A 57,671-nucleotide genomic window follows, 5' to 3' on the forward strand; every position below is an offset into this window, starting at 1 on the left:
ATTGCATGTCGAAAGCTGTCGTTACATCGGCTTTCAGAATTCCGGTTAACGGTTTGTCCAGTTTTATAGGATATGCTTTCGTAAGATTAGCCAAATTAATAGTTCCTTTCAAAGCGGCATCAACCAATGCATTTTCAGCAATATTTTTAATATTGGCTTTTGCATTAAAAACATCTTGGTCAATTTGAAACGATAATTTATCCAAGTTTATATAAGTATCATTCATCACACCAGTTTCGTTTATGATTTTGGTGTCGATGATAATGTTTTTAACGGATTTCGGCAGATTCGGATATTGAAATGAGGCATTGTTTGAAGCGATTTCGACATTGAATTTTGGCACTGAAGTATCGGAATACAAACCTTTAGCAAATCCGGCAACGGTAAAATCGCCACTGGTTTTCACGTCTTTCAAATTGCTCGAATATTGCGCCGGAAGTAATCCCAAGAAGTTTTTGAACGAAGAAGTTGGTGTTTTAAATTTCAAATCATACTGTTGTCCGGCATCGACCAATTGGATAAAACCATCAAATTCTAGAGGCAATTCGTTGATTTTTGCTTTGTTTTCTTTGAAAGTATATTTGCTTTTATCCAAATCAATTCCAAGTATGGCATCGAGTGTAATCGAAACATTTTTCATGTAGTTCACTTTGTCCATATCAAGTGAAATTTTTGCAGTTGATTTGGTTACTAAATCCAATTTTGATGAAGCAAAATCACCTGTTCCTTCATGATTTATGCTGTCTAAAACCATTTTAACTTTTGACTTTTCATCATAATATTTGAACTTGAAATTTTCGACAGCATACTCTTTTATCTTTAACGAAAGCGGTTTGTTTTTTTCATCGTCGGCTTTATTTTTATCTTTTAACGCAATGTCATAGTTGCCAATTCCATCTTTGTTAAAAATGATGTTTATCAAACCGTTTTTAGATGTAATACCATCAATATTCATAGGCTCATTATCGCCTTTGAATAATTCTCTGATAGACATTTTCAGGTTCAACTCTTCAAATGAAACTAAAGTATCGCCTTCAAATGGCGCTTTGTTGATGATGGATAATTTTTCTATTGAAACACTTGCATTAGGGAAATTTCTAAACAGACTTAAATCAGCATCGGCGAAAGCCACTTTAGCATCAACTTTTTCATTAATTGAAGTTAAAATTTTGGCTTTGATTTGATCTTTAAAGAAATACGGTATCGCGAAAGCTGAAATGATTAGGAGTAGTAAAATTATTCCAACTATTTTTAAGATTTTCTTTAACATGATGTGATAGATTAAGTTATGCTTTAACTGAACAAAAATAACCTCTTTTCTATAAAAAACGGTAACTATTTATGGAAGTTTTATGATTTTATCAAAAGGCAATTGTTGAGAAATTGTTATTAACAGTCGGGTCTTTTTTGGCGTTATTCTAAAATAGTTTTAGTTAATTTGTGCTTCCATGAAAAAGCAGCATCAACTCATTTTATCTTTAGGTAGTAATCAAGGCAATCGTCTCGAAAACATTCAGCATTGCATTGATAATTTACATAAAGAAATTGGAACAATTATTAGAGTTTCGAAGCTTTATGAAACGCCAGCTTGGGGTTTTGAAAGTGAAAAATTCTACAATTGTGCTGTGATTATGAATACGCATAAGTCGGCGCATCAAATTTTAGAAGAATGTCTTTTACTTGAAGAAGCATTAGGAAGAGTCCGCGAAGATGTTCCGGGTTATCAAGCACGAGTTATTGATATTGACGTTATTACTTTTGATGAAGAAATTATTGCTTCAGAAAAATTGCAGGTGCCTCATCCTGAAATGCAAAATCGCTTGTTTGTGTTGCTGCCGATGCAGGATTTAAATTTAGATTGGCGTCATCCTATTTTACAAAAATATTTGCATGAATTATTAGTGCTTTCGGAAGATAAAAGTAATTGTAAAGTCATTCAAAATCTGGGAATACCAATTACGAAATTAAAACTAGATCATTTTAATTACATTGCGATTGAAGGAAATATTGGTGCGGGAAAGACAACATTGACAAACAAATTAGCGGAAGATTTTAATGCGAAATCAGTTTTAGAGCGTTTTGCGGATAATCCTTTTTTGCCAAAATTTTACGAAGACCAAAACCGTTATGCTTTTCCGCTGGAAATGTCTTTTTTAGCCGATAGATATCAGCAAATTTCAGATGATTTAGCGCAGTTTGATTTGTTTAAAGATTTCATTGTTGCCGATTATCATATATTTAAATCGTTGATTTTTGCTAAAGTTACGCTTGCCGAAGACGAGTTTCGTTTGTATAAAACAATGTTTGATATTATCTACAAGGAAATGCCAAAGCCCGATTTGTATATTTATTTATATCAAAGTACGGAACGACTTTTAGAAAACATCAGAGAAAGAGGCAGAAGTTATGAGCAGGAAATTCCGGCAGAATATCTTGAAAAAATTAACAATGGTTACTTGGATTATATTAAGTCACAAAAAGATTTAAATATTTTAATAATTGATGTGACTAATAGAGATTTCCAGAACAATCAGGAAGATTATGTTTTTATCTTGAACGCGATTCAGAATAAGATTTCCAATTAAGGTTATCTCTTTAAGGAAAAATGTCCCTTCGTTTCTGGGAAGGAATTATTAATTCTTGCTACAAACCAATAATCATTAGCAGGTAATTGTTTTCCATTTAGCGTTCCATTCCAATAGGGATTGGCTTTATTCAGAACCGTTATTAGTTTGCCGAATCTATCAAAAATAGTTACTTCTGCCGTCGAAAAATTGGAGGCTCCTTTTACATACCAGTTATCATTTATTCCGTCACCATTTGGGGTAAAAAAAATCGGATAAGAGATAACAGCAAAAGGTTTTTGGTCTTTGCCACATTGATTTTTTTCCCTTACATATCCAATGTAACTTCCGCCTTCAAGTACAGTAAAAACATTTGAGTTTTGAAAATTCACCCCGTCTAATGAATATTCAAAATCTCCACTTTGAACCGTATTGATTGTGGCTGTCAAATTTTGAATATCAATAGATGAGATTATCGGCTTAGAATGATATGCGATTGTGAAATTTTTTGTTTTGGAACAGCTTTCAGGTGCAAGGGTAGTTATTACAACTGAGTAATTGGTTAATCCGTGTGTTATAATTGTTTGTGTTGTTTCACCCGTTGACCATAAGTATGTCATATTTGGATTTCCTGCATTTAAAATAGTAGTTTGACCTTCACATAACACAATAGTTTCATCATTTACATCAGGAACGCCATACACATTTACTTGAACAGGTAACCTATCGGAAAGGCAATTATTATAATTAGCTTCAGCATAAAAAACGGTATCTTCATGAATGTTTGGTACAACAAAATGAGTTCCTAAAAATATCGGATTAGGATTTGTAGGGCTATCATACCAAAACATAACGCCTAATGAGGTCTCCACATCTATTACTTTATAGCTTTCATCACACATATAATATGGAGAATTAAAACTTAGTAATGGTTTTGGTGTTACAAGTGCGTTAATCGGAATTCTCGAAATATCAAGGCAGCCACCATAATGAGCCGCTGCGTAATAAATTGTTGTGTCTGAAATAATGGGTGTAGTAAAACTATTTCCAGATCCTAAAGGCATGCCACCAGAAGGGAATTCATACCAATTGACACTTCCGCTGGTTGAAGTAGCTTGTAAATTTACTGTTCCGGGACCACATCTAGGCGCAGTTGGAATAGCACTAATGGTTGGAATAGTCATAGTAGTACTAGTTGAGATGTGCAAAATCGGATCACCAGGCATACCGCCATATTCAACTACATATCCTTTTGGTTGGTATGCACCACTTGTTCCGCCAGTGTTTGAGAGGTCATTCCAAGAACCTGCAATTCCAACTCCAGGAGCTGTAACATGAGCATAATCTTCGTCTCCAGAGTTATTTGGTTCTGCAGTATTCCAAAAGGCAAAAGTGGTAGTAAATCCAGTAAAATTACCATTCCAAAAAACAGTACCCGCTTCAGGGCCTGTCATCCATTTCCATATGCCTTCGGTTTCCTGATCGCTTCCGCCAATCCAACCAGCACCAATAGTTTGTTCGCCTGCAATTTGTGCTTCTTCTGCAGATGTAATAGTGGCTAAATAACCTTGCAAGCCATAATAAGTACTAGCTTGAGCTGCTGCTTGAGCTGCTGTCCAGGTTATTCCTATGTTGGGAACAAATAGATAATAATGACCATTTGAAGGTAAATAATTGGCTTGTCCAACAGAAATAGAAAAATTTCTAATACCAGTTGGATTTGTTGCGCTAGATGAAAATTCAATATCTTCTATTGCGGCTTTTAGTTCAAAATAAGTTGGCTGACTAGAAATACCTGTCAAAGTCAATGTTCCTGTGGTTGTATTCCAAACAGAGACTATGTTAGGATGAATTCCAGTAAGTGTTAACAAATCTTCTCCAAACGAATATCCTGAAGAAATTTGGATATAAATTGCATCAATTCCAATATCATCTGGATCGACGATTGTCATATCCGTTACAATTTTAGTTGCGCCTCCGGGGCAATATGTTAGGTTTCCGGTTGCACTTAAGTTGGGAGCAATATTGGCTAGTTGAGTGTGTGAAATTGTAGAGGCTTTAATATAATTAATAGGTAAGTTTTTTTGACCTAAAACATCAGGTGTAGTGAAGGTTAAAAGGATAAAAGCTAAAAGACTGGCAAACTTCTTTTTCATTTTATAAATTTATAGAAAATCAAAATTACTCCTCTAAAAAATATCTTAAATTAATAATTCATTTTCTGAAAGAAATCCCAAACCACAATTCCGGTACTTACAGAAATGTTTAACGAATGTTTAGTGCCTAATTGTGGAATTTCAATTGTTCCATCGCATAGTTCAATGGCTTTTTGAGCAACCCCGTAGACTTCGTTGCCAAAAACTAAAGCATATTTTTTATCATTATCAACTTTAAAATCCTGAAGAAAGATTGCATTTTCAACTTGCTCTATGGCAAAAACAGAAATATTCTCTTCTTTTAACTTTTCTATGACGGATAAAACATCCTTTTGATATTCCCAAGTTACAGTTTCGGTAGCACCAAGTGCCGTTTTATGGATTTCTTTGTTCGGAGGAATTGCAGTGATGCCACATAAATATATTTTTTCAATCAAAAAAGCATCTGCAGTTCGAAATACGGAACCAATATTATGTAGGCTTCGAATATCATCTAGTATAATTATTAATGGAGTCTTTTCGGCTTCTTTAAAATCTTTGATTGATTTTCTCTCTAATTCTTTGTTTTCAAGCTTGCGCATATTTTTTTATTTGATACAGTTTGATCTTCGGTCTTGAACGGCAAAGGTATTCAAAAAAAAAGTCCCGATAAATCGAGACTTTCGTGAATTATAATTAAGTAGAATTTAGCTTTTTGTTGGAGCAGCAGCATCAGCTGGAGCATCCGGTAAAATAGTTCCTTTGATGGTAACTACTTTAGTTTCCTGTCCTACAGCATTTGATTTGATAGTTACAGTTTTTGTAAACGGACCAACTCTGTCAGTCGCATATTTTACACCAATAACTCCTTTTGCACCCGGAGCAATTGCTCCTTCTGGTTTTGAAGGAACTGTACAACCACAAGAACCTTGTGTACTTTCAATAACTAAAGGTTTGTTTCCGTTATTAACAAAAACAAATTCTCTTTTTCCATCAGCATTGTGTGGAATTGTACCGTAATCGATAGTTTCGTTTTCGAAAACCATTCCGGCGCCATCAACTTTTGGAGTTTCAACCTTAGCTGGTGTGTCAGCTTTTTTTGCAGTTTTTTTTGCAGTTTGTGCATTGCTAGTTGCAACACCAAAAACAGTAATTGCAGCTAATAAGATAATTCTTTTCATTTTTATAGTATTTAAGTTTCTGGAACAAATCTATTTAAAAATTGAAATGCACCTCTTTTTTTTGTCTTAAGTTTAAATTAATTTTTTTTAGGAAGGTTAAATCATTCTAAAATATTTAAATTCGCTTTCACGAAAAATTAATTTAAAACCATTGGCAGCAAAAGAATCTTCGGCGAAAGAAACACCTTTAATGAAACAATACAACGAGATAAAAAGAAAATATCCCGATGCTTGTTTGTTGTTTAGAGTGGGCGATTTTTATGAAACATTTGGAGAAGATGCCATTCGAGCTTCTAAAATACTTGGAATTGTTTTAACCAAACGTGGTGCCGGAAGTGAAACCGAAACTGCGCTGGCTGGTTTTCCACATCATTCTTTAAACACCTATTTGCCAAAATTGGTAAAAGCTGGACTTCGCGTTGCAATTTGTGACCAACTTGAAGATCCAAAAATGACTAAAACGATTGTTAAACGTGGGGTAACGGAATTGATTACACCCGGAGTTTCTATGAACGATGAGGTTTTACAATCAAGGGCTAATAATTTTTTGGCTTCAGTTTATTTTGGCAAAAAACAATTAGGAGTTTCGTTTCTTGATGTTTCTACAGGTGAATTTTTAACTGCACAAGGTAATGAAGAGTATATTGATAAACTGCTTCAGAATTTTAGTCCGAGTGAAATTTTAATTCAAAAAAACAACCGAAACCAATTCAAAGAAATATTCGGTGAAAGATTCAATGTTTTTTATCTCGAAGATTGGGTTTACAAAGAAGATTATGCTTTAGAAACGTTAAATAATCATTTTCAAACCATTTCATTAAAAGGTTTTGGAATTGAGGAATTGCTTGATGGCATTATAGCTTCAGGCGCAATTTTGTTTTATTTGTCAGAGACACAGCATAATAAAGTTCAGCATATCACCAATATTCAAAGAATCGCTGAAGATGCTTATGTTTGGATGGATAGATTTACTATTCGCAATTTAGAATTATATCACAGTCATTCTCAAAATGCGGTTACCCTCTTGGATGTTATTGATAAAACGCTTTCCCCAATGGGTTCAAGATTATTGAAACGTTGGTTGGCCTTGCCTTTGAAGGATATTCACAAGATTAGAAGCCGCCATGAAGTTGTTTCTTATTTAAAAGACAATTTAGAAATTCTTCAAAAAATGCAATACCAAATCAAGCAAATTTCAGATTTAGAGCGTTTGATTTCTAAAGTGGCTACAGGAAAAATTTCTCCGCGTGAAGTCATTTATCTCAAAGAATCGTTAGATGCTATTATTCCAATAAAAGTAATTGCATTAGAAAGTAAGCAAGAAGCAGTTCGTGTTATTGGTGATAGTTTGCATTCATGTGATTTGTTACGAGAAAAAATAAAATCCACATTAAATCAAGAGGCACCAGTGGCTATAGCCAAAGGAAATGCCATTGCTAGTGGCGTTCATGCCGAATTAGACGAATTGCGAAGTATCGCTTTTTCGGGAAAAGAATATTTAGAAGGCATTGAAAAGCGAGAGTCAGAGCTAACAGGGATTTCTTCATTGAAGATTTCTTTTAATAATGTTTTTGGCTATTATATCGAAGTTCGAAATACGCATAAAGATAAAGTTCCGACGGAATGGATTAGAAAGCAGACTTTAGTAAATGCAGAACGTTATATTACGGAAGAATTAAAAGAATACGAAACTAAAATTCTTGGTGCCGAAGAAAAAATCCATCAAATAGAAAGTCAACTATTCGAACAATTAGTCAGTTGGATTGCGACTTATATTAAACAAGTTCAGTTGAATGCCAATTTAATTGGACAGTTAGATTGCTTGATTTCATTCGCGCAATTAGCTATAGAAAACGATTATGTATGCCCAATTCTTGATGAAACATTTGAGTTAGAAATAACTAATGGACGTCATCCGGTTATTGAAAAGCAATTATCTGTTGGTGTTCCATATGTTCCTAATGATGTTTTTTTGGACAGAGAATCGCAACAACTTATTATGATTACCGGACCAAATATGTCGGGTAAGTCAGCCATTTTGAGACAAACGGCATTGATTGTTTTATTAGCACAAATGGGAAGTTTTGTGCCAGCTGAAAAAGTGAGAATGGGAATAGTAGATAAAATTTTTACTCGAGTAGGCGCAAGTGATAATATTTCGATGGGAGAATCTACTTTTATGGTAGAGATGAATGAAACTGCTTCAATTTTGAATAACATCTCGGATAGAAGTCTAGTTTTATTGGATGAAATTGGTCGCGGGACAAGTACTTATGATGGAATCTCCATAGCATGGGCTATTGCTGAGTTTTTACATGAAAATCCGGCCAGGCCAAAAACATTGTTTGCAACACATTATCACGAATTGAATGAAATGAGTGAAATATTACCAAGAATTAAAAATTATAATGTTTCAGTAAAAGAGTTAAAAGATACCGTTCTTTTTATCAGAAAGTTGGTTGCCGGCGGAAGCGCTCACAGTTTTGGTATTCATGTGGCAAAAATGGCGGGAATGCCACAAACTGTAATTCAAAAAGCGCAGAAACTTTTAAAGAAATTAGAAAAAAATCACTCCAGCGAATCCCTAAGCGGAATAAAGTCGGCTAAGGACGAAATGCAGTTGAATATCTTCAACCTTGACGATCCGTTATTAGAAGAAATAAGAGAAGATATAATGAATTTAGACATCAATACTTTAACACCAATAGAAGCTTTGATGAAGTTAAATGAATTAAAACGTATGTTACAGAAAAAATAAATGCTGCTAATGAATTGTGTATATCAATTGGTTAAGGTTTAACAAAGTTTTTTTCAAAAAAAACGTTTGTAATATTCAATTTAAATATTACATTTGCATCCGCAATACGGTAGAAGTTTTGCTGTTCTAACAAATAATGTGAATGCGAAAATAGCTCAGTTGGTAGAGCGCGACCTTGCCAAGGTCGAGGTCGCGGGTTCGAGCCCCGTTTTTCGCTCAAGATATGAATGTTTTGGTTATGGTATTAATCATCATAAACTATAACGCTCAGATGGTGAGTATATTTAATTAATTTTTTCAAAAAATTAAACCATCAAGATAATCATTCTGCTCGGATGGTGAAATTGGTAGACACGCTGGACTTAAAATCCAGTGAACAGCAATGTTCGTGCGGGTTCAAGTCCCGCTCTGAGTACAAAAAAGCTTCAAACATTGTTTGAAGCTTTTTTTGTTTAGTTACTTTCCAAATAAATTTAAATAAGCATAAAATAAAAAAGCCACGTATTACGTGGCTTTAAATCTTTAAAAATAATTAGTTTCTAATTATTTTTTTTCAGCTGGAGCAGCAGCAGGTGCAGCTTCAGTAGCAGCAGCAGCAGTGTCAGTAGCAACAGCAGCAGTATCAGCAGCTGGAGCAGCAGCAGTATCAACAGCAACAGCAGTTGTGTCAGCAGCAGCAGCGTCAGTAGCCTCAGCTTGTTTACAAGATACTACAGTTAATGCAGCAATAACAGCTAAACTTAAAAATACTTTTTTCATCTTACTTAATATAAAAGGTTAATTATTAATTCGAGGCAAAGATATAAATTTTTTAATAGGTTAAAATAATTTTTTAATTTTTTTTAAAAAACCTATATTTTACTTCTCTTTTTGTTTAACAATAACCGTGCCAAAACTTAAATTAATGTTAAAATATTATTTTTTATTTTTTGAAGCAACTATTTTTAATTCTCTAATTAAATTATCAGCTTCAGCAAATTTATCTATGATGAACAAAACATAGCGAATATCAACCATGATATTTCTACATATTTCAGGAGAATAGTAGATATCGCTCATTGTTCCTTCCCAAACTCTATCAAAGTTTATTCCAATTAAATTTCCTTTGGCATCTAATGCGGGGCTTCCGGAATTTCCACCAGTGGTGTGGTTTGTAGCTATAAAATTTAATGGCATTCTTCCATTTACACCATAAATACCATAATCTTTAGCATTATATAAATCAATTAGTTTTTTTGGAGCGTCAAACTCGTAATCGCCTGGGATATATTTTTCGACAACACCATCTAAATAGGAGAAAGGCTCGTAAAAAACCGCATCATTTGGTTTGTAACCCTTGATTTTTCCATAGGTCACACGAAGTGTGCTATTTGCGTCAGGAAAATTTCTGTTTTTAGGAAATAATTCTAAGATGGCTTTCATATAGGTTCTTTGCGTAGCTGTATTTCTTAAATTTATTTCTTCATATTTTGGTAATACATTTTTTACATGTGTATCAACAATTGCTTTAGCCACTTTATATCCTTCGTCATTGTTTAATTTTTCTAAAACAGTTTTTACATCACCAGTTAATAGTTCTTTGACTTTATCATAACTTACCAATTGCGATTTAGTAAAAACTTCATTGGCTACATTTTCAGCATTGCTATTTTCTAATGAATTTGGTAAAAATTGTTTTGGATACTTTTTGCTATAAATAGTAAGTAACTGTTTGAAAACTTCCTGATTAACTTTAGGATTGAATTCATCATAAAATTCGCCCCAACCATTTATTAAGGCGCTTCTTCTATCGTTAAACTCTTGTTCGCCTTTGGTGATATAGAGTTGTTCTAATTGATATAATTTATAGCCAATATTTAATATTTCAGAATTTGTTCCTACAATTTCATTGAAATAATCTCTTGCTAGAGCGTAATCTTTAATTTCTGCATAATTTTTTTCAAATTCAGGAATCAAATTTCCATATTCCATTTGTTTTCCTTCTTGGATAACTTTCTCTTCAAATTGTTTTTCAAATTTTTGTTTTGCTCCAACAGCATTCGATCTTTTCAAACCTTTAATTTCTCCTTGCCATTTTTTCCATGCATTTGCTATAGTTTGGTTTTTAGAAGCGTATTGAATTTTAATAGCTTTATCATTACGCATAAAACCATCCTGCACTTTTAAAGTAATATCCCGAATTTCAATTTTAGCCGGATCAGAAGTATTCATGATTTGTTCAACCGCAAACGAAGGCAAGTATTCCTGAGTTGTGCCTGGATAACCTAAAATCATCGTAAAATCATTTTCTTTCAAACCTTTAATTGAAATTGGAAAATAATACTTTGGTTTATAAGGAACATTATCAGCTGAATATTCGGCCGGACGATTATTTTTATCAGCATAAATTCGGAACAATGAAAAGTCGCCTGTATGTCTTGGCCAAACCCAATTATCTGTAACATCTGCAAATTTTCCAATGGAACTTGGCGGTGCACCAACAAGTCGAATATCTTTAAATGTCTCGGTTACAAAAAGCAAATATTGGTTTCCGTTATAAAATGTTTTAATCACGTTTTCTTCCCAAGTTTCTTTTGGTAATGTTTTGGTCAGAGTAGCAATGTTTTCCTGGATTTTTTTCTGTTTATCAGCTTCTGAAATAATAGGAGCAACACTATCCAAAACTTTTGTAGTAATATCTTCAATGCGCACAACAAAGGAAACTATCATGCCTTTGTTAGGCAACTCATCTTCCATTTTGTATGCCCAAAAACCATCTGCCAAATAATCATGCTCAACTGTTGAGTGATTTTGAATAGCATCATAACCGCAATGGTGATTGGTTAAAATCAAACCTTTATCCGAGATCACTTCGGCAGTACATTTCTTGTCAAATTGAGGAACACCATCTTTAATACTCGATTTATTGATTGAATAAATCTGCTCGGCTGTGATTTTCATGCCAAGGCTTTTCATTTCATCTTCGTTCATTCCTTTTAACAAAGAAGGAATCCACATGCCGCCTTGTTGTGCGGAAACTTGTGCTAAAACAAATAAAATAAGTAGTCTTAAAAATTTCATAGTGTAAATTATTGATAGAAATAATGAGTTTGCTGTTAGTTTTATTTGTTACAAATATGTTTCAAAATAACAGCGGTTGCGCCTTTATTCATTTGAACAAAAGTGCTGCAAATATGCCCTTTTTCGTGACGAATGTCTTCGTTAGAAATCAAATTGGAAAAAGCATCGTTAAGCTCATTTTGATTCGAAATAGAAACGCAACCTTCCTGATGAACTAACGCGACAACTTCTGCAAAATGCGAAAAATTTGGACCAACAATAATTGGAATACCAAAAGTGGCCGGTTCCAATATATTATGTACGCCAGGATTTCCAAACCCGCCACCAACATAGGCGATATCAGCATAACTGTAGATTTTGGTCAGAATCCCAATGGTATCAACAATTAAAACATCGTAATCTGATAAATCGATATTCTCTTTTTCTGAAAATAAAATCACTTTTTTAGAAATCGAACTTTTCAATTCCTGAATTTGTTCTGATTTGATATTGTGTGGCGCAATTATAAATTTTACTTTTTCATTGGTTTTGTTGATGTAATTTACGAGAAGGCTTTCGTCTTTTGGCCATGAACTTCCTATGACAATTGTTGTTGTGTTGTTTTTGAATTGTTTGATAAAATCCAAAGAATTATCTCGTTCCAAAATAGAAACTACACGGTCAAAACGTGTATCGCCCGAGATTTTTACATTATTGAAACCTAGTTTCTGAAGCAACAATTTCGACTTTTCATTCTGAACGAAAAAGTAATCAAATGTTTTCAGAGCGTTTCTATAAAACCCGCCATACCATTTGAAAAAAGCCTGATTTTCTCTGAAAATTCCAGAAATTAAATAGGTTTTGATATCCAAATTTTTTAATTCATTCAAATAATTTGGCCAATATTCATATTTGATAAAGAAAACTAAATCCGGATGAACCAGTTTTAGAAATTGCTTTGCATTTGATTTAGTATCTAAAGGCAAATAAACCGTAACATTTGCAACAGTATTGTTTTTTCTTACTTCATAGCCAGAAGGCGAAAAGAAAGTCACAACAATTTTATGATTAGGGAATTGGATTTTGATTTTTTCCATTACAGGCAGACCCTGTTCGAATTCTCCTAATGAAGCTGCATGAAACCAAATTGTTTTGTCTTCGGGATTTATTTTACTAGTTAAAGTCTCAAAAACAGTCTTTCTTCCATCAACAAACAGCTTCATTTTGGGACTGAAAAGCACCAACAATTTCAGTATTTGTGAAGCAAAAAGCAGCAATAAATTGTATAGAAAAAGCATCCTAAAAAATTTGTTGCGCTAAAATACGTTTCTTTTGCCGAATAGGATATTCTACTTCAGAATTTCTTACTTTTGTGGCTCAAATTTCAATCGTATGAAAAAAATACAAATGGTTGACTTAAAAAGTCAATACGAAAAAATAAAAACTACTGTCGATGCTTCTATTCAAGAGGTTTTAGACACAACAACTTATATCAACGGACCAAAAGTTCACGAGTTTCAAAAAAATCTTGAAGAATATTTGGATGTAAAACACGTAATTCCTTGTGCCAACGGAACTGATGCTTTGCAAATTGCCATGATGGGATTGGGTTTACAACCTGGTGATGAAGTTATCACTGCCGATTTTACGTTCGCTGCAACCGTTGAAGTTATTGCTTTATTGCAATTAACTCCAGTTTTAGTTGATGTTGATGTGGTAAATATGAACATTTCTATTGATGCTATAAAGAAAGCAATCACCCCAAAAACAAAAGCAATTGTTCCTGTTCATTTGTTCGGAAGAGCAGCGAATATGGAAGCTATCATGCGAATTGCTAAAGAACACAATTTATATGTAATTGAAGATAATGCACAGGCTATTGGCGCAAACTGCAAATTCTCTGATGGAACTAAGAAGAAAGCTGGAACGATTGGTCATGTGTCTTCAACATCGTTTTTTCCCTCTAAAAACTTAGGTTGTTATGGTGATGGTGGAGCTATTTTCACCAATGACGATGCGTTAGCACACACCATTCGCGGAATTGTAAATCACGGAATGTACATACGTTATCATCATGATGTGGTTGGAGTAAATTCGCGTTTGGATAGCATTCAGGCAGCCGTTTTGAATGCAAAATTACCATTGTTGGATAGTTATAATGCAGCACGACAAAATGCAGCACGAAAATATTCAGCAACTTTTGAAGGACATAAAAATGTAATTGCACCATATATCTGTGATATTTGTGATTGTCATGTTTTTCATCAATATACTTTGAGAATAATTGATGCTGATAGAGATGCTTTGATGGAACATTTATTGGCAAAAGGGATTCCATGCGCAATTTATTATCCAATTCCGTTGCATTCACAAAAAGCATACGTAGATTCAAGGTATAAAGAGGAAGATTTTCCAGTAACTAATCAATTGGTGAAAGAAGTAATTTCGTTGCCAATGCACACCGAGCTTGATGACGAGCAAATAAAATTTATTACAGATAGCGTTTTAGAGTTTCTAAACAGATAAAAGATAATAGACTAAGAGATGAAAGACAAAATTGTAGATAAAAAACTATTATCTATTCGTCTATCATCTATCATCTAAAAACATATGAAAATACTAGTAACTGGCGGTTTAGGATTTATAGGTTCACACACAGTTGTTGAATTGCAAAATGAAGGTTTTGAAGTCATTGCGATTGACAACCTTTCCAATTCGTCTATAGATGTTCTTGACGGAATTGAGAAAATCACAGGCAAAAGACCAATTTTCGAAAACATTGATTTAAGAGAGAAATCGGCGGTTCAGAAATTTTTTAAAAAACATAACGATATTGTCGGCATAATTCATTTTGCTGCCTCAAAAGCGGTTGGAGAAAGTGTTGAAAATCCTTTACTGTATTATGAAAACAATATAAATTCGTTAGTTTACCTTTTACAGGAAATGGTAAATTTACCACAAGCTAATTTTATTTTTAGTTCTTCGTGTACAGTTTACGGTCAAGCCGAAAAGATGCCAATTACTGAGGATGCTTCTGTTCAGCCAGCAAATTCACCTTACGGGAATACAAAACAAATAGGTGAAGAAATTATAAATGATGTTGCAAAAGTCACCAATATCAATGCTGTTTTATTGCGTTATTTCAATCCAATTGGTGCGCATTCAAGTGCCGAAATAGGAGAATTACCTCTTGGAATTCCACAAAACCTAGTGCCATTCATTACCCAAACAGCTTTTGGTTTAAGAAAAGAACTTTCAGTTTATGGTAATGATTATCCTACACCAGACGGAACTTGTATCCGAGATTATATTCATGTAGTTGATTTGGCGAAAGCACATGTTATCGCGTTACAGAGATTATTGAATAAGAAAAATAGTGAGAAAGTAGAAACTTTCAATTTAGGAACAGGAACAGGAAGTTCTGTTATAGAAGTTATCAATGCTTTTGAAAAAGTGTCCGGACAAAAATTACCTTATAAAATTGTTGGCAGAAGAGAAGGCGATGTTATCTCCGCTTATGCTAATACCGATAAAGCAAATAATGTTCTGGGTTGGAATACACAACTTTCTTTAGAAGAAGCGCTATATTCAGCCTGGAAATGGGAACAAAAAATTAGAAGTTAGCCACTTTTAGTGTTAAAAAAACGCCTCAAATTTTGAGGCGTTTTTGTTATTTCTTAACCGATTCTTTTAATTTTTTTGCCGCTTTTTCCATTTCTTCAGCACTCTTTAATTTTGCACTGTCTATTTTGGCATTGGCTTTTTCTTTTAAAGTATCGAGTTTAGCTTCGGCTTTAGCTTTCGCCGAATCAACAGTTGCAGTTACTTCTTCGGTAACAGCATCTTTGGCTGCGTCTAATTTTTCTTTGGTTTTGTCTTGACAAGACACTAATACTGCTGCAAACGCTAGTGATAAAATTAGTTTTTTCATTTTTTAATTAATTATTTTTTACAATTTTTTTTACTGTTCTTGATTTAGCACCTTCAATAATCAAAAAATATAAACCTTTGGATAAACTTGTTACAGCGAATGATTTTTCAAGCTTATTATTTTCAATAGTTGCTTTTTCCTTTTTAACGATTTGTCCAATGCTATTTGTTATTGTAAAAGTATAGTTTTCATTCTCAATTCCGTTAGCAGTAACTAAAAAATCGTCATTAGTTGGATTTGGAAACACTCTGAAGTAATCAGCATCAGGAGCAGCTGAAATTCCCAAAGAATGAGTAATTGTAAACATTTTAGAACAGGTTACACCATTGTATGTTGCTTGAAATGTATAAGTGCCATCAACGGTTGGAAGTAATTTTGAAAAGCCATAATAACGCGTTTTGTTAAAAGTAGGCATAATATAAGTCCAACTGTTAAATGGTGTTCCGTTCGGATTTAATATTGCCATAGATAGTGTTGTATTGGCTGGAATTTCTCTAGTAAAAATGTAAAACTTAGCATAGCCTGGCGATAATCCTGTGCCTTGAAACGGAACTAAAAAAGTATCGCTTTCTGTCAACACATCACTATTAGGACAAGTAGCCATTGCTATATCGGTGGTGTTAACAGATACTTTCATAATAGCAGGATCAGTATGTGGTTTTTGAGAAGCCCACCAAGAGTTGGCGTTCAAAAGATTACAACTTCCAGAAAACGGGTCTTTATATGTAGCGCTGGTATTTCCTGTCCAAACTTCAAAATGCAAATGTGGTCCACTTGAACTTCCCGAACTTCCCACAACACCAAGATATTCTCCAGCCACTACTGTTTGTCCAACTGTTTTGGTAGTAACCGAATTTTTTTTCATGTGCCAATATAAAGCATAGCTTCCGTCTGCATGCTGAATAATTATTGAGTTTGCTGTTAATGTATTAGAAGAACAATTTCTATCAAAATTACCATCATTTTTTTGGATTATGGTACCAGCCGCTGCAGCAATAACTTCAATCTGACTGTCATCTATTTTATTGAAACCATAAGGCCAAATGGCAATGTCTGTTCCTTGATGTCCATCATACGTATTGGTTTCACAATTAAAATCTTGAATAGCAGTTGCTGCTGTATTTTGGTCAACATAACCACCAATAAAATAATATTGACATTGTATAAATCCTACCGCTGTTCTCAATGGCCAAATGAGTGAAGTGCTAAGAGTGTTTTTGTTAACACTATTTTCTAAATGTAATTTCTTGAGATTATCACTTACTTCTCTATCTATAAGATCATATTCTTGTGAAGAAATACAAGGATGTTGTGCGTCATTTTGGGTAAATGTAAACTCACCGCCATCAACTTTAAAATCAGTTATATTGTTTTGTGCACGAAGTAGGATTGATGCCAAAAGCAAAAAATTAAAACCTACTATTTTGAATATTTTGGAGATATTTTTCATAGTTTATGTATTTAATTATCAATCAAATGTAAATAAAAATCCCTCATAACTTTCGCTATGAGGGATTTAATTAGTTTAAAAAGGATTAAGCCGAAATCGTTTCAACGTCTTTATCAATTTTGTTGACCAATCCAACCAATACTTTTCCGGGACCAACTTCGGTGAAACTTGTCGCGCCATCTTTTATCATTTGTTGTACCGATTGTGTCCATCTTACAGGAGCAGTCAACTGTATGATTAAGTTTTTCTTGATCTCGTCTGCATCAGAAACAGCTTTCGCTGTAACATTTTGGTATACAGGACAACTTGGTGTGTTGAAAGTAGTAGCTTCTATGGCAGCTGCTAATTCTTCTCTCGCTGGTTCCATCATTGGTGAGTGAAATGCACCGCCAACAGGCAATAATAAGGCACGTTTTGCGCCCGCAGTTTTCATGGCTTCACAAGCTTTTTCAACGGCTGAAAATTCACCCGAAATTACCAATTGTCCGGGGCAGTTATAATTGGCAGCTACCACAATTCCGTCAATTGAAGCACAAACTTCTTCCACATTTTTATCATCTAAACCTAAAACGGCTGCCATAGTAGAAGGTGTGATTTCACAAGCTTTTTGCATAGCAATAGCACGTTGGAAAACCAATTTTAATCCGTCTTCAAATGACAAAGCACCATTGGCAACCAAGGCAGAAAATTCGCCAAGTGAATGTCCAGCTACCATGTCTGGAGTAAAATTCTCTAAAGTCTTAGCCAAAATAACAGAATGTAAAAAAACCGCTGGCTGTGTTACTTTGGTTTGTTTCAATTCTTCGGCTGTTCCTTCAAACATGATATCTGTAATCCGGAAACCTAATATGGTGTTGGCTTTTTCGAATAACTCTTTGGCTAAAGCCGAGTTTTCATATAACTCTTTACCCATTCCGGTAAATTGTGCTCCTTGTCCAGGAAAAACGTATGCTTTCATCTTTTGAGTTTATGGTTTATAGTTTAAAAGTTTATGGTTCTTGGTTAAACTTGAAAACAAAAGTAACAAAATTTGAAGCAAAATTTGAATCTGCGAAAATCTGTTAAATCCGTTTCATCTGTGGCTCATTTTATAATTCAATTGAATCTATAATTTTCAATAAATCCTTTTTCAATTCGGGGTTAATGATTCCGTTTACAGTATCAAAATTTTCATAGAAGGTTGGCAACGAAAAGCTACCTTTTACATCAGCTCCTTGAAATGGAAATCTTTTGGTTGCAATCTCTAAAACCGTACTTCCGCCCCTTGCTCCAGGCGAAGTTGCCAATAATAACATCGGTTTTTGCTGAAAGGTTTTGTTGTTGATTCGAGAAGCCCAATCCAACGTGTTTTTAAAAGCTGAGGAATAAGCACCATTATGTTCGGCTAAAGAAATGACCAGTAAATCTGCACTTCCTATTTTAGCATAAAAATCATGAGCTAAGGAATGAATGCCGTTTTCTTTTTCTTTGTCAACCGAAAAAACAGGCATTTCAAAATCGTTTAAATCCAATACTTCAATGATGACATTCGGAAACAAATTAGCTACATAGGAAGCAAACTGTTTGTTGATGGAATTCTTGCTGGATGAACCGCCAAAGGCTATGATTTTTTTCATTTTTCGTTATTCAAATAATAGGTTAAAGCACCAGATGGACATTTTTTTACTGTGTCAATAATTTTTTCTGTAGTCGAATTTTCAGCCACAATCCACGGTTTTTCTTTTGGTTTGAATACATCCGGATTATTTTTTACGCAATTGGCAGAATGAATGCATTTTCCCGATTGCCACACTATGGTTACTTCGCCATTAGTATATTCTTTTTTCAAATTATTTGGATCCATAAATTATGATTTTAATTATAACACATCGTTAAATTCAGGAGTTTTATCGAAAACACTTTTCGCAAACGGACAAAGAGGAATGATTTTTATATTATTTTCACGAGCCCATTCTACAGCTTTAGTAACCATTTGTTTGCCAAAACCTTTGCCTTCATTTCCAGGATTAACTTCCGTATGGTCTATTATAATTTGTTTATCACCTGCAAAAACAAAGGTCATCATGGCTTCGTGCTTTCCATCAATATCAATGTAAAAAAAGCCTTTATTGCCATCGATTTTTAATTTTACTTCGCTCATACTATTTAAGATTTTAATGCTTTGCGACTCTGTGTCTTTGCGTGAAATACATCTCGCAAAGACGCAGAGTCGCAAAGTTATTGTTATTGAATCATTGGAACTTCCATTAATAATAATTCTGCATCCGAAGTAGCTTCAAAAGAGACTTTATCGAAATCGGTGATGCCTAAACCATCTCGTTGTTCTAATTCTTGACCGTCTACTTTTACGCTTCCTTTAATCACAAAAACATACAAACCGTTGCCTTCTTTTTTGCGATTGTAATCAATAGTGACTCCTTTGTCTAAATTACCCATGTGAAACCAAGCATCTTGATGAATCCAAACTCCGGCATCATCAGCGTTTGGGGAAAGAATTTGTTCTAATTTATTATGACGGTCATTAGTGTCTAAAGATATTTGTTGGTAACGAGGTGCTACATTTCTGTGTTTTGGGAATACCCATATCTGCAACAAGTTAGTTCTTTTATCGTGATTTGGGTTAAATTCAGAATGTTGAATTCCAGTTCCTGCACTCATTACCTGAACGTCGCCAAATTTAATAACTTCAGTATTTCCCATACTGTCTTTGTGAGCCAAATCACCTTCTAATGGTATGGTAATAATTTCCATATTATCGTGAGGATGCGTTCCGAATCCCATTCCAGGTGCAACAATGTCGTCGTTTAAAACTCTCAATACACCAAACTGAACTCTGTTCGGGTCGTAGTAACTGGCAAAACTAAAAGTATGGTGTGCGTTTAACCAACCATGGTCGGCATGTCCTCGTGTGTTTGCTTTGTGTAAGATTGTATTTTTCATAATGTATAAATTTAGTATTTATTATAATACAAATTTACAACGTCATGTTTGCGAAAATACTTAATCTAAATTAAGAAATTATTTTATGAAAAATTGCCAAAATCGCCAAAGCTAGGATAAGCCAAATAGCATAATTTGAAGTATTTTGTAAATGAATTGAAATAAAATTTGATCTTTCGGTATATCTTTCTATTGCCCAAGCCACTGATGCTATGCCTGCAAATGATGCTCCAATAATTCTTATCCATTTATAAATCCTGAAAGGACTTAAATAGAGAAGCCAAGGCATTACCATGATAATAGCAAATAACTGCATTAGCTCAATTCCAACATTAAATCCTAATAAACTTAGAATTAATTTATTAGTTTCTAAATTTAAATTAGCTAGAATAGTTGCAAAAGCTAAACCGTGGATTAATCCAAAACCTGAAGCAATATATATTTCTTTATTTGGGAAAATAGGTTTTATAGCGTGTATTGCTGTAATCAAAATAGATAATGCAATGAGTATTTCAACCCATATTGTATTTGGAGTAATAAGTCCAAATGAGCCAATGAATAATGTTATAGAATGACCAATGGTAAATGCGGTTGCGATTTTTAAAATTCTAATTAAAGCGTATTTGATATTACCAGAACCAATCCACTTTTTATTTATCGAAATTAAAGGAGCTGAAAGGAGCAATACCAATAGGAAAAGCAAATGGTCGGTTCCTTCTGAAATATGTTTTATTCCTAAACTAACCATACTTTTAAAACCTTTCCAATTACTGCCTTTTTCTAATGAAATATGTAACGGATAAATAGTATTTGTGGGAACATCACGTTCAATTATTCCGATTTGTTGACAGTCATCGTGGATTCCGTTTTCCCAATCTGAATTTATATAAATTAAAGCTTGATGATTTGTTATTTCGTGCATTATAGCATCATAGTGGATAGTGAAGTCTCTGTAATTGGAATTTTTGTTTGGAATAAATTTTAATCTAAATATAATTTCGTTGTATTTTCCAACAAATGCTGCCGATGTTGATTGTATTTTATAATCAATTAATTCCATTTTCCAAAATAGATGATTTTTATCCTCTATCTGAATGTGTTTTGAAAAGTAGTTGGAATAAGGATAATTTTGATTTGTTGTGATTTTTGACTTAAAAGCAATTTCAAAATCCTGAAGTGGAATTTGAATTTTCATAGTAATGCTTTTAGATTGAACATTTAAAAATACAGATGTATTGGGTAAAGGATGCGACAAGACAACGTTTACCAATAGCAAACTAATCAAACAAATTATTTTTCGGAATTGTTTTTTCATAAATAAAAAAACCTTGCCATCTTTAATAGCAAGGTTTTAACCGTTATAAAGAGTTGTTATTTTTTAATTAGTTTACTTGAATTACTTCTTACGCCATTGGTTTCTATAAAGTAAATATATGTTCCCGAACTCAAATCGCTTAAATCAACAGTTAAAGAATTATTTCCTGCATTAAGGGAATTTTTATAAGGAGTTACAACTAATTTTCCATGCAAATCGTATAAGTTTATTTTGACAATTGCACTTTCTTTTAAGTTAAAATTGAAAGTTGTATTTTCAGTAACCGGATTTGGGAAGTTTGCAATTCTTGAAGCCAAACTAAAGTTAGTAGTACTTAACGGAGCTCCAGTGCCACCATAATCTTTAGCATGGTCACGCCATATAGAATGCGGATGTTTTGGCGATAATATAATCCCGTTTTGTGTAGAATATTCAATCCATACACTTGGACCGTCAATTCGGATATAATCATTTTGATTATTTAAAGTTGCAGTACCAGAGTAGACGATATATGTATTATCTATTTCGGCGGTATATTGTGTCATAAATGTAGCTGCACTCGTGTCGTCAACATCGTTTACATAGGTTGCAATTGCGTTTAAAATCAATTGTTTTTGAGAAGCAGTTAAAGTATTTGCTTGTAACCCTACTTTAGTAGTAGGAAACATCCAATCTTTTTGAGGGCCACATACTATATCCGTAAAAGTTGTTGTTAAATGTGCAGTTGTTAATTGTGTAGCGGTAAGTCCAGAAAGCATATTTACTAATGCTGTTTTCTCTTCTAACATAGGTTGATAAGTATTTCCGCCACTTGTGAATGAAGCATAAGGTTCGGTAGCAACAAACGATGGAGTCGCGCCAACTAAATTACCGTTGATATATGTATTGGAAACAGTTCTATGGTGTCCAGTCATTTGAATTTCAAATGTTCCAGTCATAGCAGGTGTTCCAAAAAATGAAATATAAAAATTACCTGCGCCATAATTTGTTCCGCCTCCATTTACTGACAAATAATCATCAGCTGCCCACAATCCTTGCACTTCATTATAGCCTTCTCCAATTGGAGTTCCTGTCATGGCTTGAACCAAAGCCTTGGCTGCAGCTAGTTGTGGCGCAGTTAAAGTTCCCATTTTTAAACCTAATCTTGCCGACATTGACGCAGGTAAATTAGACCAAGTTCTTGCATTAGTCAAGCTGTAGCTTAATTGTAAAGTTGTAATTTGACTTGCAGTTAAAGTTGCTTTAAAAGCATTTGCTAAATCAATAATTTCTTGAGTAGTAACTGTGGTTGTCGTATTTAAAGAAGATGTATTTACATTAAATTCAGTTGTTTTTAATTTGTTTGATGAACTGCTTTTAAGTCCAAAAAAAATTAAAATCCCCAAACTTAAAGTCAAAATGGAGTTGAATACTAATTTCATCGATAATTTATTTAAAATTTTCAGTTTACGAAAATCATAATAAAAAATAAGTCACTCAAATTTTAGCGACATATTAAAGAATTTCGGCGATGAATAGTAGTAACTACTTTAAAAAAATAGTATTAACCTCTTTTTCATAGCTTATTCCAATTGGAATTTCAATTGATTTTAATATAATTTTCTTATCTCTAATGATTTTTATTTCTGAAATAGGAAGTATGAAGGAACGATGTACTCTTATAAAATGGTTAGTTGGTAAAAGAGTGAGCATTTCTATCATCGTCATTCGCGTTACGATTTGATTTTCATTTTTACAAATGATAGTTAAATAGTCAGCTTGACTTTCTATATGCTGAATTTCGGACAAGTAAATTTTAATTAAGCGATAATCAGACCGAACAAAAATTGCTTTTTCTTCTTGATTTTCAAGAGAAATTTTAGACTTTACTTTTTTTATAGCTAAAAGAAAACGATCCAATTCAAATGGTTTCAATAAATAGTCAATGGCATTGAGATTATAGCTTTCTACAGCATATTCGCTATGGGCTGTAATAAAAATGGCTTCGGTATTTTGATTAATTTCTTTTAAAACTTCAATTCCGGATATGTTTGGCATATTAATATCCAAAAAAATTAAATCAACAGGGAATTTACGAAGGTATTTTAAAGCTTCTTTTGGATTAGTGAATTTTTTAACTAAATCTACTTCATTAGTTTGAAGACAAAAAGCATCAATCAATTCTAATGAGAGTGGTTCATCATCCAATGCAATAGCTTTTATCATCTTAAATTTATTTTTAGAATAACAGTAAAATTATGCTCTGTTTCGATAATATCTAATTGATGTTTGTTTGCATATAATAAATCAAGTCTTTTTTTGGTGTTTGTAATCCCTATTTCTGTAGAAGTTTCTTGTGGGCTTCTGTTTAATTTTTTGTTGTTACTTTCAAAATATAAATTACCATTTGTGTTTTTAATTTCTATTCTAATTTCAGCATTTTCATCAGATGACATACCAAATTTAAAAGCATTTTCTACAAATGGGATAAAAATCAAAGGAATAATTATATCGTTTGGATACTTATTTTCAGACTCGAAAAGTATTGAACAGGTGTTGCCCAAGCGGATTTTTTGTAAAGCAATATAATTAGTTACGAACAGAATTTCTTTATCTAATAAAACAAATTCCCTTTCTATTTCGGTTATACTATAGCGCATCATACCTGATAATTTTACAATTGCACTTGGCGTTTCTTCCGATTTTTTTACTGATAAGGCATAAATACTATTCAGCGTATTAAACAAAAAATGGGGATTAATTTGTCCTTTCAAAAAAGAAAGTTGTGAATTTTTTATTTCAATTTGAGCTTCTTTTAATCGATGATTTATTCGCATGGAATAAGTAATAAAATATATAGCAACAAATAAAAATAAGGTTATTTGAGAGTTAATTAAAAAGGTGAAATTATGTTTAGAAGTTGTGAAATTATTTAAGATGATATCGGGTAATAAACTTAAAAATAAAAAAAACAGTAAGCTTATTATGACTACAAGGTATCTTTTTTTAAAATAAAATTTCGGAATGATATAATAATAATTAATATAGAAAAAGGCCAATAAAACAAGGTTAGTAGCTTCTTTTCTAACTATTAAATAATCTCCAATTTTTGACCCAAATTCTGCTCTGTGTGGAGGGGTTAGTAAAAAAGGTATAACTAAAAATGTTACGCAAATTATTAAATGAAAGACAATTTTGTTTTTAGTATACATAGTATTACTTTATCTCAAAAATAAAATAAATTACTTTATAACACTTTATTTAGCGAAGTATATGCCAAAAGTATCGATATGTTGTTTTAAACCCAACACAGTTTATGTTTGGATTGATAAGTTAAAAACAACACTAGCTATTTCCTTAACAACCTGCTTTTCATTTTACTAAAAAATTCCGGTGTGACACCAATATAAGAAGCAATTTGTTTTTGAGGCACTTTTTGAATTAAAGTTGGATACTTTTTACAGAATTTTTCAAAGCGCTCTTCGGCTGATAAGCTAAGGTTATCCATCAGACGTTCTTGGTGAGCTACCAGAGAATTTTCGGTTAGTATTCTGAAAAAGCGTTCGAGTTTTGGAATTTCAAGATAGAGTTGCTCTTGATTTTCTTTGGATAATAAAACCACTTCAGCATCTTCTAAAACTTCTATAAAGAGATTACCGGGTTTCTGAGAAAGCAAACTATACATATCGCCAATCCACCAACCTTCGCAAGCAAAACTCAACACATGCTCAACAATATTATCATTGATGTTGAAACTTCGTAGCAAACCTGAATTAACAAAATAGGAATATTTACAAACTTCACCGGCATTGAGAATTATGGTTTTAGATTTGTAAAGTTTGGTCTCTGTCTTAGATAAAAAAAGCAACGCTTCTTCGGGAGTTAAAGAAATGTGTTTCGAAATGTTTTGTATTATCAAACTCATACTCCCAAAAGTACAATAAAACTAAAAGATAAAAAAAGCGGTCCCTTTTTATGATGAGACCGCTTGTGCTTTTTAGTGTTTATGTCCTTCGTGTTCGTCGTGAACTTCTGTAGGGAGTAATTTAAATTCACTCGCTACAAACCGGTCATTTTTTATTTCACCCACAACTTCTGCTTTTCTAATAGCGGAACAAAAACCATCAGCGGCGTGAGCATCTCCATGTTTGTTGATATCGGTTCCGTCAACAAAATAGGATTTTCCGTCGATACGAACCGCTAAATCGCAACCGCCTTTGCCTTTCATTCCAAATTGGCATTGACCGCAAGCAGCTTCTACGATTTGTGTTTTTGGTTTTTCTTGTGCATTTACAGCAATGCAAACAAAAAGTACAAGAATTGAAATTACTTTCTTCATAATAGTATAGTTTAAGATAAAGATTCCTTGATTCTATTGAAAGCTTCAGTTAATAATTCTTCACTGGTTGCATAAGAAATTCGGATGCAATTCGGATTACCGAAAGCGTCACCAGTCACAGTGGCAACATTGGCTTCAGATAATAAATACATAGAAAAATCGTCTGCATTGTTAATCACTTTTCCGCGTAATGTTTTTCCAAAAAATGAAGAAACATCAGGGAAAACATAAAATGCACCTTCAGGAACATTTAATTTTAATCCGGGAATTTTTTTGGTTAAACCAACCACTAAATCCCTACGGTTTTTAAATGCTGAAACCATTTCGTTTAATACTTTTGGATCGGCATCAACAGCAGTAATTGTGGCTCTTTGCGCAATTGAATTGGCTCCGGAAGTAACTTGTCCTTGCATTTTGGTACAGGCTTTTGCAATAAATTCAGGTGCTCCAATGTAACCAATTCTCCAGCCAGTCATAGCAAAAGCTTTGGCAACACCATTCACAGTAATTGTTCTTTCAAACAATCCCGGAATAGAACCAATACTACAAAACGTTCCAGAGAAATTGATGTGTTCGTAGATTTCGTCAGAAACGATATAAATGTTTGGATACTTTTCTAAAACTTTACCAATAGCAGTCAACTCTTCGCGATTGTATACTGAGCCACTAGGATTGCATGGCGAACTAAACCACATCATTTTGGTTTTTGGTGTAATGGCTTTTTCCAATTGTTCTGCTGTTATTTTAAAATCAGTTTCTACAGAAGTTGGCACTTCAACAGGTACACCACCGGATAATTTGATAATTTCAAAATAGGAAACCCAGTATGGCGCAGGTAGAATCACTTCATCACCATCATTCAGCATTACTTGAGCTATATTGTACAACGATTGTTTGGCACCAGTTGAAACCACTATGTTTGCTGGTTTATAATCTAAATTATTATCGCGTTTGAATTTTCTACAAATGGCTTCTTTTAGCTCAGCGTATCCATCAACAGGTGAGTAAGTACTGTAGTTTTCGTCAATCGCTTTTTTAGCTGCTTCTTTGATAAAATCGGGTGTGTTGAAATCAGGTTCCCCCAAACTTAAACTGATGATGTCTTTTCCTTGGGATTTTAATTCTCTTGCCAATGCTGCCATTGCAAGTGTTTGTGATGTAGATAAATTATTAATTCTGTCCGATAAAATACTCATTGTGTCGTTAATTATGTTAAATAAAGAAACGCCAGTTAAGGCGTCTTTTGTTAGGTATTAGGCTAATTGTGGTTGTCTTCCGAGTTCCCTTAGATGTTTAAAATGTGAGGCAATTGCTGCTCTTGTTGTCTTGAATTCGTAGTATGGAAGTTCACATTCTTTGGCAGTTTGTTTTACGATTTCGGCAATTTTACCATAATGAACGTGGCTAATATTTGGAAATAAGTGATGCTCTACTTGATGATTTAATCCGCCAGTGTAATAATTTACTAACCAATTTTTAGGAGCAAAATTAGCGGTTGTAAACAACTGATGAATTGCCCAAGTATTTTCAATTTCTCCATTTTCGTCCGGAATTGGATTTTCAGTCTCTTCAACTACGTGAGCCAATTGGAAAACCACACTCAAGATAACGCCTGCAGTGTAATGCATTACCAAAAAGCCTAAAACTACTTTCCACCATGTAATTCCCATAACCATTGGAGCCACTATCCAAATCGAGAAATAGATTACTTTAGTGATAATTAAAGTTGTCCAACGAATAGCAGGTTTTTTGAATTCGCCATAAGATAGATTTCTTTTCAAATAACGTTTCATTTGAAGGAAATCCGTAGTAATTGCCCAGTTAAAAGTTAGTAATCCGTATAAGAAAACAGAATATAAATGCTGAAATTTATGCAATTTATACCATTTAGCTTCTTTGGTAAAACGCATAATTCTTCCTGCTTCTAAATCTTCATCATGCCCTAGAATATTAGTATAAGTATGATGCAAAACATTGTGTTGTACTTGCCAGTTGTAGACATTTCCGGCCAAAATATAAATGCTTCCGCCCATAAATTTATTAACCCAAGATTTTGAAGAGTAAGCTCCGTGATTTCCATCGTGCATTACATTCATTCCGACTCCGGCCATTCCAACACCAATAACAACATTAAGTAGAAGATACACCCAAAAAGGCATGTCCATTGCTAATAAAAAGAAATAAGGGGTTAAGAAAATTGAGAACATGACGATTGTTTTCAAATGCAATTTCCAGTTTCCGGTTCTGTCAAGATTGTTTTCCTTGAAATAATTATTAACTCTCGAATTTAAGGTACGGAAAAATTTTAAATTATCGTTTTTAGAAAATATTGGGGTTGTAGTATCCATTTAGTGTATTTCAAATTTATGACAAAGATAATTATTATAATTTTTTAAAGATTATAAACAAATCATAATTATCAACCAAAAGCATTATTTTTGTTGAAAATTCACTTTATGGAAGAAATCATCAAACAATTTCCTAATCTTACTGAAAATCAAATATTACAGTTTCAGAAATTGGGTGCCTTATACCATGATTGGAATGCCAAAATTAATGTGATTTCGCGAAAAGATATTGATGAATTATATACCAAACACGTTTTACATTCTTTGGCTATTGCCAAAATTCAACCATTTGAACCTGGAACCTATATTTTAGATGTTGGTACTGGTGGCGGTTTTCCTGGAATTCCATTGGCGATTTTATTTCCTGAAACCCGTTTTTATTTAATTGATGTAATTCTGAAAAAAATCAACGTAGTGAATGCTGTTGCCGTAGCGTTGGAATTAAAAAATGTAAAAGCGGAACAAATAAGAGCTTCCGAAGTTAAAGGCGATTATGACTTTATAGTGAGTAGGGCTGTAACCAATATGCCCGATTTTGTCTCTTGGATAAAAGACAAAATCAAAAAGCAAAATAAACACGCTTTAAAAAACGGAATCCTTTATTTAAAAGGAGGAGATTTAACAGAGGAATTAAAAGATTTTCCTATGGCAACCGAATATAATATTGCTGATTTTTTAAAAGATGAATTCTTTGAGACCAAAAAAGTGGTACATGTGCCATTGAAATTTAAAGCATAAAAAAGCCCTGAATTACAGGGCTTTTTAGTATTAACTTTTTACAATTTTCTTCTTTATGCTTCTGCTTTCACTTTCGATAGTGATAAGATAAATTCCTTTGGTTAAAGATACTGGAATTTCAAATGTTCCGTTTATCGTTTCATTTTTTGCTTGATAAATAGTTTTCCCGAGCATATCGGTAACACTAATTGTAGCATTGTCAATAGTGCTTGATGTATTTATTTCAATAGTGGTTTCAACAGGGTTTTTTACCCAAACCGACTCAAGTGTATTGTGAGCATTTCCCAAAACGGGCATTGTACCTATTTCAATTGTCGTATCGTTTTGGTTGATTCCAGCCGCCGAAGCAACAACAACAGTGTTAAGGCTTCTTAACTTAAAATTGTTCGTAGGATCGGTTGGTTCATAATAGGCGTAGGTAGTCTGAGAAGCTGTTCCTACCGGGAAGATACTTAGATATAAAGTAACCGAAAGCACTGTTTTTAATCGGGTTACATTTCCTGAATAACTGTAATCAGGTAAATTTAAAACACCATAACCATCTACTGTCGTTGTCAATGTACCTGAAAACGTTCCCGAATTAGTTCCGTAGACATAGTTTCCACTAACATTATTATCAGTATTAGTAAACGGATAAACCATTGGAAAAGCTCCTAAAGTTGCATTACCTGCGCCATTACTGCCACCATTGAAATTAATAGTTAAGCCTGTTGAATTTAATCCTGTAATTGAAACAGTCGCTGCAGTGTTTTTGGTAAACATCCTGCCTTCTGTTGTTGTAGCACCTTGAGTTGAAGAGGTTACTATAACATTATTAGTTCCCGGATAAGTTGAAGATTCTGTACTTGTTGGCGCAACATTAGTATAGGTTGAAGTACCGAGACTAAGGAAACCGGCAAATGTCCATGTTTGATCAATGCCACCAGAACCGTGGCTTAGTGCATTTGGATTAGTAACCGCTGTGCTTACAAAGCCATTACTGTTATAAAAAGAATTTATCTGATGTTGAGCAAATCCAATATTAGCTGTTACCAGTAAGGATAAAAGTAATTTTATTTTCATAATCGTTTTTTAAGAAATTGACATTAAGTTATTTGTATTCAAATGTATAAAAAAAGTCCAAGTTTTTACTTGGACTTTAAATTTTTCCTTTTCAAAAGGATAAGTTGGTTTTATTCTCCTAAAAACGGATAACGATAATCCTCTGGAGTAACCATTGTTTCTTTGATAGTTCTTGGGGAAACCCAACGTAATAGGTTTTGCATTGAACCTGCTTTGTCATTTGTTCCTGATGCTCTTGCGCCACCAAAGGGTTGCATTCCAACAACGGCTCCAGTTGGTTTGTCATTAATGTAAAAGTTTCCAGCACTATTTTGTAAAGCCAAAGTAGCTTCTTCAATGGCATATCGATCTTGACTAAAAATGGCTCCGGTCAAAGCATATTCTGATGTTCCGTCAACTAACGTTAATGTTTCCTTCCAATTAGCATCTTCATACACATAAATTGTCATTACGGGTCCAAAAAGCTCCGTTTCCATAGTAGCATACTTTGGATTCGATGTAACAATTATTGTTGGTTCAATGAAATATCCTTTTGATTTATCGTAATTACCACCAACGATAATTTCGGCATCAGTATCAGTTTTTGCTTGATCAATTGCATTAGCCAATTTGTCAAATGAACCTTCATGAATTACCGCTGTAATAAAGTTTCCAAAATCTTCAGGTGAACCCATTTTCATCGACTTCACATCACTAATTAATTGCTCTTTAACGGCAGGCCAAATACTTAGTGGAATATAAGCTCTTGAAGCAGCCGAACATTTTTGTCCTTGAAATTCAAAAGCACCACGCGTAATACCGGTAACGACTTGTTTTACATTCGCGCTTGGATGCGCTAAAACGAAATCTTTTCCGCCTGTTTCTCCAACAATTCTTGGATATGTTTTATAACTGTGAATGTTAGTTCCGATTTTTTTCCAGATTTCCTTGAATACAAATGTAGAACCTGTATAATGAACACCAGCAAAATCTGGATGAGCCAAAATGGTATCCGTAATCATAACAGGATCACCAAACACAACATTGATAACGCCATCAGGAACACCTGCTTCTTTAAAAACATCAATAATAATCTTTGCTGAAAAAACCTGGCTGTCACTTGGTTTCCAAACTACAGTATTACCCATTAAAGCGGCACTTGCCGGTAAGTTTGCAGCAATAGCTGTGAAATTAAATGGCGTAATGGCATAAATAAATCCTTCTAACGGACGATATTCCACTCGGTTCCAAACGTCAGAAATTGATTTTGGTTGGTCGTTATAAATTTGTGTCATGAATTCTACATTGTAACGTAGGAAGTCAATCAATTCACAAGATGCATCAATTTCAGCCTGATAAATAGTTTTTGATTGTGCAATCATTGTTGCTGCATTAATCCTTGCGCGATAAGGACCAGCAATTAATTCAGCAGCCTTCAAAAAGATGGCAGCACGTTGTTCCCATGCCATGTTTGCCCATTTTTTTCTCGCTTCAAGAGCAGAGGCAATCGCTTTTTCAATATGTTTTTTTTCTGCCAAATGATAAGTTCCAACCACATGTTGATGATCATGTGGAGCAGACATGTTTCGTGTATTTCCGGTGCGAATTTCTTCTTTACCAATATAGTTTGGAACATCAATAGTTTCGTTCCACATTTTTTTGTAAGCAGCTAAAACGGCTGCTTTTTCAGGAGAATTTGGAGCGTATGATTTTACGGGTTCATTAACCGCTTTTGGTACATGAAAAAAACCTTTTGGCATATTTAGATTATTAGATTGTTAGACATCTTAGATTATTAGATAACAGGCATCAAAATGACGACACAAAAGTACAAAGGAAATTTTGAATTTTTAATAAGAGGCATTGACATTAATTCAAAGCAAATGGAGCACTTAATTTAAATGTTGGCACAATAACTTTGAAAGTTTTGGTAGTGGTGAAGTTAATCATATCAAAATAACCACTCATCGCTCCAAAAGGCGAGGCCAGCAGACAGCCTGAATTGTAGGTGTGTTTTTCGCCTGGTTTTAACACAGGTTTTTTACCAATTACACCTTCGCCGTCAACAATTTCAATAGTGTTGAGAGAATCTAAAATTTCCCAATGACGAGTATTTAATTGAACAGAATCTTTACTGTGATTTTCGATAGTAATTTCATAACTAAAAGCAAAATGAAGTTTGTAGTTCTTGAAGTAAGTGCCTTCAAAACTAGTCAAAACCGAAATCTTTATGCCTCTTGTTATTTGGGTAACCATAATTAAGATTATAAAACGAACTCAAAATTACAAAAAATAATGGTCTGTAGAATAAATGAGTGTTAATTTTTAGTTAGTTATATCTACTGAACTTGCAATTCCTTTTCCAATAATTCTGTCATAACGTTGATTATTTTCTTTATAATATACTAACACGAAATAATTATTCTCTGTTTGAAAAAAATTGCCGTCAACAGCATTTTCCTCATCAATTTTACCATTGGCATCAGCAATTACATATTGATAATTGGTGAAACCTTGTTTTATCATGAGCGCTTTTTCGTAGATTCCTTTTTCAGCATTGTACTCCATCTTGTTTTCATCGTTCAATGCAAAATTGTTAAACATGCCATTAATGTAAATTGATTTTTTCCCGAAGTCTGGAGCTGAAAGAGAGAAGAAAACCCAAGCATAATCTGCTTCAATTTCATTATTTTGAACTCCAATATTTTTCACTATAAAGTTGCCGTTAATATCTGGGAAATAGGTGTAAGGAAAATTTGCTCTAGATTGCTCTAAATATAGATGAGCATTATAAATACCACCTTTTGAATCTATAGTCGCAATACTATTATTGGCTGCTCGAATATCTTTGTTTTCAAAAAAATGAAATTCATTTCCAGCCCAAAACTGGGTTTCTGTATCATATTTATAAATCAAATCATTGCCAATAGTGTATTGAGGTTTGATATTAGTTATTGCATTATCAAATTTTCCGTTTTGCATTAGCATTACTTTTACATTATTCAACGGACTTTGAAAATTAATAGTTGTCGATTTAATTGCAAAATCCAAATTGTGTTTTTGTTCAACAACATCCAATTTGCGGGCTCTTTTTATTTGTATTGGCACTGAAACTAACTCTTCATAAAGAATAAATTTTCTTGAAAACACCACTTCTTTATCTTCATTTAAAATCTTTATAACATAATTTCCACTCACTCTTAATTGGGTAAGTCTATTTGGAAATGAAATACGGTAATGTGAATAAATTTGAAGAGAATTAAACGAATTGGTATAGTCTTGAATTCGTTGGTCGTCAAAACCGTTTAGGTATTCAGCTTTAGCCAGTTGAGAAGGTTTCCAGTCATAATCGCAATGTGTTATGGTGTAATAATAATTGGCTTCATTGCCATACAAATCATCAAATTGTATTTGAAATCCATCACCTAGTCGAAATATAGGTAAAGCATTTTGATTGTTTTGAACAAAACTAATTGTTTTAATATTATATGGTGGAGAGATTTCTTTTTCAGCTTGTGAAAACACAACTAATGAAATTAGAGAAAAACTAAAAGCAAACAATATATTTTTAAACATAAATTATAATTTAAGAAAGTAAAGGTAGCAAAATTTACTAACCACAATTATACCAATTATAATAATAAGTTAAAAAATTGTAAGTTTTTACATTGAAACACAATATTTATATAAATTTGACGTTATCCATTTACAAATAATTAAACAGTAAACAAATGAAACAAACCAACAAGATTTTATTGCTTTTATTCTTTTTGCCTTTTTATTTATTGGCTCAAAACATCCAAAATGATTCGAAAATTCCATTTGACCCTAATGTTAAAAAAGGAGTACTTAAAAATGGTTTAACTTACTACATCAGAAAAAACGCCAAACCTGAAAACAAAGTTGATTTACGATTAATTGTCAATGCGGGTTCAATTCTCGAAAATGATGACCAACAAGGATTAGCGCATTTTATGGAACACATGAATTTTAATGGAACTAAGCGATTCCCAAAGAATCAGTTGGTGGATTACCTTCAAAGTATTGGAGTGAAATTTGGACAACACTTGAATGCTTATACCAGTTTTGATGAAACAGTTTATTTCTTGCCAATTCCATCTGATAATCCAGAGAAACTTGAAAAAGGATTTCAAATCATTGAAGATTGGGCGTTTAATGCGAACTTAACACCAGAAGAAATAGATAAAGAAAGAGGTGTTGTTTTGGAAGAATATAGATTAGGATTAGGTGCTGATAAAAGAATGGAAGATAAATATATTCCGAAAATGATGTACAATTCACAGTATGCTAATCGTCTACCAATCGGAAAAAAAGACATATTGGAAAATTTCAAATACGATAGAATTATCAGTTTTTACAAAGATTGGTATCGTCCTGATTTGATGGCTGTTATTATTGTTGGAGATATTGATGTGGCCGAAATGGAAAAGAAAGTTTTAGCACATTTTGATGGTTATAAAAATCCTGAAAATGAAAAACCAAGAAAGACCTTTGAAGTGCCTAATCACAAAGAAACCTTTGTTTGTATTGAAAGTGATAAAGAAGCATCGCAAACGCAAATACAATTGTTGTATAAAGATTACGCATTGCCAAAAAGACCAATTAAAATCAGTGATTGCAAAGACGAATTAGTTGAAGGGCTTTTTACAACCATGTTAAATAATAGATTGAATGAGCTAACGAATTCACCAAATCCACCTTTTACCTATGGGTTTTCATACCATGGAGGTACGTTTGCCAGATTAAAAGAAGGATACCAATCTTTTGCAATGGTTGATGAGAACAAACAAATTTCTGCTTTAAAAGTTTTGGTTACCGAGAACGAAAGAGTTAAAAAATTTGGCTTTACTGAAGGAGAATTAAAAAGAGCAAAAACAGATATACTTGCCCAATTGGAAAGCTCATTTAAGGATAAAGAAAAGAAAGAGTCAGAAAATTATGTTTGGGCTTGTCAGTCAAATTTTCTTGATAATGAACCAATGGCCGGAATTGAATGGGATTTCGAAACAACAAAAACACTTATGCCTTCTGTTGATTTAAATGCAGTTAATGCTTTAATTAAAGATTATATAAAAGAAGACAATAGGGTTGTTGTAATTACGGCACCAGAAAAAGAAGGGCTTAAAAAAGTTACAGAAAAAGAAGTTTTGGAAACTTTAAAGGTAAATATTGCCGATTTAAAACCATACGAAGATAAAGCTGTTGCAGAGAAGTTACTTAAAATTGTTCCAACTCCGGGCACAATTGTAAGTAAAGTTAAAAATGACAAAATTGGCTCTACAACGTTGACTTTATCAAACGGAGCTAAAGTAACTTATAAAAAGACCGATTTCAAGAATGAAGAAATTTTAATTGAGGCTATAAGCTATGGAGGTTCAAATCTTTACAGTAATGAAGAAATCAAAAAAACACAATTTGCCAACAATGGCTTGACCGATGCAGGTTTTTCGGGATTAAAACAAAACGATATTGATAAATTCATGTCTGGTAAAATAGCTAGGATTTCGCCTTACATTAGTAATACTACTGAAGGAATTAGAGGCGAATCTACACCAAAAGATTTAGAATATGCGATGCAAATGATCTATGGTTACTTTACAGATTTGAATTTTGACCCAGAAGCATTTGATGGTTATAAACAAAAACAAAGTGCCTTTTATGATAATTTAATTGCCCAGCCAAACTTTTATTTTCAACAAGAGTTTTACACTTATTTGAATAAAGAAAATCCAAGATGGAACGGAATAGTTCCAACAGCAGAAAAATGGGCAGCTACAGATTATAAATTAGCGTACTACAAATTTAAAGAACGTTTTGCCAATGCCAGTGATTTTGAATTTTTCTTCATAGGAAATGTGGATGAATCAAAAATAGAAGAATATGCCAAAATATATATTGCTTCTTTACCGTCAAACAATACTAAAGAAGATGCCAAGGATTTAGGGTATAGAATGCTAAAAGGCGATCTAAAAAAAGTTGTAAATAAAGGAACTGATCCAAAAAGTAATGTTACTATTATGTATTATGGCGAAGCACCTTATTCCACAAAAGAAGCTACTGCATTAACTGCATTGGGAGAAGTGTTAACTATTAAATTATTAGAAGAATTAAGAGAGAATGAAAGCGGTGTTTATGGAATTTCAGCCCGAGGAAGCATGAATAAAGTTCCTTATGGTTCTTATAATTTTAATATTGGTTTCCCATGCGGTCCTGAAAATGCAGAAAAATTAACTGCTTCAGCGTTAAATGAATTGCAAAAAATCATAGATAATGGTCCGGAAGAAAAAGACATCAATAAATACAAAGAAGCAGAAGCTTTAGAGTATAAAAAGAAAATGAAAGAAAACCGTTATTGGATGACCAATTTCACTAAATCGTATGTTAATGGTTCAAATCCTGAAGATATCTTAATCGCTTCTGAAAATGTAAAAGCAGTTACTGCAAAAGAAATACAAGACGTGGCAAAAAAATACCTGACAAAGGATAAAACTATAGGAATATTAATGCCTGAAGTAAAATAATAATAGGTTGCATAAAAAAACCTGCTAAGAAATTAGCAGGTTTTTTTATTTACAACAAACCGGAATAATCTCTCCTTTTGCTAAGCAATACTTCTCAACTAATTCGGGTGCAATTTTATTGGTATAATCTTCTTCAACTACTTTGAAACCAATGCTTCTTAACTTATCAAAATAATCTCTTCCATACACTCTAACATGGTCGTATTGTCCAAAGATTTTAGCGCGTTCTTTTTGATCGACAATGCTATCATCTGAAAATGTTGTTGCTCTTGATAAATCTTGAGGTATTTGAAAAATCCCCATACCTCCTGATTTTAGTACACGATACAATTCGTGCATCGCTTTGGTATCATCAGGAATATGTTCCAAAACGTGATTGCAAAAAATGATGTCATAAGTGTTATCTTCAAAAGGCAAATTACAAATGTCTGCTTTCACATCTGCTAAAGGCGAAAGCAAATCGGTTGTTGTGTAATCGATATTGGTTTGCTTTTTGAAACGTTTATAAAACTCTTGTTCTGGTGCAAAGTGTAGCACTTTTTTCTTTTCTTTTGAAGTGAAAAAATCAGTTTCATTCTGAAGATATAACCATAATAATCGGTGTCTTTCCAACGAAAGCGTACTAGGTGAAAGTACATTATTTCTTTGATTTCCGTAGCCGTATGGCAAAAACATACGAAAACTTTTTCCATCAATTGGGTCTGTAAATCGGCTTCCTTTTAATAAAAAAGCTAGTATTGGACGAACAACAATGCTTAAGCGAATAAGTATTGGTCTCGGGATAGTGTTAAGTATAAACTTGAAAATCTTTTTCATTAGAGCACTAATGTATTTTTTCTAAACTCATCTTCTTCATTACTCACAATTCCCAGTGCTTTGTAGATATAACCAAACGTTGAAAGTAATTCGGGCTTACCGTTAACTAATGCTACATTATGTTCAAAATGGGCACTAGGTTTTCCGTCAGCGGTTAATATTGTCCAGCCGTCTTTGAGTTGTTTGATATTTTTTGTCCCCATGTTAATCATCGGTTCGATGGCAACTACCATTCCTTCAACGAATAACTTTCCGCGACCTCGTTTACCGTAATTTGGCATTTCCGGATCTTCGTGCATTTTGGTACCTAATCCGTGTCCAACCAATTCACGAACTACACCATATCCATTAGATTCACAATATTTCTGAATAGCATTTCCAACATCTTCAACACGATTACCGGCTCTGAATTCTCTTATTCCAACGTATAAAGATTCTTTGGTAACTTTTAAAAGTTTTTTGGCATCAGGAGCGACTTCGCCGATTTCAAAAGAGTAGGCGTGATCACCATAAAAACCATTTTTCAATACACCACAATCTACAGAAATCACATCGCCTTCTTTTAGCGGAATGTTATTTGGAATGCCGTGCACAACCTGCGCATTCGGGCTCATACAAAGAGAATTTGGGAAACCATACAAACCTAGAAAACCTGGAATTCCCCCGTTATCTCTAATGAATTCTTCGGCAATTTTGTCTAATTGTAAAGTCGTTACACCAGGTTTAATTACTTTGGCAACTTCTCCTAATGTTTTAGAAACCAATAAAGCACTTTCGCGCATTAATTCAATTTCTTCGGCTGTTTTTGGAATAATCATTTTTTCAATTTAACTTGGATACGTCGGCATTTGGCCTCAGTACAGTTTGCAAAAGTAACTATTTTAACAATACTTATTCAGTGTTTGCCATGATTTTAAATAGTTCTGCATTTGAATTGAAGTATCGGTTTTCAATATTTATTTCAGCTAATTGACCACTAACCAAAGTATTTTCTCTTGAGTTTATTAAGAAAATAGAGCTTTCGCCAAATGAAAACAAACGTTCTTCAGAGGAAAGCATGGTATTGTAATCTTTTACTAAATCGGTAATAATTTTATTTTGTTTTAGCAAAGATTGAATTTCAATTTGTTGTGCATTTATTTTGTTTTTCAACTGAATTTTTTCCAAATCTAATTCTAATTGGGCATCTTGAATTTTAAATTTCGCTATTTTCAAATTGCCTCTTTCTTTTCTTAAAAATAACGGGAAGTAAAAATTTAAACCCACTTTATAATCTTCAAATTTATAATTATCGAAATAGCTAGGTTGCGATAAATAGGAATAACCAACATCAACTTTTGGTAAGAGTAAATTGGCTTTAAGTTTTTTGTCTACTTTTAAAATTTCAAGTTTGTTTTGTAAAGCATTTATTTTTGGATTCGTTTCCAAGTTGCTATCAATAATTAATAAATCGTTTATTTTTAATGTTTCTTGAATGGTTTTAGACAAATTTTCTTCAGGAAACAAGTCGTCAGCAAGTTCTAAAGGAATATTGTTTTCTAACCAAAGAAAGTTAGACAATTCTAATTTTGATTTATTCAATTTTAACTGAGAATCTTCTAAACTCAACAATCTGTTCTTGACAATTATTCCGGCTTCAACACTATCAATTGCGGGTTTATCACCTTCGCGAATTAACGCTTTTACGCCATTAAAACGAACTTGTGCATTTTTAGCATACGTTTCATATAGTTTGACTTCATTGTAATTTTTCTTCCAATTAAAGTAGGCAACCGATGCATTATAAAGTACCGCTATAGCTTGAAGTTTTTGTTCCGATTTACTCAAGTTGATTTGTAGTTTTGCTTTTCTTATATCAGCCATCCTTTGATTGATAAACAAACCTTGACCTAGTGGAATTGAGATTCCCAAAGAAGTTAATCCTTGATTTGGAACTGTGTTTTCAGGATTAAGATATATTCCGTCGTTGTTATCAAAGCCGGCTTTTAATTCAATTCCGTACCAAGTAGGAATTTTAAAACTACTGTTCAAAATAGAATAATAATTATTGTCCTTGAATTTTTTTTGTTCAAAATCTACTTCAATCTTTGGGTCAAAACCGCCACGAGCTGTCATTAAATTGGCTTGAGCTGTACTTATTTCCAGTAATGAGCTTTTAACCATTGGATGGTATTTTTTTACATAACCCAAAAACTCATTGTATGTAAGTTCTTTGTTAGGAGGATTTTGTCCATAGCACAAAAATGAGAATAGAAAAAAGAGTATAAGTAACTGTTTCATTATTTTGATTCTTTTTGATTAACTTTAGGTTGATAATAATTTGGTGGAAAACCATTAAGTTTTCTCCATAATTCAAACCAAACTGGTACATTATCTAACAGTGCCAAAGTTTGTGCTCCAGAACCCACACTGATTTGCTTCGGCCAAGGATCTTCCTCTTTATCTGGCGCAATTAAAACTCTGAATTTTCCGTTATCACTTATAAAAGTTTCTACAGCTACAATTTTTCCGCCAAAAGTACCGTAACTCATATTCGGCCAGCCTGAAAAAACAATTGTTGGCCAACCATCAAACCAAACGCGTACTTTTTCACCTTTGTGAACCAATGGTAAATCAGTTGGAGAAACATAAGTTTCAACAGCAATATCATATTTTGAAGGCATAATACTTACGATTTGTGTACCTTCTTTAATAGTTTCGCCAATTCCCGATTGTAAAGCACGATTAATATAGCCGCTTTGGGGAGCTTTGATATAATACATGCCATTTCTAATTTTGTAATTGGCATATTGGTTTTCTAATTTATTTACCTCAGCTTTAGTGTCATATTGATTGCTCAATGCTGTGAACTGATCGCTTCTTGCTTTAGAGTCTTTTTCTGAATATTCAGCCGAAATTCTATTTACTTCAACTTTAGCATTAATTAATTCGTTTTCACTGGCTAATAATTTATTCTCTTGAGTAATAATTTTAGCATCAACCTCTTGCAGTTTTAGTCGTTTTTCTTCTACATCAGTTAATGGCTTTAAACCTTCTTTATTCAATGCCAGCGAACGATTGAATTGAGTTGTTGCAATTTTCACTTGTGTTCTGACAGCAACTAAATCCATGCTGTCACTTTTTACTTTTAAAATTGATTGTTTGATTTTGTTTTTAGCTTGTTGTAGCTTCAGTTTTTTTTCGTTTTCTATAGCCTGAATTTGTGCTGAAAGCGAATTCACTTTTCCGCCATACGATTGTTGGGATAGTTTTTTTGCTTCTACTTGGTTTTTAGTAGTTTCAACCAAGTTTGGATCGAGATATTCTTCTTTGGTTTCAGAGATGAAAAGGATTGTATCGCCTTTATTTACAAAATCACCTTCTTTTACAAACCATTTCTCTATTCTACCGGCTATTGCAGTGTGAATGGTTTGCGGTCTTTGATCCGGTTTTAATGTAGTAACTGCACCTGAACCCGAAATGTTTTGTGTCCACGGTAAAAATAAAATGACAACACCAAGTATTGAAATCCCTAAAATAATTTTATTTAAAACCTTATAATGTGGTCTTTTGCTCAGGTCATTTATCGTGCTATATTTTTCAATATTTTCAGTAATTTTATTTTTTTCAGAAATATTTAGCATTGTTATATTTTTTTAGTATCGTCAATAATTTTTCCTTCACTCATTGTAATTTTTCTTGTGCATTTTTGTTTCCAATAAGGATTTTTTGAGGAAACAATTAGTGTCCATTTGTTTTCATTTGAAGTGATAAAATCAATAATTTCCTCTGCAGCTTTTGAATCCATTTTGTCGGTAGCATCTTCAAAAAACAATACTTTTGGGCGATTGATTATACTTCTTGCCAGTAGTATTTTTTGTGCATTTGATGATGAAAGTTGACGGCCATCAGGAAATATTTTCGTGTCTAATCCTTTAGGTAATGATTTAATAAATGAACCTAGTTTTACACTTTCAATAGCCCATTTTAAATCTTCCTGACTAACAGACGGATTGTTGAAGGTTATATTTTCATGAATTGTTCCTTCAAAAGGAGTTTCGCCACTAATTATAGTTCCAATTTGTGAACGATATTGATTCAAATCTATTTTCCTATAGGTATCATCATTTATAAATAGAGAACCTATATTTGGTTTTAATAAGCCTGACAATATTCGAAGAAGCGTTGTTTTTCCTGAACCGTTATTGCCTTCTAGATACACTTTTTCAGATTGCTCAATTTTCAAATTGATAGCATTTAAAACATAATCATTGCTGTCTGGAAATTTGAATTTGATATTATCTATTTCTAATGTGATGTTATTATAACAAATATTACTCTCTTCCGATACTGTTTCTTCCATTTCCAAATCGGTTATTTGTCCAATTTTTTCAACAGCTGTTAAGACATCATATAAAGTTTCTAAACCAACTATAATCTTTTCGACTGAATTAATTACTAATAAAATCACAATCTCAGCAGCTACAAATTGTCCAATATTCATTTTCTGATTTAAAACTAAATAGCCGCCAATAAATAATAGTCCGGCTGTTATTATAATTTTAAAAATTATGAGTTGTATGTATTGTCTTTTTATAATTCCAAAATGACTTTCTCTATAGTTTAAATATTGACCAACAAGTTTGTCATTTTTTGAAAGAGCAAATTCGAAATTGTTTTTTTTACGAAAACTAAAATTATTTTTTCCTATTTCCTGTAGCCAACTCACCACTCTGTACTTGTATTTTGATTCTTTTAAGCTTGTAGAAAGTCCAGCATTATAGGAAAATTTGAATATTCCATAAAGTAATAACAGTAATAAGATTCCGAAGAATATAAAGAATGGATGATAAAGGGACAGCAATATTATACCAAAAGTGATTTGCAGCAAGGCAGTTGAAAAATCAATTAATAATTTTGAAGCTCCTTTTTGAATAGTTATAGTGTCAAAAAAACGATTGGCTAACTCTGGTAAATGCTGATTATAGAGTGCTTCATGTTTTATTTTTGGCAATCGATAACCAAACTCAAAGGAAGAACGGACAAATATTTTTTGTTGCAAATTTTCCATAATTCTGAGTTGCATCAATGATAGTAATCCAACTAAAGCAACCCCAACTATGACAATCATTACTAATACAATCCATGAAACACTAACTCTTCCGGATTGGATTAAATTAATAATGGCTTGAATTCCTAATGGCAATGACAAACTAATCAGTCCCGAAAAAATGGCATAAAAAAATACTTGAGAAATATCTTTTCTGTCAAGTTTAAGTAAATTAATCAAACGTTGTAAAGGTGAATGTATCATGCTCTATTTTAATGTGTTTTCAATTAAATGTAAATAAAAATTTGTGGGTGAATTATCTTCATCACTGTTGGTAATGGTTTTCAAATGAATTTTTAAAAAATGCTGATGTAGAGAACCTTCTACAATTGAGGAAGCTAAACTTTTTGAAAATGCATAATTTGGATTATAGGCTTCAATCATTTCAACTAAACGGTTAATTACTCTTTTATATATCAAGAAGAAGCCTTGTTTGTTTTCTTCATCAACTTCTTTATTATGAAGTGTTTTGCTAAATTCTGCTATAATAATCTTATTTAGAATCGCTTCATTAATATGCTCTGTTTTGCTGTCGTCCTCAACTTTTTCAGTGACTATAGAAATTGCTTTTTTTAGTTTTTCTAAAGGATTTTCAATGTTATTAGTTTCAAAAACTAACCGATATTCCATCCAACCCCAATACCAAGAGGAAAGATAAACGAGCAACTTGTGCTTGCTTTCAAAGTAACGATAAATAGAACTTTCATTAGAGCCAATTCGTTCTCCAAGTTTTTTGAAAGTAAAATTTTCAAAACCAATTTCATCCATTAAAAGAATACTTTCCTTAATGATTTTTTTACCAAGCGTTGATGTCTCAGGGTCTTTGACGTATGTTTTGTTATTGATTTTTATCTTTAATGATAAAAGTAAATTATCCATAGCTTTTCTTAATCATTTGTTGAAGGATGAAAATCATGTTTCCCTCTTTGTTTTAAATCAAAATTGTAAAGTAATGCGATATTAAAAAAATCGCGACCTGTTTCATCATTAATCTTATAATCATATTGATAAATATAACCCGTTTGAAGTGCTAAATTTTCTGAGAACTCATATCCGCCACCCATGAAAACTCTGTTTCTCTCAAAAAAAGGTTCTTTGTCAGTAAAGAAAATTTCATTCCACGCTGTTAGATAAAATGTTTTTGATTCGATTTTTTTTCCTTGTAACGGAATCACTGCTGATAATCTATATCTAAATCTATTTCTGTAATCATTTGAAGTAAATCTTTGTTCTGCTCGGTATCGATGTTCAAAAACAATATAATCAAAAGGGTTTTTTAAATTCACTTGAAACCAAGTTCGAATTTCATTATTTTGTATTGGTGATTCAAAATTCCCTCCTTCGCTGTAGGTGTTATAATCTCCAATGCCTGTTGTAACGGAAAAATTTGGCTTTATTTTATAGGTCAATCCAAATTTTAATTCATAATAATGAAACTCATCATAAAATGATAAACTTCTAATTTGACCTTCTGTAAATAAACTCCATTTTGGACTTGCTTTCATTGTTATATTAAGAATATTCCAAGAGCCTAAACCATTTTTGTTTTGAGAAAAAACCAAAGTGTTAGTACAAATAATGACTAGTAGAATAAGTAATTGTTTTAACCTCATATTTCATTAAAATAGTAAATTTATTTGCAAATATAATAGTAATACTATTATTAATGAAATTTTAACTTTTATTTACAACTTTTTATTTTATCCAAAATGAGTTTTATCATGTTTTTCCTTAAATTAGAGTCTTATTTTTGGATAAATATTTTAGTTATGAGCAAATATGTTACAGCATCCGAAGCGGTCAAAGTCGTAAAATCTAATGATAGAGTTTACGTTCAGGCAGCCGCGGCAACCCCAACCATTTTAACCAAAGCCTTAGCCGAACGAGCATCAGAACTTCGCAATGTTGAGGTTTGTCATTTGCATACCGAAGGCGAAGCTGCCTATGCCAATCCTGATTTATCAGAAAGTTTTCATGTAAATTCTTTTTTTATTGGTGGTAATGTTCGCCATACTTTAGCTGCAGGAAATGGTTCTTATACGCCAGTTTTTCTTAGCGAGTTGCCTTACTTATTTCGTAAAAATGTGTTGCCCATTGATGTGGTTTTTATTCATGTATCTCCTCCTGATAAACATGGTTATTGTTCACTGGGAGTTTCTATAGAAGCTACTGTTGCCGCTATTGAAAATGCCAAAATTGTGATTGCACAAGTCAATCTACAAATGCCAAGAACTTTTGGAGACGGAATTATTCATGTGTCCGAAATTGATTATTTGGTTGAGGTTGATGTGCCAATTTTTGCTCATGATGTAATCCCTTTCACTAAAGAGGAAGAAAAAATAGGAGGATTTATCGCCTCTTTGATAGAAGACAGAAGTACACTGCAAATGGGAATTGGTTCTATTCCTGATGCAGCATTAAGCAAATTAAAAAACCATAAAGACTTAGGAATACATTCTGAAATGTTTTCTGACGGTGTGATCGATTTGATTGAAAGCGATGTTATCAATTGCAATTATAAAGGCACATTACGCGGAAGAGTTTTGGCTACTTTTTTAATGGGTTCAAAACGTCTTTATGATTATGTAAATGACAATCCATTTATTGAAATGAAAGAATCTTCAATGGTTAATGACACAGCTCGAATTCGAAAAAACCCAAAGATGGTTGCTATTAATTCAGCTATTGAAGTGGATGTAACCGGGCAAGTTTGTGCCGATTCCATTGGAGCCAAAATGTACTCTGGTGTTGGCGGTCAAATGGATTTCATTCGCGGTGCCTCTTTAAGCGATGGCGGAAAAGCGATTATTGCCTTGCCTTCTATTACCAAAAGAGGAGAAAGTAGAATTGTTCCTTATTTAAAACAAGGCGCCGGAGTTGTATCAACACGGGCTCATGTGCAATACATTATTACCGAAAACGGCATAGCCAATTTATATGGTAAAACACTAAAACAACGGGTAACCGAAATGGTCAAAATTGCACATCCTACGCATCAGGAAAGTGTTGAAAGAGCGTATTTTGATATGTTGAGATAAAAAAAAGAAGCCCCGAGTTATCGGGGCTTTCTTTTTTAATAGGGTAGCCATCCTATTCATCGAGTGGTTACTGGTTTTCTCTTCTCAATTTTTAACGGCAATCACTTTAGCAGGGCTACACTCTTTGTTATTTACATAATTCTTTTCGGTAAATTTAGTGGTAGTGTAAAAGAACAGTTTGGCACAAACCAGTAGCAGTTGTCCCTCAGGAAGTACAGGACTGGTCCAAACGGTTTCGGTTAGGGTTTCTTCCTTTTTTTCTATTGGGAGCCTAGTGAACGCTTCAGTGTATTTAGTGTTATCTTCAAAGTTGGTCCCTAGAACATAAAGTAGCAGCTCGGCTTTTTCGGTGCCTTTGGCGAAACGCATAGCTGTTTTTGGGTTAAAGGCAGGAACCGTTACGACCACTTGGTTTTGGTCGTTTAACAAAGCAGCTATTTCGGGAGCAAAGTACTTGGTAAAGGGGGAGTAGGTGTTAAACTCAAAACCCGTTAGCAAATCCATAGTGCTGTTTACCGGCGTACGCATGCCTTTTGGCAAGGCAGTATTTAACTGTATTGCCTTGTATACTTGTCCGGCCAGACGGCTGTACATATAGTGATCCGTGTGATTTGCCAAAAATGAGGTCAGCCCTATACGCAGCCATTTTGCCCAGCTACTGCATTTTCGAAACTCAGACCCACTAATTATAGTATCGGTTGTCTGTTTAATGTCCTTACGTTTCTGTTGTATAATTTGTTTTTTTCTCACATCACGGAAAACTATGTTTCCAATAGCGCCACTAATCAATTTGTTTTTGTTTATTCTTGCCATGATTTCCTAATTTAGATTTATACATATCTATAATATTTCTGTACTAAATCTATAATAACTTTATAAAAAAAGCTATTTCTTATAGATTCGTTATAGACTTATTATAGACTCACTATAGAATTATCAAAAACGATGCCACAGCAAAATCTACTCGAAAGCAAAAGATTTTCCATAAAAAAAGCCTCTCATCTGAAAGGCTATATTGTATAGAAAATGAGCTGCTATAATAGCGAATGACTTGTCATTACTGCTGGTTTTTCAATTCCCATTAATTCTAAAATGGTAGGAGCAAGGTCGCCCAAAACGCCATCGTGTATGGTTTTAAGTTCTTTATCTACTAAAATTATCGGCACTGGGTTAGTGGTGTGTGCGGTATTCGGACTTCCATCCGGATTTATCATCGTTTCACAATTGCCATGGTCAGCTATGATAATCGTCGTATAATTATTTTCAAGGGCAGCTTCTACCACTTCTTTTACGCAGGCATCAACGGCTTCGCAAGCTTTAATTGCGGCAGCCATAACACCAGTGTGTCCCACCATATCGCCATTGGCAAAGTTGAGGCAAACAAAATCTACTTTACCTTCTTTAAGCTCTGGTACCAAGGCATCCTTTAATTCAAAAGCGCTCATTTCGGGTTGTAAATCGTAGGTTGCAACCTTTGGTGAGTTTCTTAATATTCGGGTTTCGCCATGAAAAGGCTGTTCTCTTCCGCCCGAGAAAAAGAAAGTAACGTGAGGATATTTCTCAGTTTCGGCAATACGAATTTGTGTTTTGTTATGTTTTTCTAATATTTCGCCAAGTGTTTCAGTGATGTTGTCTTTGTCATATATTACATGAACGTTTTGATAGGTATCATTATAATTAGTCATCGTAACATAATACAAATTCAATTTATGCATGTTGTGCTCGTGAAAATCTTTTTGCGAGAGTGCTTCGGTCAATTCACGTCCTCTATCAGTTCTAAAATTGAAGAAAATTACTACATCATCATTTTGTATAGTGGCAATTGGTTTGTCATCAATATCAACAGCGGTTAACGGAAGAATAAATTCATCGGTAACGGTATTGGCATAACTTTCGGCTATGCTTTCGACTAAATTTGAGCTGTGTTTTCCTATTCCATTTACCAATAAATCGTATGCAAGTTTGATGCGTTCCCAACGTTTATCTCTATCCATAGCATAATAACGACCAACTACAGTAGCTAATTTCACGGTAGAGTTTTGAATATAGTTTTCTAAATCCTGAATATATTTTTTCCCAGATTTTGGGTCTACATCGCGACCATCGGTGAATGCGTGAACAAATACTCTATCCAAACCAAAATCCTGTGAAGCATCAATTAAACTTCGAAGATGTGACGTGTGTGAATGCACACCACCATCAGAAACCAATCCTAAAAAGTGAACCGCTTTGTTATTACTTTTGGCATAATTAAAAGCATCAATCAAAGGCTGTTCTTGACTCATGGTTTTGTTTTTGACCGCCAGATTTATTTTTGCCAAATCCTGATAAACAATTCTTCCAGCACCAAGATTCATATGGCCAACCTCACTGTTTCCCATTTGACCTTCAGGCAGACCAACATTAAGTCCGTCAGTTCGTAATTGCGCGTTAGGATATTTTTGATATAAACTATTTATAAAAGGGACATTGGCATTGTCAATAGCAGAAACTTTTGGGTCAGGAGATTTTCCCCAACCGTCCAATATCATAAGAATTACTTTTTTGTTCATGGCAAATTATTTTAAACAAAGATAAAGCTAAAAGTTAAGTTTTAGAAATGTATTATTTCCTTTGGTTTTGTAAACGATTTGGAAAACTTAGAATTTTTCAACGAATTGTAATCTATAAAATAGCGAACGCTTATTGAAAGGGAATGACTCAAATTTTGATTGTCGATTGCATCTCTAAAATTGCTTTCAAATTGGTGACTGTATTCTCTACTAAATAAAGAAGATTTATTTCTATACAAAATAGAAATTTGACTTCCAGGCGCAAACCACCAGGAATAAGAAAAGTCTAAATTCCAAGTGTTTAAATTTGAGTTTTTGTTGTTATTATAAAGTAAATTATCGGTAAAAGTTCCGTCATCTTGTAGGGTCAAATAGTCATCATTAACAGCAAAAGACCAATAATGACGAACTGTTAAATTGAAATTCATATTACTATTTAGAGAATATTTCCCCTGCAAGGTGTTTGTATAGGTAATTCTGTTTCTTCTTGCAAAAATGGTATTGCCATCCTCATCAAAGTCAACCCAACCAATATTTTTGTTTTGCCTTGAAAATTTAAAACTATAAATCAAAGAGATATGATCATTAAAACGATATCTTGGACTTATTAAAACACCATAATTTATTCTGTCTTTTTCGTTTAAAAAAGTTATGGTTGGATTAAAATCTAATGCAAATTTTCTAAGGTAATTAGATGAAAAGTTAAATACACTCTCAATACTTTCGGGATAAATCACAAATTTTGAATCGTCAATAGAACGTGCTTCATAGAAATCATAAATTTTAAAGGGTCTAGATTTAAGCGCGAATCCAAAATAGTCATTTTTTATACTATAGGTAATTAGACTTATATCTATATTATTAGCTTGTGTTTTGCCAGAATTATTATCAATTTCAGAGGAAGCATTTAAACTCAATTTAAAAGTGTTGAACGTTTTGTTGGGTTTTAAAATTCGGTAACTTGCATTTCCATAAAAAGAATGATAATGTGTTAAAAAATTAATACCTAAATCATTGTTGTCGTAGTCTTTTGAAACATAGGTTCCGCCAACACCAAACCGATACTTACCTTTGGTTTTATTGAATTCGAAATAAGATTTGAAACCATTGGTATTATCAACATCATTAATTTGACTGAATTGAAAATTTCCTTGCGCTTGAAATGAATTTGTTCTTGTGTTTAAATCCCAAACTAAAGCAGAAACATTGGCATCTCTAAATTGTCCGTTACGAGTTACGTTTGTATTTACTAATGAAACAGATGAGTTTTTGTTAAAGCGTTGGTCAAGTACAAAAACATTATAATTGGTAACGGGTGCTAAAGTTTCTAATCTAGTCTGATTTGTATCTGTATTTTTGACCACAACACTAGTTTGTTCTGTGACTGCGTTTAATACACCTATTCCAAGACCACTTTTATTTCTGCCTGATATTTTTAAGGCATTTATTAATTTTATAGTGCTTGGGAATTTATCAATTGTTTCGTTATTGGCTAATTCCATTGATGGGCTTTCTCCAATCCTTCGGGTATAAAGCAAATCACCTTTGTTAAACAAGTCTGTTCCTTCAGTAAAAAAAGGCCTGTTTTCAGCAAATTGTTGCTCAAAAGCACTGAGGTTTAATTCGACATTGTCAAATTTGGTTTGCCCAAAATCAGGAATTAAAATAGCATCGAGTGTGTAGGCATCATTAATACCATACTTAATGTCTAATCCTCCTTTTAATTCACCGTATGTTTTTTGATTTTTACTTGCGTTTAAATAGTATGAAGAAAAAGGAATCAAAAATAATCTTGTTGGTGTTTTTATGTTTTCGATACCTTCTAGAATTCCCGCTTGATTACTTTCAGAACTTATATCGTTTTGTATTCTATTCCAAGTATATTGCTGATTATCGCGTCTAATTTCTCTGTAAAAATTCAATCCCCAAGTTTGTTTTTTTGCAGTCGAAAATCGAAGTGCAGCATAAGGAATTCTCATTTCAACAACCCAACCAAAATTGGTAATCTGCGTTTTACTTTCCCAAATAGCATTCCATGAAACATCTTCACCATTAGCTTCGGTATAAAAAACATCTATTTGAACTCCAGCCGCACTAACAAAAAACCTAAATTCTTGCTGCCCATCATTATAACCATTGAGTTGCACACCAAAATGATCAGCCGTTGCAAAATTATCTCTTTCGGTTAGTTCTTTAGAAATTGCATTTGGTTCTTCATCATATAAAGTTGCGGCAACAAAAATGGCTTCATTTGTGTAAATGACTTTTACGTCGGTTTTTTTTTCTGGTGGAATTGGCACACCGTTATAAGGTGCTACCATCACAAAATCGGTTGCGGTTTGAGCAAACTTCCATGCAGCTTCATCAAATTTACCATCGATTGTAATTTTTTCATCGGTAAATTGAGTTTGAAGTGTTTTTTTTTGACCCAATATTTTGCCTGTAAAAAGCAAAATTATGCAAATGAAATAGCATGAATATTTGGGCATTTGAGGTCTAGTTAGTCTAACAAAAGTAAATAATTAATTCATAATTACAACTTTTGAAATTAATAAAATCATTCAACGACAATGGTTTATATTCTTAAGTTTAGCTTAATAAAGCTTAAAATATTTTTATTTTTCAATATTTAGTTTATGTTTGTAATACCAAATCTAATTTTAAACCTAATATTATCAATGAATTATAAATCATTTTCTTTGTTTTTTGTTGTTTTGTTCATGTCTTTTACCAATCTCCCTAGCAAAACAAATTCTATAAAAACTAGTATTAAAACAGAAACTACTGCGGTTTCAAAAAATGTATCTGTTTATAATCAATTAGATGCTAATTCTTTTGTGCTTCCAAGTTTTGATTGTTTCAATTTAGCATTGGATGGATTTCATTTGTTAAAAGAAAAAGGTCTTGTTCAAAAAAATGTCTTAACACTAGTCGATTTTAGCTTGTCTTCAAACATGAAGCGTCTTTGGGTTATTGATTTAGATAGAAATATGATATTGTTCAATACTTTAGTAGCGCATGGAAGAAATACGGGTGAAGAGTTTGCTGCCCAATTTTCTAATCAGGCAGAATCATTCAAAAGCAGTATTGGATTTTATGCCACAGGTGAAATTTATGATGGCAAACATGGTTTGTCGTTGAAATTAGACGGACTTGAAAAAGGATTAAATGATAAAGCAAGAGAAAGAGCTGTTGTAGTTCATGGTGCTGACTATGTTTCTGAATCGTTTATAAAACAAAATAAGAGATTAGGTAGAAGTCAGGGTTGTCCTGCTATCCCTGTTGAAATGAATGCAAAAATTATCAATGTGATAAAAAATAAATCTTGTTTATTTATTTATCATCCTTCTGCAACGCACGAAATAATTTCAAGATTAACTGCTTAAATTTTATGCTTAGCAAATGTTTCACAACATTTTCATTACAAATGACTTACAATAGTAAATTCTTTTGGTTTAAATAAGTCGGTATTTTTTTTGAAAAAAACTTGCATCGAAAGAATGTTATTCTATATATTTGCATTCGCATTGCGGAAGTAGCTCAGTTGGTAGAGCTCCAGCCTTCCAAGCTGGTTGTCGCGAGTTCGAGCCTCGTCTTCCGCTCTAAAGCCTTAACGAAAGTTGAGGCTTTTTTATTTTCCTAAATATGCCAAATCTGTTTCAGGTTCTAATTCTTCAGGAATTTCATTTTGTTTAAACAATCGAGCAGTTAAGTTGCCTTTTAAAAGTATTTTTTCACCAACAACTTCCAGCCAACTTCCTTCTCGCAATCCTAAAACCGGAATAGTATTAAAAGCATGGAATTCTTTTATTCTGGTTTCCCGTGTTTCGCCCATATGCTTAATCTGCAAATCAGCATCAAGATAATGGGGATTTAAATTGAAAGGAATTAACCCCAAGGTTTTATAGCTCGGCGGATATATGATAGGCATATCATTTGTCGTTTGCATAGTCAATCCGGTGATATTGCTTCCGGCGCTTGAGCCAAGATAGGGCTTCCCGTTTTCGACAACTTTTGCTAAAACTTCCATCACATTATTTTGATATAATTGCTTTACCAATAAAAAAGTATTTCCACCGCCAGTGAAAATTCCCTGAGCGTTTTCAATAGCTTCAACTGGATTTTCAAATTCATGCAAACCTTTTACTTTTTTATTTATTTTGGCAAAAGCCAACCGAATGGTCAAAGTATAATCATCATGAGAAATTCCACCAGGACGAGCATAAGGAACAAACAATATTTCGGTACAATCCTGAAAGTGACTTTCTAAAGTTGGGAATAGGTATTCTAAATAGTTGCCGCCATGAATGGTTGACGTGCTGGCGATAATCATTTTTTTACTCACGTGAGTTATATTTTAAGTTTAACAAAAGATTATATACTTTTAGTAATCTATACAGCTATTTTTACATCGTAAAATTAGAATAATGAAGTTATTTAAAAGTATAATTATATTTTTATTTTTTGCTCAAGCTTTTGCTCAAACACCAACATTAACTTTAATAAAAGGAAAAATAACTTCCCAAATTAAAGAACTGAATGATGTTTACGTGGCTAATTTACGTTCTGAATCAACCACAACGACAGATAATAACGGAAACTTTTCAATGTTTGTAAAAGTGGGTGACACCTTGCAATTTTCGGGTTTGCAAGTAGTAATCAAAAAAGCAGTTATAACAGAAAATGATTTAGCCAAACAACTCTTTGTTGAAAATTTAGAGGCAAAAGTAAATGCTCTAGATGAAGTTGAAATCAAGCAGTATAAAGCTATCAACGCGGTTTCATTGGGCATATTGGAAAGACCTGCTAAAGTATACACACCAGCTGAAAGAAAATTGAGAACAGCCGAAGAACTGCATTGGTACAGTCCATTATTAATTCCGTTAGGAGGAATGCCAGTTGATGGATTGATAAATTCGATTAGTGGACGAACTGCGATGTTGAAAAAAGAACTGGTAATAGAAAAAAAAGAAAAGTTGTTGCAAAAAATCGAATATCTTTTCAAGCAAGATTATTTTTTAGAAAACTTAAAAATCCCAAAAGAATATCTAAGAGGATTTTGGTATTATGCTGTTGAAGATCCAAAATTGGTGAGTGCTTTGAATACAAAAAACAAGATAATGGCTCGTTTTATCTTCTCCGATTTAGCAACTAAATATTTGGATATTTTAAAAAACTAATAGCAATTTAAGTAACTTTGCAACTCATTTAGAAAAAAAACTATGTTTGGAATTGGTGGTGGTGAATTAATCTTTATTATTTTCATTGCGTTAATGCTTTTTGGTTCTGATAAGATCCCGGATATTGCAAGAACTATGGGAAAAGCGATGGCGCAATTAAAAAATGCTACAAACGAAATAAAAAGCGAAATCCAAAAAGGAGTTGAAGCCAATGGAATAGATACATCTATGAAAGAATTGACATCTTCTTTTACTGATGAGGTTGAAAAAGTAAAATCAAATTTAGATTCGAATATGCTGCCGGAAGTCACAAAGGCAAAAGAAGACATTGAGGATTTAACAGGACCAATAAAAAGACAACTATAGTGCTGGAAAAAATTATTCAGTTAGACAAGGAGCTTTTAATTTTCTTAAACGGATTAGGTTCGCCAACATTTGATAGTTTATGGCTTATCATTACTAAACAATTGTATTGGGCACCTTTATTTTTAGTTGTTTTTTACCTGATGCAAAAGAAACTTGGATGGAAAAAATTTGGTTATTATATTCTTTTTACTGCACTTTTAATAGTGGTTTGTGATCAGACTGCTAATCTTTTTAAACATAGTTTTGAGCGGTTACGACCTTGTAATGATTTAGAAATAAAAGGAATTATTCGCATTGTAAAATCAAGTCCATCGTTTAGCTTTTTCTCTGGCCATGCTACTAACTCTATGGCAACAACGGTTTTTACTTATATGATTCTAAAGAAATTTTACAAACATGCTTATTTGTTGTTTTTATTCCCTTTGATTTTTGCTTACAGTCGAATTTATCTTGGGTTGCATTTCCCTTCTGATATTTTAACAGGTTATGCTTTTGGAGTAACATTCGGATTTATTTGCTACAAACTGTATCGGAAGTACATTCTAAAAACTAGAGTACGCGTGAAACGGTCAAACCATCACGAATAGGAAGCATAACGGTTTCTACTCTTGGATCATCTTTCAAAAGCTGATTATATTCTAAAAGGATTTTAGTTGTGATATCGTTTGGTTTTACTTCTTCTAAAACTTTTCCACTCCACAAAACGTTGTCAGAAAGTATGATTCCGCCTTTGTTCATAATCGGAACAATCAAATGAAAATAATTAATGTAATTTTCTTTATCGGCATCGATAAAAACCAAATCGTATTTTTTAGTTAGCGTCGGAATGATATCTAAAGCATCTCCAAGATGTTGTGTTATTTGGGTTGCCCAAATGGTTTTGTCAAAATACTTTCTCTGAAAATCGAATAACTCTTCTTCGTTATCCAAAGTATCAATAGTTCCGTTTTCTGCTAAACCTTCTGCCAGGCAAAGTGTGGCATAACCGGTATAAGTTCCCACTTCAAGAATGTTTGTTGGATGAATAATTTTAGAAAGCATACTCAAAATTCTGCCTTGAAAATGCCCGCTTAACATTCGTGGTTGCAATATTTTTTGATGCGTTTCTTTATTCAATTGAACTAATAATTCAGGTTCGTCTTGCGAATGAAGGGTAACATAAGTATCTAATTCTTCAGAAAGGAAATGCATAGGTGTAAATTTCAAACATCAAAATTACAAATTCCAAAATTAGTATTTCAACTTTATGACTAACTTTGCGCTATGGAAATCGAAAAAAAGGACATCCGAAGTTTAACTAAAGAACAATTGCGTGATTTTTTTATGGCCAATGGAGACAAAGCATTTCGAGGTAATCAGGTTTATGAATGGCTTTGGAGTAAAGCTTTACATAATTTTGAAGACATGACCAATGTTTCAAAAGAAACGCGAGTCATGCTCGAAAATAACTTCGTGATAAATCATATTAAGGTTGACCAAATGCAACGCAGTGAAGACGGCACGGTGAAAAATGCAGTTCGTTTACACGACGGTTTAATTGTGGAAAGCGTTTTGATTCCGACAGAAACCAGAACTACAGCTTGTGTTTCGAGCCAGGTTGGTTGTAGTTTGGATTGTAATTTTTGCGCCACTGCACGTTTAAAAAGGATGCGAAATCTGGAGCCCGGAGAAATCTACGACCAAGTTGTTGCGATTGATAGAGAAAGTCGTCTGTATTACAACCGACCACTTTCGAATATTGTTTTTATGGGAATGGGAGAGCCTTTGATGAATTACAACAATGTTATGAAAGCGATTGATATGATTACCTCTGAAGAAGGTTTAGGAATGTCGCCAAAGCGGATTACGGTTTCCACTTCAGGAGTTTCAAAGATGATTAAAAAAATGGCGGACGATGATGTAAAATTTAAGTTGGCTGTTTCATTGCATTCTGCTATTGAAGAAACTAGAAATCACATCATGCCTTTTACCAAAAACTTTCAGTTACCTGAATTGAAAGAAGCTTTACAGTATTGGTATCAAAAAACAAAAAGCAAAATCACATACGAATACGTCGTTTGGAAAGGCATTAACGATGATAAAGCTTCGATAGATGCTTTGGTTAAATTCTGTAAATATGTCCCATGTAAAGTCAATTTGATTGAATACAACCCCATTGATGATGGAGAATTCCAACAAGCGTCAGATGAAGCCATTGAAAATTACATAAAAGCTTTAGCGAAAAATGACATTGTTGCCAAAGTGCGCCGAAGCCGAGGAAAAGATATTGATGCAGCCTGCGGACAATTAGCTAATAAATCATAAAAAAAGTCCCGATTTCTGTTTGAAGTCGGGACTTTCTCCTTTTATAAATAGCAATCTTAATTTCCAATAATAATATTATAACTGTTTCCGTTTACAGTAAATACGGCTAGGTTATCACAATCTCCATTTCCAAAATCAAGTGTAGCTGTAGTGGCATTTCTAATAATAGTAATGATGCCAGAAACAATTAGAGGTTTGTTTACTACTAAGCAACTCATTTTTACATTCAATGGCGTTGTAATAGTGCTAGTTTGGTTAGCGCCACTTGGTGTAGTAGTTACCCAATTCCCAGTAATTTTATAAATATTATCAGTCAAAATTTCAGTACCAAATCCTTCAATTATTTCTCTGACTCTAGTTCCAACTCTATGATAAATACCAACATTAGGAACCGTAGCAGTCATATCCATAGTCATTGTTACTTGTGGGTGTGGATTTGGATTAGAAGTAGTTGTTATCATAGTTCTGGTAAATATTTTGTCTCCGTTAAATGCAATACCATTGTGTATAAAATTGTCAAACGAATAAGTTATAGTGTGTGAAGTAGCTTCTGGTTGGTATACAAAGGTGATGATGATTCTTCCGCTAACTACATTCCCGCTGTTTAAAGTGCAACTTGTTCCAAAATCGATTGTTTTAGTTACAGTTTGCCCAATGGTTGGTGGTGTTCCAAATGCAGGAACTCTTGTAATAGTTGCACAGTTTGTAAGTTCTGATTGAGCTAAATCAGTAACTTTACCATTTGTTGAATTTGAATAAGTATTAGTTTCTTGTTCTTCAACAATGCTTGATACATCGTCGTTCATTGCATCAATTTTGGCACTTACTTTAGCATCTTCTGATGAAATAGCGTTACCATTGTCCTCTTTAGAGCAGCTAATAATTGTTAGCAAAAAGGAAAATACTAGTATTAATTTTGTTGTTTTCATAGTTCTATTTTTTATGGTTTGCTGTGTAAGAGTTGGGTTTTTACAAAAGGTTTAATCAAAAGTAAAAAAATTTCTTAAACGATTCCATTATTGTATATTTGAAAGCGATGAACATCACCTCACAAATAAAAAAACCGATTCAAATGGAAATGGAACTTTTTGAAAAAAAGTTCTATGAATCGATGACTTCTAAAATTGCGTTACTCAACAGGATTACTTATTACATCGTAAACAGAAAAGGAAAACAAATGCGACCAATGTTTGTTTTTTTAGTTGCCAAAATGCTTTCCGAAAAAAATGAAGTTAACGAAAGAACTTATCGTGGCGCTAGTGTAATTGAGTTGATTCACACAGCAACGTTGGTTCATGACGATGTGGTTGATGATAGCAACAGGCGTCGCGGATTTTTCTCTATTAATGCTTTGTGGAAAAATAAAATTGCAGTTTTAGTCGGCGATTATTTATTGTCAAAAGGATTACTACTTTCTATTGATAATGGCGATTTTGATTTACTCCGAATAATTTCGGTTGCAGTAAGAGAAATGAGTGAAGGAGAATTACTTCAAATTGAAAAAGCAAGGAGATTAGACATCGTCGAAGAAATATATTATGAAATCATCAGAAAAAAAACTGCTACTTTAATTGCGTCTTGTTGTGCTCTTGGTGCCAAATCAGTTTCTGAAGATGAGGCGAAAGTGGAAGCCATGCGCAAATTTGGAGAACTTATCGGAATGGCATTTCAAATCAAAGACGATTTATTTGATTATACCGATGACGCCATTGGGAAACCAACCGGAATTGATATCAAGGAACAAAAAATGACATTACCTTTAATTTACGCATTAAATAATTGTTTACCCAAAGAAAAAACTTGGTGCATCAATTCAATCAAGAATCACAACAAAGACAAAAAACGCGTTAAGGAAGTTATCCAATTTGTAAAAGATAAAAACGGTTTGCGTTATGCCGAAGAAAAAATGATAGCATTCCAGCAAGAAGCACTTCAGATTTTAGAGAAATTCCCCCAATCTGATTATAGAGATTCGCTCTCACTTATGGTAAATTACGTTATTGAAAGAAAAAAATAAAATATTTTC

52 protein-coding genes and 3 tRNA genes (1 of these 55 cut by a window edge) are annotated in these 57,671 nt (G+C 33.2%); 16 read left to right on the forward strand and 39 right to left on the reverse strand.

Going from position 1 to position 57,671, the window contains the following annotated elements; all coding sequences use genetic code 11:
• Positions 1 to 1,270 carry the 5' portion of an AsmA-like C-terminal region-containing protein gene (locus tag QWY90_RS02350; protein ID WP_290284226.1) on the reverse strand. Its footprint begins 1,346 nt before the window's first position, so the window shows 1,270 of its 2,616 coding nt (coding positions 1–1,270); it begins with the start codon at positions 1,268 to 1,270; the stop codon falls past the left edge of the window.
• A gap of 178 nt (positions 1,271 to 1,448) precedes the next feature.
• On the opposite strand from QWY90_RS02350, the gene folK reads away from it, so the two are divergent.
• On the forward strand, positions 1,449 to 2,585 hold the full coding sequence (folK, locus tag QWY90_RS02355; RefSeq protein ID WP_290284227.1) for a 2-amino-4-hydroxy-6-hydroxymethyldihydropteridine diphosphokinase: 1,137 nt from the start codon (positions 1,449 to 1,451) through the stop codon (positions 2,583 to 2,585).
• A 2-nt stretch (positions 2,586 to 2,587) separates the two neighbouring features.
• On the opposite strand, the gene QWY90_RS02360 is transcribed toward folK, so the two are convergent.
• The 3 genes from QWY90_RS02360 to QWY90_RS02370 all read right to left on the reverse strand — a co-directional run bounded on the left by QWY90_RS02360 (position 2,588) and on the right by QWY90_RS02370 (position 5,880).
• Positions 2,588 to 4,720: a T9SS type B sorting domain-containing protein gene (locus QWY90_RS02360; RefSeq protein ID WP_290284229.1), complete on the reverse strand. Its 2,133-nt coding sequence runs from the start codon at positions 4,718 to 4,720 to the stop codon at positions 2,588 to 2,590.
• Between the two features lie 50 nt (positions 4,721 to 4,770).
• Positions 4,771 to 5,301: an RNA methyltransferase gene (locus QWY90_RS02365; protein WP_290284231.1), complete on the reverse strand. Its 531-nt coding sequence runs from the start codon at positions 5,299 to 5,301 to the stop codon at positions 4,771 to 4,773.
• 105 nt (positions 5,302 to 5,406) lie between these two features.
• Positions 5,407 to 5,880, reverse strand: coding sequence for a DUF1573 domain-containing protein (locus QWY90_RS02370; RefSeq protein ID WP_290284232.1), 474 nt, complete (start codon positions 5,878 to 5,880; stop codon positions 5,407 to 5,409).
• 151 nt (positions 5,881 to 6,031) lie between these two features.
• Between QWY90_RS02370 and mutS the strand changes: the two genes are divergently transcribed.
• The 3 genes from mutS (at position 6,032) to QWY90_RS02385 (ending at position 9,053) form a co-directional block, all read left to right on the forward strand.
• Complete coding sequence (gene mutS / locus QWY90_RS02375; RefSeq protein WP_290284233.1) at positions 6,032 to 8,638, forward strand: DNA mismatch repair protein MutS; 2,607 nt, start codon at positions 6,032 to 6,034, stop codon at positions 8,636 to 8,638.
• A 144-nt stretch (positions 8,639 to 8,782) separates the two neighbouring features.
• Positions 8,783 to 8,855: transfer RNA gene (locus QWY90_RS02380), tRNA-Gly, on the forward strand.
• Between the two features lie 112 nt (positions 8,856 to 8,967).
• Positions 8,968 to 9,053 (forward strand) — tRNA-Leu (locus tag QWY90_RS02385).
• Between the two features lie 128 nt (positions 9,054 to 9,181).
• Here QWY90_RS02385 and QWY90_RS02390 read toward each other — a convergent pair.
• The 3 genes from QWY90_RS02390 to QWY90_RS02400 form a co-directional block, all read right to left on the reverse strand.
• Complete coding sequence (locus tag QWY90_RS02390) at positions 9,182 to 9,397, reverse strand: hypothetical protein (protein WP_290284234.1); 216 nt, start codon at positions 9,395 to 9,397, stop codon at positions 9,182 to 9,184.
• A gap of 156 nt (positions 9,398 to 9,553) precedes the next feature.
• Positions 9,554 to 11,698, reverse strand: a complete 2,145-nt coding sequence (locus tag QWY90_RS02395; RefSeq protein ID WP_290284235.1) for a S46 family peptidase — start codon at positions 11,696 to 11,698, stop codon at positions 9,554 to 9,556.
• A 41-nt stretch (positions 11,699 to 11,739) separates the two neighbouring features.
• Entirely contained in the window at positions 11,740 to 12,975 is a 1,236-nt protein-coding gene (locus QWY90_RS02400; protein ID WP_290284236.1) for a 3-deoxy-D-manno-octulosonic acid transferase, read from the reverse strand.
• 94 nt (positions 12,976 to 13,069) lie between these two features.
• Between QWY90_RS02400 and QWY90_RS02405 the strand changes: the two genes are divergently transcribed.
• Positions 13,070 to 14,203, forward strand: coding sequence for a DegT/DnrJ/EryC1/StrS family aminotransferase (locus tag QWY90_RS02405; RefSeq protein WP_290284237.1), 1,134 nt, complete (start codon positions 13,070 to 13,072; stop codon positions 14,201 to 14,203).
• A gap of 84 nt (positions 14,204 to 14,287) precedes the next feature.
• Positions 14,288 to 15,301: a UDP-glucose 4-epimerase GalE gene (gene galE, locus QWY90_RS02410; protein ID WP_290284238.1), complete on the forward strand. Its 1,014-nt coding sequence runs from the start codon at positions 14,288 to 14,290 to the stop codon at positions 15,299 to 15,301.
• 46 nt (positions 15,302 to 15,347) lie between these two features.
• Here the strand turns inward: galE and QWY90_RS02415 are convergent, their stop codons facing one another.
• From QWY90_RS02415 to QWY90_RS02485, 15 genes are all read right to left on the reverse strand, one after another.
• Positions 15,348 to 15,608, reverse strand: coding sequence for a hypothetical protein (locus QWY90_RS02415; RefSeq protein WP_290284239.1), 261 nt, complete (start codon positions 15,606 to 15,608; stop codon positions 15,348 to 15,350).
• A gap of 7 nt (positions 15,609 to 15,615) precedes the next feature.
• The gene (locus tag QWY90_RS02420) at positions 15,616 to 17,058 is read right to left on the reverse strand and encodes a peptidoglycan DD-metalloendopeptidase family protein (protein WP_290284240.1); all 1,443 of its coding nucleotides are present in this window, start codon (positions 17,056 to 17,058) and stop codon (positions 15,616 to 15,618) included.
• An 85-nt stretch (positions 17,059 to 17,143) separates the two neighbouring features.
• Entirely contained in the window at positions 17,144 to 18,016 is an 873-nt protein-coding gene (gene fabD / locus QWY90_RS02425) for an ACP S-malonyltransferase (RefSeq protein WP_290284242.1), read from the reverse strand.
• Between the two features lie 130 nt (positions 18,017 to 18,146).
• Positions 18,147 to 18,674 (reverse strand): NADPH-dependent FMN reductase, encoded by a 528-nt coding sequence (locus QWY90_RS02430; protein ID WP_290284243.1) that lies wholly within the window; start codon positions 18,672 to 18,674, stop codon positions 18,147 to 18,149.
• On the reverse strand, positions 18,671 to 18,901 hold the full coding sequence (locus QWY90_RS02435; protein ID WP_290284244.1) for a (4Fe-4S)-binding protein: 231 nt from the start codon (positions 18,899 to 18,901) through the stop codon (positions 18,671 to 18,673). Before QWY90_RS02435 ends, QWY90_RS02430 begins: the two co-directional genes overlap by 4 nt.
• Before the next feature lie 15 nt (positions 18,902 to 18,916).
• Complete coding sequence (locus QWY90_RS02440; RefSeq protein WP_290284245.1) at positions 18,917 to 19,198, reverse strand: GNAT family N-acetyltransferase; 282 nt, start codon at positions 19,196 to 19,198, stop codon at positions 18,917 to 18,919.
• Positions 19,199 to 19,281: 83 nt separating this feature from the next.
• Positions 19,282 to 19,998, reverse strand: coding sequence for a pirin family protein (locus QWY90_RS02445; RefSeq protein WP_290284246.1), 717 nt, complete (start codon positions 19,996 to 19,998; stop codon positions 19,282 to 19,284).
• Between the two features lie 70 nt (positions 19,999 to 20,068).
• Positions 20,069 to 21,193: a HupE/UreJ family protein gene (locus QWY90_RS02450; RefSeq protein WP_290284247.1), complete on the reverse strand. Its 1,125-nt coding sequence runs from the start codon at positions 21,191 to 21,193 to the stop codon at positions 20,069 to 20,071.
• A 176-nt stretch (positions 21,194 to 21,369) separates the two neighbouring features.
• Positions 21,370 to 22,734 (reverse strand): DUF3500 domain-containing protein, encoded by a 1,365-nt coding sequence (locus QWY90_RS02455; protein ID WP_290284248.1) that lies wholly within the window; start codon positions 22,732 to 22,734, stop codon positions 21,370 to 21,372.
• A gap of 103 nt (positions 22,735 to 22,837) precedes the next feature.
• Positions 22,838 to 23,518, reverse strand: a complete 681-nt coding sequence (locus tag QWY90_RS02460; protein WP_290284249.1) for a LytR/AlgR family response regulator transcription factor — start codon at positions 23,516 to 23,518, stop codon at positions 22,838 to 22,840.
• Entirely contained in the window at positions 23,515 to 24,504 is a 990-nt protein-coding gene (locus QWY90_RS02465) for a sensor histidine kinase (RefSeq protein WP_290284250.1), read from the reverse strand. Before QWY90_RS02465 ends, QWY90_RS02460 begins: the two co-directional genes overlap by 4 nt.
• 137 nt (positions 24,505 to 24,641) lie before the next feature.
• Complete coding sequence (locus QWY90_RS02470) at positions 24,642 to 25,217, reverse strand: Crp/Fnr family transcriptional regulator (protein WP_290284251.1); 576 nt, start codon at positions 25,215 to 25,217, stop codon at positions 24,642 to 24,644.
• 72 nt (positions 25,218 to 25,289) lie between these two features.
• A complete protein-coding gene (locus QWY90_RS02475; protein ID WP_290284252.1) occupies positions 25,290 to 25,631 on the reverse strand; it encodes a DUF6370 family protein in 342 nt (113 codons plus the stop codon).
• An 11-nt stretch (positions 25,632 to 25,642) separates the two neighbouring features.
• Positions 25,643 to 26,827: a pyridoxal phosphate-dependent aminotransferase gene (locus QWY90_RS02480; RefSeq protein ID WP_290284253.1), complete on the reverse strand. Its 1,185-nt coding sequence runs from the start codon at positions 26,825 to 26,827 to the stop codon at positions 25,643 to 25,645.
• A gap of 57 nt (positions 26,828 to 26,884) precedes the next feature.
• Positions 26,885 to 27,979, reverse strand: coding sequence for a fatty acid desaturase family protein (locus tag QWY90_RS02485; RefSeq protein ID WP_290284255.1), 1,095 nt, complete (start codon positions 27,977 to 27,979; stop codon positions 26,885 to 26,887).
• A 108-nt stretch (positions 27,980 to 28,087) separates the two neighbouring features.
• On the opposite strand from QWY90_RS02485, the gene rsmG reads away from it, so the two are divergent.
• Complete coding sequence (gene rsmG / locus QWY90_RS02490) at positions 28,088 to 28,717, forward strand: 16S rRNA (guanine(527)-N(7))-methyltransferase RsmG (protein WP_290284256.1); 630 nt, start codon at positions 28,088 to 28,090, stop codon at positions 28,715 to 28,717.
• 30 nt (positions 28,718 to 28,747) lie between these two features.
• On the opposite strand, the gene QWY90_RS02495 is transcribed toward rsmG, so the two are convergent.
• From QWY90_RS02495 to QWY90_RS02510, 4 genes are all read right to left on the reverse strand, one after another.
• Positions 28,748 to 29,779: a T9SS type A sorting domain-containing protein gene (locus QWY90_RS02495; protein ID WP_290284257.1), complete on the reverse strand. Its 1,032-nt coding sequence runs from the start codon at positions 29,777 to 29,779 to the stop codon at positions 28,748 to 28,750.
• 110 nt (positions 29,780 to 29,889) lie between these two features.
• On the reverse strand, positions 29,890 to 31,518 hold the full coding sequence (gene pruA / locus QWY90_RS02500; protein ID WP_290284258.1) for an L-glutamate gamma-semialdehyde dehydrogenase: 1,629 nt from the start codon (positions 31,516 to 31,518) through the stop codon (positions 29,890 to 29,892).
• Between the two features lie 109 nt (positions 31,519 to 31,627).
• Positions 31,628 to 32,014: a Co2+/Mg2+ efflux facilitator ApaG/CorD gene (gene apaG / locus QWY90_RS02505; RefSeq protein ID WP_290284259.1), complete on the reverse strand. Its 387-nt coding sequence runs from the start codon at positions 32,012 to 32,014 to the stop codon at positions 31,628 to 31,630.
• A gap of 69 nt (positions 32,015 to 32,083) precedes the next feature.
• Positions 32,084 to 33,334, reverse strand: coding sequence for a type IX secretion system plug protein (locus QWY90_RS02510; protein ID WP_290284260.1), 1,251 nt, complete (start codon positions 33,332 to 33,334; stop codon positions 32,084 to 32,086).
• A 155-nt stretch (positions 33,335 to 33,489) separates the two neighbouring features.
• Between QWY90_RS02510 and QWY90_RS02515 the strand changes: the two genes are divergently transcribed.
• A complete protein-coding gene (locus QWY90_RS02515; protein ID WP_290284261.1) occupies positions 33,490 to 36,300 on the forward strand; it encodes a M16 family metallopeptidase in 2,811 nt (936 codons plus the stop codon).
• A 45-nt stretch (positions 36,301 to 36,345) separates the two neighbouring features.
• On the opposite strand, the gene QWY90_RS02520 is transcribed toward QWY90_RS02515, so the two are convergent.
• The 7 genes from QWY90_RS02520 to QWY90_RS02550 form a co-directional block, all read right to left on the reverse strand.
• Positions 36,346 to 37,116 (reverse strand): class I SAM-dependent methyltransferase, encoded by a 771-nt coding sequence (locus tag QWY90_RS02520; RefSeq protein WP_290284262.1) that lies wholly within the window; start codon positions 37,114 to 37,116, stop codon positions 36,346 to 36,348.
• A complete protein-coding gene (map, locus tag QWY90_RS02525) occupies positions 37,116 to 37,934 on the reverse strand; it encodes a type I methionyl aminopeptidase (protein ID WP_290284264.1) in 819 nt (272 codons plus the stop codon). The genes QWY90_RS02520 and map overlap by 1 nt, the downstream gene beginning before the upstream one ends.
• Positions 37,935 to 38,007: 73 nt before the next feature.
• Complete coding sequence (locus tag QWY90_RS02530) at positions 38,008 to 39,396, reverse strand: TolC family protein (protein ID WP_290284265.1); 1,389 nt, start codon at positions 39,394 to 39,396, stop codon at positions 38,008 to 38,010.
• Entirely contained in the window at positions 39,396 to 40,739 is a 1,344-nt protein-coding gene (locus QWY90_RS02535; RefSeq protein ID WP_290284267.1) for an HlyD family secretion protein, read from the reverse strand. The genes QWY90_RS02530 and QWY90_RS02535 overlap by 1 nt, the downstream gene beginning before the upstream one ends.
• A gap of 2 nt (positions 40,740 to 40,741) precedes the next feature.
• A complete protein-coding gene (locus tag QWY90_RS02540; protein WP_290284268.1) occupies positions 40,742 to 42,409 on the reverse strand; it encodes a peptidase domain-containing ABC transporter in 1,668 nt (555 codons plus the stop codon).
• Positions 42,410 to 42,412: 3 nt separating this feature from the next.
• Positions 42,413 to 43,084, reverse strand: coding sequence for a TetR/AcrR family transcriptional regulator (locus QWY90_RS02545; RefSeq protein ID WP_290284269.1), 672 nt, complete (start codon positions 43,082 to 43,084; stop codon positions 42,413 to 42,415).
• Between the two features lie 8 nt (positions 43,085 to 43,092).
• A complete protein-coding gene (locus QWY90_RS02550; protein WP_290284270.1) occupies positions 43,093 to 43,818 on the reverse strand; it encodes a DUF2490 domain-containing protein in 726 nt (241 codons plus the stop codon).
• A 156-nt stretch (positions 43,819 to 43,974) separates the two neighbouring features.
• On the opposite strand from QWY90_RS02550, the gene QWY90_RS02555 reads away from it, so the two are divergent.
• Complete coding sequence (locus QWY90_RS02555; protein WP_290284271.1) at positions 43,975 to 45,243, forward strand: acetyl-CoA hydrolase/transferase family protein; 1,269 nt, start codon at positions 43,975 to 43,977, stop codon at positions 45,241 to 45,243.
• An 84-nt stretch (positions 45,244 to 45,327) separates the two neighbouring features.
• On the opposite strand, the gene QWY90_RS02560 is transcribed toward QWY90_RS02555, so the two are convergent.
• The 3 genes from QWY90_RS02560 to QWY90_RS02570 all read right to left on the reverse strand — a co-directional run bounded on the left by QWY90_RS02560 (position 45,328) and on the right by QWY90_RS02570 (position 50,284).
• On the reverse strand, positions 45,328 to 46,056 hold the full coding sequence (locus tag QWY90_RS02560; RefSeq protein WP_290284272.1) for a hypothetical protein: 729 nt from the start codon (positions 46,054 to 46,056) through the stop codon (positions 45,328 to 45,330).
• A 221-nt stretch (positions 46,057 to 46,277) separates the two neighbouring features.
• Entirely contained in the window at positions 46,278 to 47,795 is a 1,518-nt protein-coding gene (gene gpmI, locus QWY90_RS02565) for a 2,3-bisphosphoglycerate-independent phosphoglycerate mutase (protein ID WP_290284273.1), read from the reverse strand.
• A gap of 41 nt (positions 47,796 to 47,836) precedes the next feature.
• A complete protein-coding gene (locus QWY90_RS02570) occupies positions 47,837 to 50,284 on the reverse strand; it encodes a DUF5916 domain-containing protein (RefSeq protein WP_290284274.1) in 2,448 nt (815 codons plus the stop codon).
• Positions 50,285 to 50,431: 147 nt separating this feature from the next.
• On the opposite strand from QWY90_RS02570, the gene QWY90_RS02575 reads away from it, so the two are divergent.
• Together QWY90_RS02575 and QWY90_RS02580 are read left to right on the forward strand one after the other, a co-directional pair.
• Entirely contained in the window at positions 50,432 to 51,181 is a 750-nt protein-coding gene (locus QWY90_RS02575; protein WP_439108568.1) for a murein L,D-transpeptidase catalytic domain family protein, read from the forward strand.
• A gap of 143 nt (positions 51,182 to 51,324) precedes the next feature.
• Positions 51,325 to 51,397 (forward strand) — tRNA-Gly (locus tag QWY90_RS02580).
• 29 nt (positions 51,398 to 51,426) lie between these two features.
• Here the strand turns inward: QWY90_RS02580 and pepE are convergent.
• A complete protein-coding gene (gene pepE, locus QWY90_RS02585; RefSeq protein ID WP_290284275.1) occupies positions 51,427 to 52,128 on the reverse strand; it encodes a dipeptidase PepE in 702 nt (233 codons plus the stop codon).
• Between the two features lie 94 nt (positions 52,129 to 52,222).
• On the opposite strand from pepE, the gene QWY90_RS02590 reads away from it, so the two are divergent.
• Genes QWY90_RS02590 through QWY90_RS02600 form a run of 3 tightly spaced genes read left to right on the forward strand, consistent with a single transcriptional unit; the run spans position 52,223 to position 53,928 of the window.
• A complete protein-coding gene (locus QWY90_RS02590; RefSeq protein ID WP_290284276.1) occupies positions 52,223 to 52,975 on the forward strand; it encodes a hypothetical protein in 753 nt (250 codons plus the stop codon).
• Between the two features lie 42 nt (positions 52,976 to 53,017).
• Entirely contained in the window at positions 53,018 to 53,341 is a 324-nt protein-coding gene (locus QWY90_RS02595) for a Sec-independent protein translocase subunit TatA/TatB (RefSeq protein ID WP_290284277.1), read from the forward strand.
• Positions 53,341 to 53,928, forward strand: coding sequence for a phosphatase PAP2 family protein (locus QWY90_RS02600; RefSeq protein ID WP_290284278.1), 588 nt, complete (start codon positions 53,341 to 53,343; stop codon positions 53,926 to 53,928). Before QWY90_RS02595 ends, QWY90_RS02600 begins: the two co-directional genes overlap by 1 nt.
• On the opposite strand, the gene QWY90_RS02605 is transcribed toward QWY90_RS02600, so the two are convergent.
• Positions 53,891 to 54,532: an O-methyltransferase gene (locus QWY90_RS02605; RefSeq protein ID WP_290286919.1), complete on the reverse strand. Its 642-nt coding sequence runs from the start codon at positions 54,530 to 54,532 to the stop codon at positions 53,891 to 53,893. The two genes, QWY90_RS02600 and QWY90_RS02605, sit on opposite strands and share 38 nt — an antisense overlap.
• Before the next feature lie 72 nt (positions 54,533 to 54,604).
• Between QWY90_RS02605 and rlmN the strand changes: the two genes are divergently transcribed.
• Positions 54,605 to 55,645 carry a dual-specificity RNA methyltransferase RlmN gene (gene rlmN, locus QWY90_RS02610; protein WP_290284279.1) on the forward strand — a complete coding sequence of 347 codons (1,041 nt, stop codon included), beginning with the start codon at positions 54,605 to 54,607 and terminating at the stop codon, positions 55,643 to 55,645.
• Positions 55,646 to 55,701: 56 nt separating this feature from the next.
• Here the strand turns inward: rlmN and QWY90_RS02615 are convergent, their stop codons facing one another.
• A complete protein-coding gene (locus QWY90_RS02615) occupies positions 55,702 to 56,574 on the reverse strand; it encodes a hypothetical protein (RefSeq protein WP_290284280.1) in 873 nt (290 codons plus the stop codon).
• A gap of 107 nt (positions 56,575 to 56,681) precedes the next feature.
• On the opposite strand from QWY90_RS02615, the gene QWY90_RS02620 reads away from it, so the two are divergent.
• Positions 56,682 to 57,662: a polyprenyl synthetase family protein gene (locus tag QWY90_RS02620; protein ID WP_290284282.1), complete on the forward strand. Its 981-nt coding sequence runs from the start codon at positions 56,682 to 56,684 to the stop codon at positions 57,660 to 57,662.
• The last annotated feature ends 9 nt before the right edge of the window (positions 57,663 to 57,671 follow it).

Source organism: Flavobacterium paronense (genome assembly GCF_030409795.1).
GTDB classification, from domain to species: domain Bacteria; phylum Bacteroidota; class Bacteroidia; order Flavobacteriales; family Flavobacteriaceae; genus Flavobacterium; species Flavobacterium paronense.

Coding starts and splice junctions, on each gene's coding strand:
- folK (WP_290284227.1), top strand. CDS start 1,449: ATGAAAAAGCAGCATCAACTCATTTTATCTTTAGGTAGTAATCAAGGC.
- QWY90_RS02360 (WP_290284229.1), bottom strand. CDS start 4,720: ATGAAAAAGAAGTTTGCCAGTCTTTTAGCTTTTATCCTTTTAACCTTC.
- QWY90_RS02365 (WP_290284231.1), bottom strand. CDS start 5,301: ATGCGCAAGCTTGAAAACAAAGAATTAGAGAGAAAATCAATCAAAGAT.
- QWY90_RS02370 (WP_290284232.1), bottom strand. CDS start 5,880: ATGAAAAGAATTATCTTATTAGCTGCAATTACTGTTTTTGGTGTTGCA.
- QWY90_RS02390 (WP_290284234.1), bottom strand. CDS start 9,397: ATGAAAAAAGTATTTTTAAGTTTAGCTGTTATTGCTGCATTAACTGTA.
- QWY90_RS02395 (WP_290284235.1), bottom strand. CDS start 11,698: ATGAAATTTTTAAGACTACTTATTTTATTTGTTTTAGCACAAGTTTCC.
- QWY90_RS02400 (WP_290284236.1), bottom strand. CDS start 12,975: ATGCTTTTTCTATACAATTTATTGCTGCTTTTTGCTTCACAAATACTG.
- QWY90_RS02405 (WP_290284237.1), top strand. CDS start 13,070: ATGAAAAAAATACAAATGGTTGACTTAAAAAGTCAATACGAAAAAATA.
- galE (WP_290284238.1), top strand. CDS start 14,288: ATGAAAATACTAGTAACTGGCGGTTTAGGATTTATAGGTTCACACACA.
- QWY90_RS02415 (WP_290284239.1), bottom strand. CDS start 15,608: ATGAAAAAACTAATTTTATCACTAGCGTTTGCAGCAGTATTAGTGTCT.
- QWY90_RS02420 (WP_290284240.1), bottom strand. CDS start 17,058: ATGAAAAATATCTCCAAAATATTCAAAATAGTAGGTTTTAATTTTTTG.
- fabD (WP_290284242.1), bottom strand. CDS start 18,016: ATGAAAGCATACGTTTTTCCTGGACAAGGAGCACAATTTACCGGAATG.
- QWY90_RS02430 (WP_290284243.1), bottom strand. CDS start 18,674: ATGAAAAAAATCATAGCCTTTGGCGGTTCATCCAGCAAGAATTCCATC.
- QWY90_RS02435 (WP_290284244.1), bottom strand. CDS start 18,901: ATGGATCCAAATAATTTGAAAAAAGAATATACTAATGGCGAAGTAACC.
- QWY90_RS02440 (WP_290284245.1), bottom strand. CDS start 19,198: ATGAGCGAAGTAAAATTAAAAATCGATGGCAATAAAGGCTTTTTTTAC.
- QWY90_RS02445 (WP_290284246.1), bottom strand. CDS start 19,998: ATGAAAAATACAATCTTACACAAAGCAAACACACGAGGACATGCCGAC.
- QWY90_RS02450 (WP_290284247.1), bottom strand. CDS start 21,193: ATGAAAATTCAAATTCCACTTCAGGATTTTGAAATTGCTTTTAAGTCA.
- QWY90_RS02455 (WP_290284248.1), bottom strand. CDS start 22,734: ATGAAATTAGTATTCAACTCCATTTTGACTTTAAGTTTGGGGATTTTA.
- QWY90_RS02460 (WP_290284249.1), bottom strand. CDS start 23,518: ATGATAAAAGCTATTGCATTGGATGATGAACCACTCTCATTAGAATTG.
- QWY90_RS02465 (WP_290284250.1), bottom strand. CDS start 24,504: ATGTATACTAAAAACAAAATTGTCTTTCATTTAATAATTTGCGTAACA.
- QWY90_RS02470 (WP_290284251.1), bottom strand. CDS start 25,217: ATGAGTTTGATAATACAAAACATTTCGAAACACATTTCTTTAACTCCC.
- QWY90_RS02475 (WP_290284252.1), bottom strand. CDS start 25,631: ATGAAGAAAGTAATTTCAATTCTTGTACTTTTTGTTTGCATTGCTGTA.
- QWY90_RS02480 (WP_290284253.1), bottom strand. CDS start 26,827: ATGAGTATTTTATCGGACAGAATTAATAATTTATCTACATCACAAACA.
- QWY90_RS02485 (WP_290284255.1), bottom strand. CDS start 27,979: ATGGATACTACAACCCCAATATTTTCTAAAAACGATAATTTAAAATTT.
- rsmG (WP_290284256.1), top strand. CDS start 28,088: ATGGAAGAAATCATCAAACAATTTCCTAATCTTACTGAAAATCAAATA.
- QWY90_RS02495 (WP_290284257.1), bottom strand. CDS start 29,779: ATGAAAATAAAATTACTTTTATCCTTACTGGTAACAGCTAATATTGGA.
- pruA (WP_290284258.1), bottom strand. CDS start 31,518: ATGCCAAAAGGTTTTTTTCATGTACCAAAAGCGGTTAATGAACCCGTA.
- apaG (WP_290284259.1), bottom strand. CDS start 32,014: ATGGTTACCCAAATAACAAGAGGCATAAAGATTTCGGTTTTGACTAGT.
- QWY90_RS02510 (WP_290284260.1), bottom strand. CDS start 33,334: ATGTTTAAAAATATATTGTTTGCTTTTAGTTTTTCTCTAATTTCATTA.
- QWY90_RS02515 (WP_290284261.1), top strand. CDS start 33,490: ATGAAACAAACCAACAAGATTTTATTGCTTTTATTCTTTTTGCCTTTT.
- QWY90_RS02520 (WP_290284262.1), bottom strand. CDS start 37,116: ATGAAAAAGATTTTCAAGTTTATACTTAACACTATCCCGAGACCAATA.
- map (WP_290284264.1), bottom strand. CDS start 37,934: ATGATTATTCCAAAAACAGCCGAAGAAATTGAATTAATGCGCGAAAGT.
- QWY90_RS02530 (WP_290284265.1), bottom strand. CDS start 39,396: ATGAAACAGTTACTTATACTCTTTTTTCTATTCTCATTTTTGTGCTAT.
- QWY90_RS02535 (WP_290284267.1), bottom strand. CDS start 40,739: ATGCTAAATATTTCTGAAAAAAATAAAATTACTGAAAATATTGAAAAA.
- QWY90_RS02540 (WP_290284268.1), bottom strand. CDS start 42,409: ATGATACATTCACCTTTACAACGTTTGATTAATTTACTTAAACTTGAC.
- QWY90_RS02545 (WP_290284269.1), bottom strand. CDS start 43,084: ATGGATAATTTACTTTTATCATTAAAGATAAAAATCAATAACAAAACA.
- QWY90_RS02550 (WP_290284270.1), bottom strand. CDS start 43,818: ATGAGGTTAAAACAATTACTTATTCTACTAGTCATTATTTGTACTAAC.
- QWY90_RS02555 (WP_290284271.1), top strand. CDS start 43,975: ATGAGCAAATATGTTACAGCATCCGAAGCGGTCAAAGTCGTAAAATCT.
- QWY90_RS02560 (WP_290284272.1), bottom strand. CDS start 46,056: ATGGCAAGAATAAACAAAAACAAATTGATTAGTGGCGCTATTGGAAAC.
- gpmI (WP_290284273.1), bottom strand. CDS start 47,795: ATGAACAAAAAAGTAATTCTTATGATATTGGACGGTTGGGGAAAATCT.
- QWY90_RS02570 (WP_290284274.1), bottom strand. CDS start 50,284: ATGCCCAAATATTCATGCTATTTCATTTGCATAATTTTGCTTTTTACA.
- QWY90_RS02575 (WP_439108568.1), top strand. CDS start 50,432: ATGTTTGTAATACCAAATCTAATTTTAAACCTAATATTATCAATGAAT.
- pepE (WP_290284275.1), bottom strand. CDS start 52,128: ATGATTATCGCCAGCACGTCAACCATTCATGGCGGCAACTATTTAGAA.
- QWY90_RS02590 (WP_290284276.1), top strand. CDS start 52,223: ATGAAGTTATTTAAAAGTATAATTATATTTTTATTTTTTGCTCAAGCT.
- QWY90_RS02595 (WP_290284277.1), top strand. CDS start 53,018: ATGTTTGGAATTGGTGGTGGTGAATTAATCTTTATTATTTTCATTGCG.
- QWY90_RS02605 (WP_290286919.1), bottom strand. CDS start 54,532: ATGCATTTCCTTTCTGAAGAATTAGATACTTATGTTACCCTTCATTCG.
- rlmN (WP_290284279.1), top strand. CDS start 54,605: ATGGAAATCGAAAAAAAGGACATCCGAAGTTTAACTAAAGAACAATTG.
- QWY90_RS02615 (WP_290284280.1), bottom strand. CDS start 56,574: ATGAAAACAACAAAATTAATACTAGTATTTTCCTTTTTGCTAACAATT.
- QWY90_RS02620 (WP_290284282.1), top strand. CDS start 56,682: ATGAACATCACCTCACAAATAAAAAAACCGATTCAAATGGAAATGGAA.